This is a genomic window from Alteromonas sp. K632G (genome assembly GCF_017653625.1).
Taxonomy (GTDB): domain Bacteria; phylum Pseudomonadota; class Gammaproteobacteria; order Enterobacterales; family Alteromonadaceae; genus Alteromonas; species Alteromonas naphthalenivorans.
Window position 1 is genome coordinate 57,672 of record NZ_JAGGDM010000004.1, and the last position, 57,671, is coordinate 115,342.

The following is a 57,671-nucleotide window of genomic DNA, read 5'->3' on the forward strand; positions in this document are numbered from 1 at the left end:
AATACTAGGCTGTACTCAATGCCCGACAATACCTCTAGCGACCCATAAATGGCTTGAAATATACCGCTTGCACTAATGGTTATTAACACTAGTTTTAACCGAGACGTTGAGCGCACCAAGGCTAAAACACTGAAAAAAAGCAGGCAATAACAAAGGGATTTTAAAAATACTATTTGGCTTTGGCCTACATCAAAGCTAAGAGGTAACCAACTAGTAACAGGCTGCACGTTAGCGTACGCGGGTAAGAGCTTTTCTGGCCGAACGCTGGCAATAAGTGAGGCGGGTAGGGGAATTAAGTTTAATAACTGCCAAGCAAGAAACAATATCCAAAGCAGAACAAAAGCACGATATTGGCGAACTACAACAGTAACGGTACGAAAATGAAAGGCCATTAACGATGCACTTATACAAAAAACGGAAATTTGCATAAGGGCCCAAGCCCATGGCCTATTAGCACCTAAAGGAATAGGTAGCCAAAAAAGGGTAAATAAAAGAAAACCGAAAAAAAGCTTTTCGGTTTTTCTATTATTAATACTCAGCATTCACTATCGCCACTTCTTACTACCACTAACGATCACCAACACAGAGTTTAAATGTAATACAAACTTAGTTTGCTGAAACCGTGGTATCGCCACCGCCAGCACCAGCTGCACCAGTACCTACACCTAATGGAGATACATCGTTGCCAGTAGCCCCTGCCGCAGTTGCGGTAAGTGTTGAGGTATCGATACCTGCATTAATCGCAGCCAAAAGTGCATCTTCTGCGCTAATTACACCGGTTTGCAATGCAATGTTATAAATTTCGTTGGCATCTTCGGGGAACAGGATCATAGATATAGTCACCACTTCCGATGGCTGCTCTGGTAAAGATCCGAACCCAGCGATTGCAAGCTCGAATCCAGTCGCGCTGTCGCTTAATAAACCTGTCATGTTTTCAAACTCAGTCGGCTTAGTTTGAAGATATGAAAGATTCGATTGTGAAATGGTTGGCATACCATTACTTAAAACATCATTGCTGATTGATGCGGCTGCAGTTTCAACTGCGGTACCACCATCGATAGCATCAATTAATTGGGCTCTAATTTGCAAACCTGGAACGCTACCTGCGCTGTCTTGTGCAATAGCCACTGGCGAAATAGCAATAAGCACACTCATTACTAATGAAAAAATAAATCTATTACGCATAATAGTTCCTACTTCGAAAAATTGGTTTGCATACACCAAGTATTGTATACCAAATGAACGCCCGTTGTCTTAGCTTTATTTGCTGTGAAAGCCGCAAACAAACTAGCTACTTAAATTATTTCCCTAAGCGCCAAGCTGTAGGCTTTGCAAAGTGATAGCCTTGCTGATAAACCACCTGCAGCTTACTAAGTGTATTACTTTCTAACTCGCTTTCAACCAGCTCGGCTATCACTTTAATGTGTAACCCATTAGCAATACTTACTAAGCTGCTAACAAATAGCTGATTGTCTTTGTCTTCATGAATATCTTTGGTCAATTTGCCGGATATTTTTACAAAATCGGGCTGAATAGCCCTTAACCCACTTAATGATGCAAGATTGTCGCCAAAATGTTCAATAGTAATGGTGCATCCTGCTTTTTTAACCATGTCGCAGAATTTAAGGGTAGCTTCCCTATAATAAATAATGGCGGAGTCTTCAATTTCAAACGCTAATCTGTCGCACAACGACTTGTGTTCAAGAAGATAACCACCAAGCCATTGGCAAAATTCGGCATTCGCAATTGATGCAGTGGCAATGTTCACCGCTACTGTGTGAGGAGAGGCCATGAGTTTACTGACTACCAGCGACGTTACCAATCTATCTACTTGAGGAATAAGGTGCAGCCGCTCTGATGCAGGAATTAACTGCGACATAGGTATATCGGTATTGGTAGACACGTCTTTAAAGCGCGCGAACCCTTCGTAATAACACGGGGCTTTGTTCTCGGTACTAAAAATAGGCTGTATTAAAATATCGGCATACTGTTGTAACAGAATATTGTTTAGTCTTTCACGCCATTCGGTATTGCTGTGAATGAAAGTTAGCTCTGAAGCAAATTGCCAGCCTCTGTCTAACTTTGTTGCCGCTAATAGGGCGCTATCTGCTTTTTCCATTACTTCAGTAAAGCTATTTTCACTGGTGTATTTAGCTGCGCCAATCCACGCTGTTTTATCGCCATCTTTAAGAAAATCTATTTTATTCATTTCATCGCTAAGGCTTTTCAGTCTTTTTTCGCACTCTTGTTGCGATACCGCTTCCATTAATATGGCAAAGTCGGAACCCGATACTCTAAAAAGGGTTACTTTATCTGGAAATTGCATGGCGGCCAGTTTCAGTTTTTTTGCAGCCGCACTAACATATTCGTCGCCTTCAGCGCCGCCCAGTAAATTATTTACCCGAGCAAGTTGCGTTAACCTAATCAACACCACGTAACCTTGTTCTACCGTAGCTGTGCCACTTAATAGTGCATTCATGTGTCGATTAAAGGCATTTCTATTGGAAAGCCCCGTTAGGCTATCGCCATACGCAATGGCTTTAAACTGTTCAGCACGTGCAGTAAGTTCTTTAAACATGCTTTCTACTGCTCTAGACAGCTTATTTACGGCTAGCGTGATAAAAGAGAATTCTTTAGTAAAAGGCTGGTAGTCAATTTCAGAAAACTTTTGGTTTTGAATGTCGCCTATTTTTTGGGTAACAATTTCTAAGGGCTTGGTAATTTGGCGAATAATAACCAGCAGCACTAGGTAGGCAATAATAAAGGCTATAAAAAACATTAGCGCACTTTGGGTAATGCTATCCCATAGCTTTTCATTCGCAAGGCCTGGGTGGCTTTGTACGATAAGTTGCCCCGCCATTGTCCAACCATCGTTAAGTTCGGTGTTTTTTACCGGCGGGGTAACGTGTACCGCTTCGGTAAACCAATTTGGTACGGTATCTATTTTATTCGGGTTTTGACGAATAATAAGGGTATTCCCGCTGGCGTCTTTAACCGAAATAGTTTGGTAGTAGCCCCTGTCGAATATGGCGTTCACCATGGTTTCAGCTACAGCCTGACCATTTTCTTGCGTTATATAGGGTGCCATGGCTAAACCTAGCGATGTGGCGGTGTCTTGTGCGTGGGTAGCAAGTTGTTCATTCACGTATTCTTTGGTCATTTTTACGTTAATAAAAAAGGAACCGGCGAACACGGCCAGTAAAAAAATAAGTAAGCTAACGCTTAGTTGGGTAGATAATTTCATTGTTCTTGTGTATCTCCGAGCATTACGCTGTTTAAACGATCTATCATGTCGTCCCACATTTTCATGGGGCCGCTGCCTCTTAATTTTCTTCCTGTTCCCATAGACTTCGCCGCCCATAGACCATCACCGTTAAAACTATAAACAGGTGCAAGGTCGCGCCGTTGGTTTGCTGGCAGTATTCGGCGGTTAATATTATCAAGCACTAAAGGAACAGAAGTAGGGCTTGGGTAATAGGCTAACACCATATGAGGTTGGTTTAATTCTAACGCGGTTACATACATAAGCCGAAGCTGCGATTTTGGAATACCAAGTTCTATTAACGAAAAGTATTTAGCAATTGAGTAATCTTCACAGTCGCCAGCGCCCGTTCCAATAAACTCGATTGGCGTGGCCCAGTAATCGGGTTGGCGCCAGTGCTTTAGGTCATCTACAAAGTCGAATCGATTGAAAAAGCGATTCACCTGGTAAAGCTTTTCATCAATATCGTCGTTCTCAATGCTATTGACTAGTTGTCGCCACTTAGCTACATCTGCCGCACCTGTTTTACCAAACAGGGCTTCAACTCGGCTGTAAACCTCTTGAGTAAAGATGTTTTTTTGTTGCGCGATAACCAAAGAAGCCACACCAAATAAAAGCCCCGTTAGGGCACAAATACAGGTTCGTCGGTAAGTTTTACGCGCGTAGCGGGTTGTCATGCCAATTAAGCCTTAGTGCACCATAATGAGACGAATTTATTAGAATAATAGCTGTAAGAAAACGTTAACCACTTCATAGTATAGTAAACATGTGGCAGTAAATTGATAATGTCAAACTTATACAAAAGTTGAAAGTTATTTCAACAAGGTAAAGCACGTAAACATAATAATACCGATATTTGGCATGGTTCATGAATAGGGTTTATATATGGGTTTCATGTATGTAATTGGCATATTCCATATGTATAGATGGTATTACCATTTACTAAACTTTGCGCAATAGTGCATAGTAATAACCGGAACAAAACAAGAGCCAAATTCTAATTAGAGTATATTCCGTTTCTTGTACTGAACATTTGCAAGCTTAAAGTAATGCAGCTTGCCATGTTGTAATTTTACTACAAAACTAAAATCGAGCTGTGCTAAACTTAGCGTTAGCATTTAGTCTAATGACAAGGATAAAGAAGTTTCATGCTAACTAGCAACCGCCCAGTAGTGTTCATTATTAATTCCCTAGAAGGCGGTGGTGCCGAACGGGTAATGGCAAAATTGCTAGCAATCATGGAAGACTACTTTTCACATGCAAACGTGCCTGTTCACCTTGTTTTGTTAGACACGCTGGAAGAAAGTCAGCAGTGCCCCCCTTATGTTACCAAAACAGTACTAACCAGCAATGGCAGCCTTAAAGCTGGTTATCAGCAGTTAAAACCATTACTTAAAACTATAAACCCCCAAATTTGTTTTAGCTTTTTAACGCGCAGTAATTTCTTGAATATAGCGATAGCAAAATCGTTAGGTTACCGCGCCATTATTAGTGAACGCGTGAATACTACCAGCCATTTGTCGGGTGGTTTAAAAGACGGTATTAGCCGCTTTTTAGTTAAGCTTTTGTATAAGCGGGCTGACAATGTGGTGGCAGTGTCTGAAGGTGTAAAAGCCGATTTAATTGAAAACTATGCGGTGCCAGAACCTAAAGTATCACTGTTATATAACCCGTACGATATTGCGCAGCTGCACGAACTTGCAAGCGAAGCGGTAACCGACATTCCAAAAGCCCCATACATTATTGGGGTAGGGCGGTTAGTTAAAAACAAAAACTTTTCACTGTTACTAAACGCGTATGCCAAAGCCGATATTGTTGAAGATTTAGTTATTTTGGGCGTGGGCGATGAAGAGGCCATGCTTAAAGCGCTAGCTAAAACACTTGGCATTGCAGATAAAGTACATTTTTTAGGTTTTAAGCCAAACCCTTACCCGTACGTGGCTAAAGCAGAATATTTTGTTTCCACCAGTAATGCAGAAGGTTTCCCCAATGCCATTGTGGAAGCCATGTGTTTGAACAAACCGGTAATTGCAACTAATTGCGAATCGGGCCCTGCTGAAATTATTGCCGAACAATACCCTTACCAAGTTTCTGGTGCCAGCGAAGAAAAGAATGGCATACTGTGCGAGTTAAATAACGCACAAGGTGTTGCCGATGCATTGGTGTTATTCAAAGGTAGTGCTAACAGAGCGCGATATGTTGAAAAAAGCCAAGCGTGCGCGCAGCAGTTTTCTTATGCCGCTTTTCATAAGCGCGTAAGTGCCATTCTAGAAAAAGATGACTAACTAATTATGTTTGAAGCAATCAAACTACTTGTAGGGGTGGTTAGCCTAATAATGGTGTATAGAACCATTACCGGTAACTGCAACAAGTATTTAGCCTTTGCCATTTGCGCAATATGGTTACGCTACTTTCTATCTGCATTTCACACGGTTACTTACCCCTCTTTGGTGGCGGGTTTTTCAATAAATGCATTGGGGAGTATAGGCGTAGCGGGGTTGGGCTTACTACTTATTCCAACCGCTGTTTTTACACTCAAAAAGTTACTTCCGTTTTATGCGTTTTTCATTGCGATAGCGGTAAGTGGTTTCGTGAATATGCAAATACCAGGTACGATAAACGTATTGGTAAAGTGGTGTTATTTCTTAGTGTTGGCAGGTGCGTTGTTTTTATCTATCCGGAGCCAAGGGCAGAATGAAACGTTTAAAAAGCTATTGGTGGCTTTTGTTATGCCAATTACCATGCAGGTATTTTCGGTATTGATGGGGCATGCTAAAGCAGCTGAAGCAGATGGCTCAATTAGCTATATTGGCGGTTATAACCATGAAGCTGCATTTTCAATGATTATCGTATCGTTTATTTTTGTAGTCGGATTGGTAGAGCGCAATACTATTCGGTTCAGAACAAGTTTATTCACGTTAGCCGTAATATTGTTAATACTCGTGAACTATAGAACCGCCATTTTAACGATACTACCTATTGCTGCAGTATTCTATTTTACGTTAATAGAGCAGAGGCTTAAACCGTCTCAAAAAGCACCAGTGCTTACTATAGTGGCAATGATATTCACTGCAGTGTTCTTGGTGCTTTCGCTAACTATGCAGGAACGTTTCGCTGATGTAGGTCTTATGCTCGGCAATTTGGACTTAATCACGAAAGCTCCCATTTATTTTAGTGAAGCGGAGAAGGATATTATGTCGGCTCGAGTATATATATGGAGCCAATATATAGATGCTTTTACAAACGCAAATATGTTGCATAAAATCTTTGGTTTTGGGCCAGATTCGTGGAGAGGAGTTTTCGCTAAATATGCTCATAATACCTTTGTTTCAAACCTTTACGAATATGGTTACTTAGGTTTCTATTCATTTATCGGAATGATGCTTTTTGCGCTTAAAGAGGCATTTAAAATACATAAAAAGAGCTTAGCAAAAATTGTCGGTCTATCGATAGTCGGTTTTCTAATAATGAACTTAGCTACAATGCCCCTTTGGAACATAGAGGGGCTAATTTTCTTTGCCATCGTTGTTGGTATTGTATTTTCTTCAAGCAAGCAAATTGACTTAACTAAATCTAAAGCTACATCAGCTCGTGTAATCCGAAAAGGGCAAACTGTAATATGAAAATATGTGCAATAGGACTGCGTGGTATTCCTGAGGTTATGGGTGGAATAGAGTCACACTGTGAACAACTTTATCCTCGTATGGTAAAAAATGGTGCGTCGGTTACGGTAATTGCACGTTCTCCTTATGTGAAACAGGATAAGTACACTTATGAAGGTGTGAACATCATAAGTGTGTGGACCTTAAAGCATAAATTCTTAGAAACCTTCATGCACACGTTTTTTGCCATTATTTATGCAAGAATTTTTGTACATCCAGACGTTATTCATCTTCACGCTATTGGCCCAGCTTTATTTTCACCGCTAGCTAGATTGCTAGGGATGAAAGTTGTTGTTACCCACCATGGTGCCGACTACGACAGGCAAAAATGGAACGGCTTCGCCAAATTTATTTTAAAGTCAGGCGAGAAAATGGGTGTTATATGTGGCAATAAAATGTTTGTTGTAGGTAAAACACTTACCGAGCGCTTAAAGCAGCAATTTCCAAACCACGCAGATAAAATTGTATATGTACCAAATGGTATGTTGCCCTCTTTCAGCGGCGATATATCACCTGATTTTTTGCCACAAGAACTATCTTTGTCACCTCAAAACTATGTACTTACAGTTGGGCGTTTAGTGCCTGAAAAAGGCTTTCATGATTTAGTTGTAGCCTATAAAAAAGCAAATACAGATATGAAGCTTGTTGTTGTTGGCGATGCGGATCATCGTGATGAATACTCATCTTCTCTGTTAAAACAAGCTACCGACAATGTTCTTTTTGCAGGCCGCCGCGGAGGCGATGAACTTAAGGCATTATTTAAGCATGCAAAGATTTTCGTATTGCCGTCCTATCATGAGGGGCTTCCAATAGTAGCGTTAGAAGCTATAAGTGCTGGAACTAAAGTCTTGTTAAGCGACATTGCGCCCAATTTAGACATAGAAGCCCCTTCAGATAGCTATTTCCCAGTCGGCGATACGAACTCTCTAAGTAATAAAATAACTAAAATCGATTCACTATCCTTGAATATGGATCAAGCAGGTTTTTTACAGAAGTTTAATTGGGATCGAATTGCACAATCTACCCAGGACTATATTTCAGCGTTATTTACTATTAAGGCAAATTAATGCGCGATATCAAAGTCGATACTTTGCGCGGTTTAGCGTGCATTTTCTTAGTTGCTTATCACGTCATAGGCAACGACCCAACGAACGGCTTGAAAGTATCCGATGGGGTTATACGCGACATAAATGATCTACTCGAGTGTGTTCGTATGCCGCTATTTACTTTTCTATCTGGAGTAGTTTACGCGGCCCGCCCTGTTGAGGGGAGTTGGAAATCGTTCATGAAAGGTAAAGTAAGAAGATTATTAGTACCTATGTTTGTGGTAGGAACATTTTTCGCGTTATTGCAGTCATTGGTACCAGGTACCAACAATAATATTGAGAACTGGTGGTTACTACATATCTACCCAGTGCAGCACTTTTGGTTCGTTGAGGCACTATTTTTTGTCTTTGTCATTATTGTTCCATTGGAATTGTTGAATGTCTTAAAGTCGAAGTGGGCCGTTATTTCTATTATTGGTTTATTTTTACTACTGAGTGTACAGCAGCCCTACACCAAACTTTTTGCTTTGAAAGGTTTTGTATATTTAATGCCATTCTTTTTATTCGGCATGTATGTAATTAGGTTCCGTTTACAAACCCTCAGGCCTGCTGTTTCGTTCATATTGTTCTTAGTGTTAATGACAGCCATATACTTATTAGACAACCCAATTTACTCTCAACGGCTGCTTGGTTGTTTAATCGGCCTCGTTTCATGCTACTTGTTGTTAGGTACTAATATGTCGGTGCAATTCTTAGCTAGAATCGGCATTTATTCTTACAGTATTTATATTTTCCATGTGTTCTTCACTTCTGCGACTAGGTTGGTGGTAGGTAAAATAACTGAGTTGCCAATCGAGATAGATTTATTGCTTGGCTTAACAGCCGGCATTATGGGCCCTATATTCGTTTATTTTGTTGCCCAAAGAATTCCGTTTGGTGGAATGCTGCTATTGGGGCAAAGAAGGAATGTACGTTCAGTATAAATAGTGGCATCGGATTTTGATGTTGATAGCTAGCAGACAACTATTAGCTACATAGAGAAAGGAGTTCTCTTTTGAGTGAAAATAAAATTGATGTCATATACATTCTTTCAGAAAAGTCTTCTGGTTCAAGTTTTCTTTTTAGAAGTTTAAAAGATGGCCTAGGAGTAACTAAGTACCCAAAAACGCATCATTTCGAATCGGAAACACTTTACTGGACAAAAGCGGCGTCGATATTAGACAGACCTCAAATAAGTATGTTGGCAAGTGCAGTTCCTTATGAAAAAGAAAGAGCTAAACGCGAGTTAAAGCATTTTTTAGATACAAATTTAAGTTCAGCTTTAGTTTATAGTTCTGATGAAGAGATGATTTTTAATGGCTGGTACGCACTTATTAAAGAATTTGGGCCAGTTTTTATCGAAAAATCACCGCACCACTTGTTACAGTGGAGTGCTTTAGAGCTAATGCTCGATTTTGAGCAGCGTTTCACTCATTTGGTAAAGTGTCATTACATTGGGATTGTTAGAAATCCAAAAGACGTTATTCTGTCGCAGTTTAGACGTTGGAATTTAGCGCCGGAAAAAATTGAGAATCAATGGGTTATGACCTACATGAATTGGCAACGATTCTCATCGTTACCGCATTTCAAAGGGCATGTTGAGTTAATAAAATATGAAGACTTAGCTAGTGTACCTAAACATGTTGTTGAGTCACTTTGCAATAGCTTAAATTTACCATGTAAGTTTAATGGAGTAGAAAGTTCGAAAAAGAGCAAGGCATCTAAACATCGTTCGTTGTTTGGCTACCAGTTTTCTCAGTCTGTTTTGTCCCTCACCAATTCACAAGGGTACGCACAAGAAAGTGTACAAGGTAAAATCAGTTATAAATGGAAGTGCTACAGGCTTTATATTAGTTCAATCTATAGCCCTTTAAAGTTTATTTATTTAAAAATAAAAAAGGCCATCTCTTAAAGTTAAGTTGGGCAATTATCATATTTTGACTAGATGGTTTTGGCTGAATCAGAGACTAGGTCAAATGTTGCTAGTTTTATTGATGCTTAGGTAAATAAAAAATTAGAAAACTAAAAGTCTGCGTTGATAGGTTTTGAAATCAACTCTCCGGTTTTTCTTCGTACAGTAAAGCGAAAATTACGCTATTAATTTTTGTCAATAAATAACTAAGATACAGGATTATGGTTTTACTATGAGTATAAAATTTTCGGTAGTAATAACTACGTTCAACAGGCCTGAATACCTAAAAGAGGCATTGTTGGGCATAAAGGCGCAAACAATCCAACCTGCGGAAATTATTATTATCGATGATAATTCAACTTGTTCTTATGACGAAGTGTTACCGCTAGTGGATGAAATGGCGGCAAGCTATAGACGCCAGCCTGTGTCATGCGGTGCCAACAAAGCTCGTAACATAGGAGTGTCGTTAGCTCAAGGTGATGTAGTTGCATTTTTAGATGATGACGACATTTGGCTACCTAATTATTTAGAAAAGCATTCGGCTATGTATAGTAGCGGATCCCAGGCTGTCGTTTGTGGGTTCAAACAAATGGGCAAAGAAACAGTAGAAGTCATTAATTCAGATACTGAGGTTACTAAATCCTCTTTGGTACGCGGTAATACTTATTGCGGTATGAGCGGCTTCAGTGCCCAACGAACACTTCTAAAAGATCATCCATTTGATGAAAGCCTTAACAACGGTCAAGATTGGGACATCTATGTTCGTTTTTTTGAACTTAAAATTAACTTTAAGAATATTCCAGAAGCTATTTTTCTCTATCGATTTCAAAATGAAGATGGAATTGGTGCCAAAGTGAGGAAAATGAAGCCATCAGAAATAGATAAACGTCTTGGCTCTGCGATTAAACATCAAGATTTTCTTGGTAACTATTGGTTTAACAAAAGAGTCTCTGAACAGTTGTTATTTTCTTTGAAACATAAAAATGAAAAGCTGGCTTGGATAAAAAAGTCGATCCAAATGGCAGGGGTGGTTGCTACCACAATGTTTTTTGTTAATTTGTTAAAAAGAAAGGTTTTTAAGAAGCCTATGTCTATCTAACAACACAGATCGTGCGTTAACAACGATTTCGCTTATTTTTAATATGGTTGAATAATGTCAAAAAACTTAAAAGTTTCCGTAATCGTCCCTGTATGGAACGATGCGAAAAGAATCATAAAGTGCGTTGAAGCGCTAAAAAATCAAACGATGTCATCAGAACATTATGAAATCATAGTTGTTGATAACGGCTCCACAGACGAAACATACGAGGTAGTTAGTGGTTTAGAAGGTATTATTCCGTTACAAGAGTCAGAGCCAGGTTCTTATGCGGCACGTAATGCCGCTCTAGATATTGCTAAAGGTGAGTATGTGGCCTTTACCGATGCTGACTGTATACCTGACTCCAATTGGGTGGAATCGCTTGTTGTGTGTGCAGAAGAGTCGCCTAACTTCGGCGTAATAGCGGGTGAAGTCAAATTTTTTAAGCACCCAGATGACAACGTAGAGAATGCGGCAATTGCTTACGAAAGTTTATTTTCAATGAATCAAAAAGCATACGCATTACAAGGTGTATGTATTACCGCAAACTGGCTTTCGAAAAGAGAAGTAATTTTAAACCACGGAGGCTTTAATTCACGTGTAAAGTCGGGCGGCGACCATGATATGGCAAATCGCTTAACTAAAAGCGGACTTAACGTAGTTTACTGCCCACAAGCTTTGGTATTGCACCCCGCTAGAAATTATACGGAAATATTGAAAAAAAGAAGACGTGTTATCGGAGGTTCGTGGGACAAAACTGAGTCGAGCAACAAGGCTTTGAAGCTTATTTGGCAAGCCATTAAGCTCTATATTAAAAGGACTTTAATCATCATTGGCACTAGCAAAATAAGCATAAAACAAAAAATTTCTGTTTTTCGCGTAATCTCTTCCATTTTTTTTGTGTCAATGTCGGAAATTTACAAATTGAGTTCAGGCCATCAGAGTACCAGAAGTTAATAGGATTAATACGCTTTGAGTAGAATAGTAAAAGCTACATCGTGGACGACACTCGCCACAGTAATCAATTTAGTGTTAACCATGGTGCAGCTTGCAATCTTAGTTCGAATACTTGCACCAGAGGTGTTCGGGCAATTTGCAGTTGTAAACATGGTTATTGAGGTTTTTGTCGCATTCGCGTTAGGCGGCATATCAAACTTTCTAATATATAAGCGTGAAGCCGATCAAGCTACTTCCAATGCAGTCTATTATTTAGCATTAGGAATTGGTGGGGTATTTAGCCTTGTACTTTTCTTTCTTGCACCTGTTATTGCCAGTGCTTTAGGCTATGAAGCAATTATTCAAGAATTACGATTAGCTACTCTTTTGCTAGTAGTGTCTTCACTTTCTTCACAGTACCAAGCTGTAGGAATGAAGCACTTTAAACACCAACGCATTGCACAAATCGATATTTTTGCAAAGGTAATTTCATTTGGCTTTGCAGTTTCATTTCCAGAGTTAGAGTTGCTTTGTTTAGTTGGAGCAGTGGTTATTTATCAACTGCTTAAATTGATAGGATTTATGGTGTTCCTAGGCAACTACGTTAATTTATCGCTTTCTATAAATACTACGATTTACCGAGAAGCCTTCAGCTATGGTATTTTCGATTTCGGCTCACAGGCGCTGAATATAATAAGAAAACAACTAGACGTAATGATTCTCGCTGTTACCTTACCAAGCAGTGAAATGGGTATTTACCATGTCATCAAGCAATTGGCGAGCAGGCCAGCACAAGCGCTGCAACCTATTATTGGCAAAGTCGCGCTTCCTGCTTTTGCAGAGGTTAAAGGTGATAAAGATAGATTTGCGAGGGTTTATAAAGACTTTTATTTTGTTCAACTTTTCGTACTAGCATTCATTTATGTACCAGTAATTATAGCGTCAGAGCTTGTGACCACCTTATTTTTCGGTGAATCCTATGCTCAATACAGTTTAGTGCTTTCATTGTTAGCGGGTTTTTGGTTTATTCGGGTAGCAGCTTCAAACCTTGTAGGTCCATTAGTGCAAGCTACAGGGTTAACAAAGCGTAACTTTATGTGGAACGTTTATGTAATGTGTCCTAACGCATTAGTCATTTACGTATCGTCCATGTATGGGGTCGAGGCGCTTGTAATGTCTATGGCAATCTTTCAAATAATATTATTTCCAGTGGTAAATTACTATTTTATCAAATTTATCACAGGGGTCGGTTTTTCTTATTCGATAAAAAGTATGGGTGTTTTACTAGTAGCTTTTGCCACCCCACTATTATTGTTTTATCAATTTGTTTTACCATTCATACCAGATATCATCTTTGTCAAAGAATCAGCGGTTGGTGTAGTAACGTTGTTAATTGCGCTGATATTATTTTTAAAATATGCAGAAGTGAAGCAATCTCTCAAAAGAATTAAAGGGTTCTAAATGCTAGCAAATAAAAAAGTTTTATTTTTTGTGAGAAGCTTTCCTGTTCTATCGCAAACATTCGTTTTAAACCAAGTTAAAGATTTGGTGAACGAGGGTATTGACGTACAAGTTCTCTCTGTAAACCCTACTAATGACGATACAGGTGTAGTCGAAGATATTTTTGGTAAAAGTGCGTCAAAAAAAGTCGCCTCAATATTGCCTACAGCACACAGCAGTAAATCATACTTTCACATGTTATTGGGTTTCCTATATTGCATGGTGTCGGTAAAGAGACATAAATTAATCTCTTTGTTTTTTCATTTTATGGCTAAGAAAAATAGGTTTTTAGCAAAAGATTTAATGTGTATTGTTTGGTTCCTTCGCAATAAAAATATTTCAACAGACAGTTGCATTGCTCATTTTGGTAGTAATGGCGTTGTTATGGATTACCTCATTCAAGCAGGGTTAGTGAAGTGCACCAATCTGTTTACTATTTTTCACGGCTACGAAATAAGCAGATATGATCAACTAGATCTATGGCAAAACTTGTATGGAAATTTAGGTGGGGTTTTATTGCCAATTAGTGACCATTGGAAAAATAAACTTATTGAGCTGGGGGCAAATGCATCAAAAATTGAAGTAGTTCATATGGGTGTAGACGTAAACCGCTTCGCTTATTCTGAAAAGGTTGTTTCTACCCCGCTTTCAATATTATCTGTGGCAAGGGCTACAGAAAAAAAAGGTCTTAAGTACGCTATAAAAGCGGTATTGGAATGCCCAATTGAATGTAAGTATAAAATTATTGGCGATGGCGACTTGATGAATTCGCTTAAACAAGATGCTGCTAGCCATAGTAATAGTCATAGGGTAATATTCGAGGGGGCAAAACCGTCTAGTTTCGTTGCCGAATCGTTGAAAAATACCGATTTATTTCTTCTACCCTCGGTAAGAGATAGCAAGGGTGATATGGAAGGAATACCGGTTTCTTTAATGGAAGCTATGGCGAGTGGTGTGGTTGTGCTATCAACAATTCATAGCGGAATTCCTGAATTAGTAAAGCACGGTAAAACAGGCTTCTTGGTCAAGGAAAAAGATAGCCGTGCTATAAGCGATATGATTTTAGATATTTCAAAGCGATATGATCTTAATGACATCAGAAGGCGTGCTCGAGCAAAGATTGAAGTGTCATTTAATTCAGAAACCTTAAAAAGTAATCTAATCGAAATATTAACGAGGTAGGTGAATAAAATATGCTTGGTATAAAAGCTGCATTATGCTTGGTATAAAAACTGTTATAGGTGACTACCTAAAGGCGCATTCAAATATGTATCCTTACCGAAGGTATATGTGTAAAAACAATTGTATATTTATTCATATACCGAAGGCTGCAGGGACAAGTGTATTGCATGCGCTAACAGGCACGACTAAGCATGTTCAACGAGATCATTGTAGTGCGTTTAACTTTAGAAGCGCGGATAAAAAGCGTTTTGAAAATAGTTTCAAATTCGCATTTGTGCGGCATCCGATTGATAGACTTCAATCCGTTCATCGTTATTTACTATCGGGTGGTAATGGCACAAATAATAAGCGTCTAAGTTCGATCATTTCTACTGATTATTCACAGTTTGAGGACTTCGTCTTAGATTATCTTGACCCTATGAGGTTGCATACAGAGGTTCTTTTTAAGCCGCAGATTAGTTTTTTGTGTAATGAGCATTATGAAGTGATGGTCGATTTTGTTGGCAAGTACGAGCGTATCGACGAAGATTTTACATTTGTAAACACAAAACTAAATCTCAATACTACGCTACCAAAATCTAATGTTTCAAAAGTGACCAGCGTAGTTGAATTAGAGTCAAAAGTGCAGGAAAAAATATACGAGCTATATTCAAAGGATTTTGAACTTTTCGGCTATTAAAGGGTGTCACGATATTTTACACCGGCATAAAGATTTGTTTTATTCTTTCATATTATCAGTATCTTATGTTTTGGCATGTATATTGCTTAAATTGAGTTGAACATATTTTATAAGGCGTTGTTAGCATGAACAAAAAAATTGTAGCATTATTAAGTTCGTTTTTAATGTTAGGTAGTTTCTCGTCACAAGCGGCGGTTATTACTTATTCTTACGCAGAGTTGGATGGAAGTTTCGATGCTTCTTCAAACCTTCTTGATTATTTTAATAGTCAAAGCGCAACTGAAGTTTCAGTTACAGATTTTGATTTGGAAGGGACGTTTGATGATTCTATTATGAACGTTACTTTTACTTTTGATTTAGCTTCTGATTCTGCGTTTGAAGTGTTTGCTGGCTTAGACGCTGGCTATGGTGCAGAGATCTATATCAACGATGCTTTAGTTTTGGATTCAACCGCTGATTTGTGGTGGAGCAAAAAGTGGACAAGCTCAGATGTTATTTCATTTGAACAGTTTCTTACTGCTGGCTCTAATTCATTCACAATAGTTTGGGCTGAAGAATGCTGTGGTGGTCTTAGTAGTATTGCTTTTTCTTCGCCACTTGTAAGCGCTGGTGATTTTACAACCCTTTCAGTTGACGCTTTAGGTTTGTTAGAAGCGTCCGCACCAGGAGCTCCAGTTTCGGTTAATGCCCCAGGTACAGTTGGTATTTTAGCTTTAAGTCTTCTTGCTCTAGTTCGAGTTCGAAATAACAAAGCTTAATACTTAACTCTAGCGGTAAGTTATTACTTTAAATTTTAAGGGCCGATATAAAATCGGCCCTTTTTTTGCTTTTAAAACAATTGAGATTAGTTATCTTCAAGTCCGATGATTATTCTCTCTTGTGAGTTATATGTATCTGAACTCAGAGCCTCGTTCAATTCTTCGAGTTTGATATTTTTCATTATAATGGATGTGTTGTTTTTAGATTGGCTAATGTCGTTATCTAAAACTAAAACAAGATACTTAAAAGTTCCCGTTAAGTACTCGCCTATAGGGAAACGGATTTTTGAAGTACTACCATTGAAGTAACTTTTTGCATTTATACCGTATGACTGGCTGCCATAAAATTGAATGATTTTTGTTTTAGTTACTTTGTTATCATTTTCAAATGCTAAACCTACAATTTCTGGTAAGCCTTCAACCTCTAAATCCAATTCTAAAATAGTATTTGTGGTAATAGTTAAATTAGCTTCAGTTTTACTCCAAATATTTCCTTGTAGGGTAACACCGACATCCTCAAATGTGTTTAAACTGCCATACTTAGTTTGATCGTGGAAAGGTGTAAATGCCAAACTATCAGGTTTTAACTGCCAACCTTGCGGGGTTGATATCGTCTTACTGACTTTAGAGATATTCGGAATAAGATAATTTTCATCAACTAAAAGTGTATGGGGTGTGGATAATTCTACTAGAGTTGCATACTCTGAACTTTCTGAAAAAGGGTGTGGCAAATAATTATCGTAAGCCATCTGCAAAAAAGGGGATTGTAATTTTTTATTGTAGATGAAGTCATTTGTGAAGGTTGAGCCGTAATATTTATATTTATCATATATTCCAAGCCCTACCATGTTGTTGTATTCTGAAGATATTATCACGTTGTTTTGAGTTCTAACCCAGAACGTACTATCACCGTTTACCCCAGATGCTGAAAGTCCATTTCTTGCAACATCAATATAATTCTCTAATATAAAAGTTTGACCACCGGGCTTCGCTAGAAGTCCACCAGCCTTTATTGCAGTCCATTCTTTGCCGCGTTCGTCACCCAAATCATGAATATTGTTATGAAATAGGTAACTGGGGCCCAGCATATTAGGTGCTACACTTATACCGGCGTAACCTTTCGTTAGTTCATTCTCATATACCAGTACGTTGCGTTGACCGCCATCTATTTCTATCAAATCATCATTAGCAAACGCTAAGTAATTTCCATATATCGCAGAGTCTCTTAAAAATCCACCTGTTCTTTCGAAGTTCTTCCGACCTTCTATTACATCGTTGAATCTGTGAGAATCAGTGCCATAAAATCGATTATTTCTTATTATCATTTGACCTCGAAATTCATCATCTGGGTGGTATGCCCATACCTGCAGGGCGTTAGGCCCATTAGGATGACCGTCTCCCCAATGATTTGCCTTACCATTAGGGCTATGAATTTCGCATTCTTCAACCACCGAAATACCTGTTTTTTCTAAGTAGATTCCAGAGTCATAATTAATTGGGGAAGTACTATTTTCGGACGCATAACCTTTACCATTTTTAAAAATAGTAGCAACTCGTCCATACTTTGAAATATCACAACCTTTTATCCAAATATGATGTGTGTTTTTTGCGAATATGCCATAACGCTCACCGCCTTTAATCGTAAGATTCTCAAGCATTATATAAGATTGTGAACCTATATTAACAGCGGATAGAAAATCAGTGGATGCTTCAATAACTTGTCCATCACCGATGATTTTCGCGTAACCATCTTCATCACCGTAAATATTTAGAGCTTCAAGATCTAACTGGCCGCCATTATAGATTTCTGATAGATAGTATATTTTATTTGGATTTATTGGTGGGGCGTTAGGTCGTGTTCTAAAATTGAACGAGTAATCTTCTGTGTTGCCATCAGAATGTGTTATTTTAATTTCGACTTCGTAGTCGGTATCTGCATTTAAATGCACGATACTTCCAGACAATGCACCATATATTGGTTCCCAAGATAAAGACAAGCCTGGTTGCCAATCAGCAGCTGTCGCTTCTTTATATTTTACGGCACTAGAGCTACCTTCCGCTTGGCTATAAATAACAATGCCAGCGGAATGTATTAGTGGTGTAACGGTATTTTCGTAGCCGGATGCGGCGGCGGCCAACACGATGCTGGGGTCGAGATTATTATCTACTGCTACAGCTAGTAATTGTTCGTATTCAATAGTTTTGTTTGCATTGAAGTATGAAAGTAATCTGTATGCATCAATTGGATATAACGAGACAAGAATAGAGACTGTAGAGTGAGGTTTTTCAGTTGAGGCTACTATTTCTGCTAGCGAGGAATTTTGTTCGTAATCCTGCGATATTAAGTTTAACGCATTTTTCTTGTACAACTCGGCAATGTATTTAGTATTTCCCTCCAGAAGTTCAGCCGTTTGCCTGTTCGCTTTAAATTGCATCAGCGAGGTTTCAAGCTCTTCTAAACTTGTAGCACCGCTATCATCTAGGTAGCTTTGAATTAGTGCACCATGTTGAAGGCTTCCAACTGGCTGTTGCTTGTTTTGAGGGGCTTTTAAAGCGCATGATGTTAGAAATAGCATTGATATAATAATAACTAACAAACCATGTTCTTTGCTTTTTAACATACGAAAATTCATCTGCAATTCCTTCAGAAAATATATGTAAGATAGAAAGGGTGAGTGCTTCGAGTAGCAGAACGGAAACTGCAATTTGGAAAAATGTATTATTAATGATAGTTACAGATTCGGAGCTATTCAAGCGAATGATATGTAAAGCACCGTCCTTATAAAAAAAGACACTCTTTAGCAGCCTCGTTGATTGAGGCCGCGTTTGCTAGCGTAAAACTACAAAATATGTCTATTCCTAAAATTCCATTTTTTGTCTTAGTAGTGATGAAATAAAGTAATCGCTTCCTGACCGTGATAAGTGACCTGCATCTTTTACCATAAGACTTCCCTTATCGATGATTTTACATTTACTATGCTTGCAGAATGTAGCCATACTATCTATTGCTGGGATATTAGTTGCTTTGAGAATATTACTAACTTTTTCAGTTGTTTTCTGGCCTTTACTCGGCTTTAAATGCCAATCTTCATCGAACGGTTTGCCATTAGATAGTCGTAAAATCAAATATTCTGGGTTGTTGATTGGGTAAATGGGTAGCTGATTGATTAGTGATACCTTCACATTTGATTCTTTTAGTGTCTTTATTGTGTCGACTAATTTATCTAATTTCACGCCTTGTGCGACTGCATATTGCCAGTTCGAGGCAAGTATTACGTGATTGATATGATGAGACTCGATAATTTTTATTACATTACTATTATTTTGCGCGCAGTTTGGTCGGTTGTTAGGCTGTGCATCGACTATAGGGGGGCAGCCTGCATTTGCAAACAATAGGATGTTACTTTCGATTCTTTCTTTCTGGTTATAAATTCCATAAACCAAATGGTTCGCATGGGAATCACCCCACAAAAGGGTATTATGGTTACGTGCTTCCTTAGCGCCAATAAAACAATTATCGCCAGACCATTTTTCATAGCTTTCATCAGTGGACAGGAAACACTTACCTGAAAAAGCTCGGAACACTGGTCTTTCTTCGCTAACTACTTCATTAATAGCAAATCTTTGCTTAAAGCCATCCTGGAGGTGTATTAACCCACCAATGCAAGCCACAAATACTGAAAAAGCGACGGTGTACATAAACGTTGTCTTCGATTCTTTTGGAGTGATTTTCCCTTTCCTGAATCTATTTTCAATTGTGGAGTAAATAATGTAACCAAAAACAAATGATAGGAAAACAAGAGTAATTTTTTCAACTAAATTAATTTCACGAATGATGTAGTAGGTATAAAACACTACTAAAGGCCAATGTATTAAGTAAGTTGAGTAAGAAATTTTGCCTATAAATACAATAGGCTTTGCTGCTAGGAACCTGCTTATATAAGTGTCGTTATTATTGAAGGCTATGACTAAAGCTGTTCCCAAACAAACGGGTATGGCACTAACGCCAGGAAAAAGCATTGATTCGTCAATCAGAACTACTGAGAGCGCGATTAATAATAACCCAATTAGCGCAATAATTTCTCGAATAGTATTTTTTACGACTAGCCTTATCACTAGCGTACACATCGCCCCAGTTAAAAATTCCCAAATTCTAAACGGCATAAAGAAAAATGCCGCGCTGTTATCGATATGTACATATAAGGTGCAGGCGATTAGAGAAAGTACTAACAGAGCAAATAGCGCAAGGTTTCTAAATTTTTTGTGCAATTTAAAAACAAGAATCATGATAAGAGGGAATATAATGTAAAACTGCTCTTCCACAGCGAGAGACCAAGTGTGAAGGAGGGGCTTCAGTTCAGAAGGCCCATCGAAATAATCACTTTTTAACCAGAAAAATATATTGGATAGGTAGGTTACTACACTAACAGCGCTTTGCCCCAACTCTTTAAATTCGTCAGGCATGAAAATGAAATAACCGCCAAGAAGAGTAATGAGTAACGTAAAGACAAGCGCAGGATACAATCGTCTAATTCTTTTTGCGTAAAACGCTGTAAGACTAAAATCACCTTTGGTCAGGTCCCGAACCAGCAATGAAGTTATGAGATAACCGGAAATAACAAAGAATACATCGACGCCTATAAATCCACCGGATAAGCCATAAAACCACAATGGAATAGTACTACTGCAGAAACGGCAAAGGCTCTAAGCCCATCTATATCCTGACGGTAAATTGTTTCAGTTTTGGCGCTAATATCCATCAGATAAATCTCTAACTTTTTTATTTTTTAGGAAATATATTAAATGTTTATACAAATATTACTATCTTATTAAATAGACTTTAGTCATTTGTCTCTATTTTGATATCCAAAAGGAAAATAAAATCTAAATAATTCATTTTTTTTATAGCGTAAGATGGCCTCATGTGATTTTTATCACGATAAAAAAAACCAAATTCGCTGTCTCTAGTGTTGCACTCATCAAAACTACAAAGATGTGAAATTGGATCTATTAAATTAACACCCTCTAGCTCATTTAAAAGCTCTAATGCATAGTTGTGATCATAGTATTCGCTTCTTGCGTTACTTTCACTTATTTTACCTGGAAGGTTTCTTCTGATTGAAATCACAGGGTCAAATTCATCACCTCTTGGTTCTCCAAGTATCAAATAGACTTCCTGAGCCCGCGTTTTGATATCAACGAGATATTTATCATACTCTCGAGCACGCTGGGTTATCGAAACTTTTCTCTTTAAAGGATCCTTGCTCAAATATGAATCAAAGCTATAAAAAGATGTAACTATTTTGTCAAATTTAATACTTTCGAAGAGATTTCTATAGTTTTGTAAGTTGCTACATTTCCACTTCGGATTTTTCATCGATGGCGTTACAAAGCATCCCGCTTGCGTCAAAAAGTAAATATTGTATTCGTTATCTAAGCTTTCTACATATGGATAAATTTGCTCGATATGACTAGCACCCATTACAAGAATGTTTTTATCCGATCTCCCTTTTATGAACCTAATATCTAAAGAACCAATTTCCATATTGGGCTTTGGGTAATTCCAATCATCTTTAGCTTCTATAGCCGACTTAACTAAAAGTTGCTCGCTTGGCGGCAAACGGAATAAGAAACCATTAGTGTAAAAAATTGACAGGCCGACAAGTGTAGATATAGCAGCAAATGGCAACGGTCGTAGCACATATTTCAAATTTTCAACGCGATAGTCGCTTAATGTTTTAGATTCTATAAATTTAAAGCTAAGGGCGCCGAGGATTAAGGATAGTGGAATACCTATAGCCCACCAATTTTCACCGAGTTCGAAATAGTAACCAGCAACTACAATCGGCCAATGCCAAAGATAAATAGAGTATGACCATTTCCCAAGGGCATGAGTTACACTATTGTTTACAAGTTTGGATTCACCATTATTAGAAACAAGTACTATACAAGCCCCAATAATTGGCAACAAAGATGCGTAACCGGGCCATGGAGTGGCAGATGTGTAAATAAAAAACGAGCTTACTATCAAAAGTAAACCTAGTAATTGCAAGGGGCTTTTTACACTATCTTTTAGCTGGATGGGATAAAGGAATACCAGACCGCCGGCTAACATTTGCCACGCTCTTGTTGGAAGCAAAAAATATGCGGCACTGCTTGATTTCATGGTTACTAAAACTGAAAAGATAAACGCTAAAATAGTCCCAGCTACAAGCATTAATTTTAACTGATTCAGCGTTAGAAATTTTCTCAAAAAAACTAAAGCGATTGGGTAAATAAGATAAAACTGCCATTCAACGGAAAGGCTCCAAGTATGCAAAAGCCATTTTTCATTAGATGAAGGGTTAAAGTAATTGGATTCAGTCCAATAAACCATATTAGACAAAAACGTCAAGCTAGCAGCAGAGTGCTTCCCTAGATTTAAATAGTCTATTGGTGAAAGTAAAAATAGACCTAAAAACATAAGCACGAAACAAAGAACCGCTAAAGCAGGAATAATTCGTCTAACCCGCGCCTTATAGAACGATAAGATTGAGAAAGTCTCTTTTTCTAAGCCTTTGACAATAATCATTGTCATCAAAAAGCCGGAAATAACGAAAAAGACGTCTACCCCAGCGAAGCCGCCGGGTAGCCAATCATGGTTGAAGTGAAATAAAACCACAGAAACCACAGCAATTGCTCGTAGCGCATTAATATCTTCCCTGAATTTCATTTTCTATTACTTCTTTATTAAGGGGCTTAAAAAGGTTAAGCACAGCGTACTTATTTATGCTTGCTATTGTCTTATAGAAATCACTAATAGTCGAGAGAGTATGGCCCAAAGATAGGCTGTATTTAATAAACATTGAATGAAGTAAGCTTGTTGCCAACATTTAAATGTGCGTATGAATTCGGTCGTAAGCCCTATGGCACAAGGGGTCTTCTATTGTGTCGAGTAGTGATAGAAGCAAGAGAGCAGCGTTAAATGCACCTTATTGGTGATAAGTTGAATTTTAAATTATATATAGTTGATGTTTTTAGTGCGAAATTTGCTCGATTGGCTATTTTATAGGAGTTCACAACATTATGCCCTATAACTGGAATATTCAATAAGTGATGAAGTATAACGACTAAAGCTAGAAACGTTCTATAGAAGCCAAACAACATTGTCCACTCCCCATACCATCACCAGTAAAAATTTTAAAGTTTTTAGAACATCCTTTACATTATTATTAAATCACCAAAAACATCGTTATTTTTAGTTTCGCTGTACGTGAAAATTTTGATATCTTTCTGATAAATTTGACTCAAAAAATCTAGATTACGTTGATTTATTTCTTCACGTTTTGTTCGTTTCCCTATTGTCTTATTTTTATGCTCAACTTGGGTTGAGTCTATATTTAAAAAGTCTGCAAGGTCAGCATTGTAGTTCGTGAATGATAATAAACGGTCAACCATGAACCGGTTATCTTCCGATAATATATACTCTGATTGTGGTTGAAAATGAAAATACTTGAGTAGGTTGCCAAGCACAACTTCTTCGCGCATTGACTCGATAAAATCGTTGACGTTATCACAAGTTCTTACGTAACGTCTGGCCACTTCTGCGTCGATCAAGTTTCTTCCACCACTTGTTAAGTAATCGAAAGCCGAAAGAAATCGGTCGATAGGGTCCCTGATTATACAGAATTTCTTCCATTCATTGAAACCACTAGGGTCCAGCTCCCTCCATTCCTTCGATGTACGATGACCTACTCGTTTATCGTCATATAATATTGACTCTACTGACGTCCCCCCATTTTTAGGGATATGCACAAAACAATACCCTGTTTTTGTAAACATATCCGTGATGCTATTGTGAAACTTGGGTTTTGACATCTCATTAAGTTTATCAAAATCAACAAATCGCAACTTGGCATTCCTAATAGTTTTTTTTATTTTTTTTCTCAAAACCATAATTCCTTCATTATTTTCTCCAAGTTTGCGGTAAACCACAGCTAAATAGTAATACAAATATCAAACTAATATCTACTTAAGTCTAATAGTGAAACAGCATTATTCTTTTATAGGTTTAGCTAAATGGGCTATTTTCCCAAACAAAAAGTCCGTTAACATACTCCGCTAAATCCCGAAATAACGAAAAAGACGTCCACCCCTGCGAAACCTCAGGGTAAACAATCATGGTTGAAATGAAATAAAGCGTCACAAGTCGCAGCAATTGCTCGTAGCGCATGAAAACCTTCCCTTAATTTCATATTTTTTTACTTCTTATAGTTTTAGAAGGTTGAGCACAGCGTATCTATATATTCTCGCTATCGCTTTGTAGAAATTACTAATAGTCGAGAGAGTATGGCTCAAGGATTCGCTGTTTAATTCGAGTAAGTAAATTCTTTCTTGCACATGATGCGATTCCTATAACGATAAATATCAACCAAGTACTTGGCGAATCTACACGAACAGCGCTAACACTTGCCAGCGTAAACTCTAGCGTTGAATCAATATTACGTTCAAAACCGCCAACATCAGGATAAAAGCTCTCGTATACGTTAAACGTTCCTGAACCTCGTTGGTTGTCATCAGTAAAATCTGTATTTTCCCAGAAAAACGATTGTGAGAAGTCGGGTTGTTTGTCGAACAGTTCAGTTTCTTCGCTGAATACCAGAAAGTCATTAATTAAATCGAAAAAATAAATGCTTAAATCGTAGGTTAAGTTTGTTTCACCCTGGGGTGTTGTTTCTGTAAACCTAGCAAAATCGCTAAAATATTCGCCATCACCAATAGGGCCGCCGTCATAATATGGCCCGTTATACATTTCAATGTGCTCTTCAGGAAAGAAGTCATCTTCAAAGGCGTTGTAAATACCTTGATTGGCGAGGCTGTATGTTTCACTTCCCAGGTTTACTTGGGAAGTTAGTACGGGTAATCCAGACTCAACTTGCCCCCACCAGTACCAGCTGGTTTCCAGTCTGCCTCTTACTTCGTTAGAAAGGTCTAATGTGAACGAACCGCTTACAGGCTGGCCAAGTAAAGTAGCTTCGTCGAAAAACGTAGCTTCATAATTTTCAACACTAGATACAAAGCCTGTGAAATTGAATTGCATGAACGCAGAATGCGCGTTGTAGGAAATAAATAATAAGAGTACAGCTAATATCTTGGTGTGCATAAAAGCTCCTTTTTACGCAAAATGAAAGAAGATTTTGTAACTGCTTAGGTACGTCTATATTGATAGCATGAACTGTATATAAAGTGCACAGTTGATTTGTTTTATTGTCTATTAAAATTTTGGGTAACTACCCAGATAAGTATTTTTTAGCTGCTGGGCAAGGGATAAAACGGCATTGGCATCTCTTTAAATACATGTGTTGTCGTATTTTGACATAACGGTCTGAATGTAAAGCATTAATAAAGTAGATAGTTAGCTTTGAAAACGGAAGGCTATAATTTACATTATTGAAAATTACCAGAATGTTACTAACCAATGCAGCGATTAAGATGTCAAGTATATTTACATATCTTTTCAATTTGAATTCTATTTTTTCATAAGCTATTGAAAATTAAGTGTGTTTGGTTTTTGGTTCGAAGCTTGCAAGATTTTTGACAAGTTGCAGTAAGAACGTGTTGGCTCTAGCTGATAATTCCTGTTGCAAATTTTAAATTAAATCAAATAAGTTAAGGACGACTAATGGCTAGCTTTAAAATTTTTACCGGAAGAAAATTGATTTTTTGCAGTGTACTCTGGGCTGCAACTAATTATGTTTACGGTGTGCCGATTGACCAGTTTATGTTAATCAATCCTATACAGATATGTGATGATAATGGTGCGAACTGTGCAAGTTCACCTTTGTCTATCCAAAAAACACAAGAAATTTATGAGCAAGCTGGTGTAGCGTCAATATTTTTACCAACGCAGTCAATCAATGATTCTAGCCTCCTTACTGTAAATGGCATAACTGACGTAAATTTATTGGGGAATGGCCAGTCGAGTAATGCGAACACATTAAATGTCTGGTTTGTCGACTCACTCAATTCCGCTCCTAATACTACTTTGTTTGGACAAGCTTATATTAATGGGAATGGAGCTGTCATCAATTCAGATGCTGTTACGGCCACAGGTAGGTCGGATACTGTAGCACACGAGATTGGCCATAATTTAGGGCTTGGTCATTCCAATTTTGGTGCCGGTGATGCTGATAATGTACTTACAACTGGCTCTAACCGTGATGCTCCGGCAGATCAACTAACGCAGGCCCAAATTGACCAAATTCGAGCTAGCAGGTTTACAAATGATGCACCAGAAGTAACGGTAGATTTAAGAGGTTCTACACCCTTCAATACTGATGATTTTTTCGACATTAGTTTTGATACAGGTCCAGCTGGAATTAGCTTAACTAAATTCACAATTGATTTAGCTCCCGCTAATGCTTTTTTTGACACAACGAATGATGCGCCTGGAAACTCTGGTAGCGGGTTAAGAACAAGTGGTTTTACGGGCGTCTCTTTGGCTGATATGGTATTTAACGGCATGACCAATGGCAGTCAGTCTATGTCAATAGATATTGCGCCGGGTAAATTTACGGTTGGCGATTCGTTTGCGTTCGGTTCCGATATAGATCTTTTCAGCGCAATCGATCGATATGGTGCAACCCCTTCAGAATTAGTTGGTATTAAATTTGGCTTTGAATTCGATATCGGCCTTTCGTTGGAAACGGTTCTAGACAGCGATCTCGTCACCGGTTCTCTTGACCCTTCACAATTAAACTCATTTTTTGGTAGCCCTATATCATTTGGCCCTCAAGTTTCTGCTGGACAACTTCCGCCTGGGAGTACAAATTTAGTAGCTGGAACACCAGTACTAACAAGCGTTCCTACCCCTGGAACTCTAACACTCTTTGTTTTCGGAATAATGCTCGCTTTTTCTCGAAAGTCTAAAGTTTAGCTTGCTCAGTATGATATATATGTTTCGTGCCATATTAGTTAATGTTCTTTTTGTATTCTTTTTAACAGGCATTAATAATATGGCGTATTCCTCTGATAGCATTCTGCTTCCAGATAAGCAGCGGTGTGTTTGGTCTAAGGATAGAAACTTTAAGGTGTTAGTGCAGCGTCCGGAAAAAATTGCGCCAGATATCTTTCCCATTGCAACGTTATTTAGGTATGTCGAAGGTAAAAAGGAAATTGTTTGGTCCTTAGATCTGCCAATTCATGTCGGTCCGAGATACATTTTGGTTGCAGATGACGGTGTCGTCCTTTTTGTGGATGAATGGATTCGAAAGCGTCAGACTGACTATGCACTAATGATTATTGATCAATTAGGGAAAGTAAAGTCGACTACACTGGGTGCAGTTTTCGACATGGCTGGCGCGGCGAGAGATGAAGCACTTAAATCCTCGCGTTTCGGAGGGTGGATATCTACCGAACCTAAATTTATCACGGCAAATGAGGTTCTTTTAGGCATTGGTGGCAAAGACTTGCTCATAGATTTACACGGAGATATTTCAAGTGATTAATAATTTTATGGGATTGATTATTAAGTTTTTTGTATTGTCAATTTTCTATCTTGGTTTAATTTTCAATGTTAATGCCGCAAATGAAGATGGTAGCTTTGCAATTAAGGGAATTGGTTCAAGTACTTGTTCTAGATATCTGGACTTAATGCAAGCTGGTGAATCTGAAGCCGTGTTTCAGTTTGGTGGGTGGATGAATGGGTATATTTCAGCCTCAAATGAATTCCATCAAGATACTTTTGACTTAGTCAGTTTCGAAGAACCCGATACGTTGCTTGTGTACGTAACAAAATATTGTAGAGCCTATCCGAGTCATCGTTTCCTGTTTGCTGTGAAGGCAATATTAAAGTCTTTTAGTGATAATCGAGTTAAACAAAATTCAAAAATGATAACGTTTCCCGGGCAATCTAAGTTAAAGCTTTATGAGGAAACAATCGATTGGATTGCGGGTGAATTAAAGAGCAAGGGTTTTATTGAGGATCCTTTACCAAGTCTAGAAGACATAAAAAAAGCGTTGGTTAAATTTCAAATTGAACAAGGAATTGATGGAAAGGGTGAGCCAACACAACAAACCCTGATTGCCTTACTTAGACGCCACAAATAATCTAACTGTGTTGAATATCGAAGCTAAAGTGTGAATCAATGAAACTAACCTTTTTATTTGGTGTTGATTTTTCCGTGAAGAAGAGTATCAAAGAACCATCTTCACTATTCTCCGTTTAAAACACGTAGCTAGTTTTATTTAACCAATCTAAAAACTACCTAAAGTCTTGTTTGCCACCAAAGTAACCCCGCATTCAACAACTTTTATTCTAGCTTGGTACAAAAATCTGCCAATATCAGCCATATAGGGTAGCGGTTATGTCTATCAGTCGTGTAAACTGTCGCCTTTATTCAGGCAAGCCGCAATTTAACGCACTATATTTAGCCTTTACGGATTTAATCTTTTACAAGATTTAGCCTAATTACAGGGCAATGCATAGCGCATCGTGGTTATCCAGTCATCATGTCAATTGAGGAAAACATGGAGCTTGACGCTATTATCAATCAGGCAAAAGAACTGATTGACGCTGCACAAGATGCAGCCACACTAGACCAAGTTAGGGTCGAATTCATGGGTAAGAAAGGTAAACTTACCGACTTACTTAAAGGGCTTGGGAAGCTTTCTAACGAAGAGCGCCCAGCGGCTGGTCAAAAAATTAACGTGGCCAAACAGCAAATTCAACAAGCTATTTCTGCAAAAGGCGAAGCCCTGCGCAGTGAAGAGCTAAACAAGAAGCTTGCTGAAGAAGCCATTGATGTAACGTTACCTGGCCGTACTGAAGCGCCGGGCAACTTGCATCCGGTTAGCCGTACCATTGCGCGTATTGAATCGTTCTTTGGCGAGTTGGGTTTTGCGGTTAAAACCGGCCCTGAAATTGAAGATGGTTTTCATAACTTCGATGCCTTGAACATTCCGGCTAATCACCCAGCGCGTGCCGATCACGACACCTTCTATTTTAATCCAGACATGATGCTGCGTACCCAAACATCGGGTGTTCAAATTCGTACTATGGAAGCTGAACAGCCGCCGCTACGTATTATTTCACCTGGGCGCGTTTATCGTAACGATTACGATCAAACCCATACGCCTATGTTCCATCAGGTTGAAGGCTTGATGGTAGACAAAAACGTTAGCTTTACCGACCTTAAAGGTATATTGCACGACTTCTTGCATCACTTCTTTGAAGAGTCGCTTGAAGTGCGTTTTCGTCCGTCTTACTTCCCGTTTACTGAGCCTTCAGCAGAAGTAGATGTAATGGGTAAAAACGGTCAGTGGTTAGAAGTATTAGGTTGCGGAATGGTGCACCCAAATGTACTTAAGGCCGTAAACATCGACCCTGAAGAATACACTGGCTTTGCCTTTGGTATGGGCGTAGAGCGTTTAACCATGTTGCGCTATGGCGTGAATGATTTGCGTTCGTTTTTTGAAAACGATCTTCGTTTCCTTAAACAGTTCAACTAAGGCAGAGAGTAAGCATGAAATTCAGTGAAAAGTGGTTAAGAGAATGGGTTAACCCTGCTTTGTCGGCTAACGAACTGTCTGAACAGTTAAGCATGGCTGGCCTTGAAGTTGATGGTGTTGAACCTGTTGCAGGCGAATTTAGCGGCGTATTAGTAGGTGAGGTGGTTGAATGTGGCCAGCACCCGAATGCCGATAAATTACGTGTTACTAAAGTAAACGTAGGTGACGGTGAGCTTCGCGACATTGTTTGCGGTGCCCCGAATTGCCGTGAAGGCATTAAAGTAGCCGTTGCTGTTGTAGGCGCGGTACTGCCTGGTAACTTTAAAATTAAAAAAGCAAAACTACGCGGCGAACCTTCTATGGGTATGTTGTGTAGTTTTTCTGAGCTAGGCATTAGCGACGATCACGATGGCATTATTGAATTGCCAGCCGATGCCCCAGTAGGCACGAACATTCGTGAATACCTAGACCTAGACGATACCTCTATTGAAGTTGATTTAACTCCTAACCGAGCAGACTGCTTGGGTATTCGTGGTATTGCCCGCGAAGTAGGCGTGTTGAACAACTTAGATGTATGCGAGCCGGCTATTAGCCCTGTGGCGGCAACTATTGACGATAGCATTGCTATTAACTTGAGCGCGCCAGAAGCGTGCCCACGTTATGTAGGTCGTGTGCTTCGTAACGTTAATTTAGCAGCCGCTACGCCGCTATGGTTAAGCGAAAAGCTTCGCCGCTGTGGTATTCGTAGCATCGACCCTATTGTAGATGTTACTAACTTTATCTTGTTAGAGCTTGGCCAACCTATGCACGCGTTTAACCTTGCGTCTATTGAAGGTAGCGTAAACGTGCGTATGGCGAATAAGGGTGAAACCCTTACGTTGCTAGATGAAACCGAAGCTAAGCTTAACGACGATACTTTGGTGATTGCCGACGACAACAAAGCCCTTGCTATGGCGGGTATTTTTGGTGGTTTACATTCAGGTGTAAACACAGAAACCAAAGATATTTTGCTAGAAAGTGCGTTCTTCAGCCGCGATGCCATTATGGGCCGTGCACGTCAGTATGGTTTACATACCGATGCGTCGCACCGCTATGAGCGTGGCGTCGACTCACAGCTTCAACGTAACGCTATGGAGCGTGCTACAGCCCTTATTCTAGAAATTTGTGGTGGCGAAGCAGGGCCGGTTGTTGAAGCCTGTGAAGAAGACAAATTGCCTAAGCAGGCCAGTGTTTTATTACGACGTGATCGTTTAGCCCGCGTGTTGGGTATAACCATTGATGATGCTCAAGTGCTTGAAATGCTTGAACGTCTTGGTTTAGACGTTGTCCAAACTAATGAAGGTTGGGAAGCGAAAGCGCCAAGCTATCGTTTCGACATTGCTATTGAAGAAGACTTGATAGAAGAAGTAGCGCGTGTGTATGGCTATAACAACATTTCACATGTTGCGCCAACCGCTGCGTTGTCTATGTTGCCTTCACAAGAAGCGGTGTTGCCGATTAACACCATGAAATCGTTATTATTAAGCCGTGGCTATAATGAAGCGATTACCTATTCGTTTGTCGACCCCAAAATTCAAAGTGCACTATTTCCTGATGCGAAAAGCATGGTATTGCCGCATCCTATTTCGTCAGACATGTCTGTGATGCGTGTTAGCTTGTGGCCTGGGTTACTCGGTGCAACGGCTTACAACCAAAAGCGTCAACAGGGCAGAGTACGTTTGTTTGAAACTGGATTACGCTTTATTCCTCAACAAGATACGCCTAATGGTGTATTGCAACAGCAGGTTATTGGTGGTGTAGTAGCAGGGCGTCGTAACGAAGAGCACTGGGACTTAGGCGACAACCCAGTAGATTTCTTTGATGCAAAAGCAGATGTAGAGGCATTACTGGCCTTAACGGGTAAAACCGGTGAGTTTAGTTTTGTAAGTGCCCAGCATAGTGCGTTGCATCCGGGTATGACTGCAAAAATTTTGCTTAATGATGAAGAAGTTGGCTATATTGGTGCTATACATCCACAGTTTACAAAATTGTTGGGTGTTAATGGTCGGGTATTTGTGTTCGAGCTTGAAGTGGAAGCTGTTGTCGCACGTAAATTACCGTCTGCCGCGCCTGTATCGCGCTTCCCATCGAACCGCCGTGATATTGCTATTACGGTGAAAGATGAAGTGAGTGTAGGAAATATTCTTTCTTACATAGAAGAAATTGGCGTAAATCAACTAGTTGGCTTAAACTTGTTTGACGTGTACAAAGGCAAGGGAATTGAACCTGGTTACAAGAGCCTTGCTTTGTCACTTCACTTACAAGATCCGGAAAAAACCTTGGAAGAAGCTGAAATTCAGCAGGCTGTAGATACTGTGGTTAAAGGTCTGGAATCTGAGTTTGAGGCCGCGTTAAGAGAGTAAACTATGGCATTGACCAAAGCCGAGATGGCTGAACACCTATTCGAAAAGTTAGGCATTAACAAGCGTGATGCTAAAGATCTGGTAGAGCTTTTTTTCGAAGAGATAAAAGGCGCTTTAGAAGCTGGTGAGCAAGTAAAACTGTCAGGTTTTGGCAATTTCGACTTGCGTGATAAAAACGAACGTCCGGGCCGGAACCCTAAAACCGGTGAAGACATTCCTATTAAAGCGCGCCGGGTGGTAACGTTCCGCCCGGGTCAGAAATTGAAGAGTCGCGTAGAAAACTCTTCGCCTATCGACCAGTAATCTACCGGTCGTTACAATACTGATAAAAGAGCGGGGTAACTCGCTCTTTTTTGTATTGCCTATTAAAAACCAGTAACCTTGTTACTGCGTTTCATTTCATTTTGTCTGGAGGAAAGTGTGGTTAAAGCGCTTTTGATTATTGTTGCTGTTTTCACGTGTATTGTTTTTGCCATTGCGGGTTGGTTTGTTTATTTGGCGGAAGATACTGATCAGCGCGATCAAGCGTCGGCACAAGTTCCTGTTATTACCCTAATGGAAATTCTACACGCCAGTGATTTGCAAGCTGGGGTAAAAGAAGCGGTTAAAAACGGCGATAAAGACGCCATTAACCAGTGGATGGAACAAGCGCAAGTGGTGGCTGAAGCCGGCCATTTAGCGCAAACTCACATTGAATATTTAGATTCGCAGCAAGCCTATGATTATGTAGTGTTTAACGCTAAGCGTCAGTTGTTTAACGAAGCGTTTGAAGCGCGTTATTATGCGCTGGAAGATATGGGTAATTTAAAAGATAAATACCCAGAGGCGTACGACTTGTTCGAACGTACCGAAGCTTTGCTTGAAAAACGCGATGCGATTATTGTTCAAATGGCACAGGCTTTGTCGGGCACTAACCCGCCAAGTGACGCGGCGTTGAACGAAGCTAAACAACGCTGGCTTGCACGTGCCGAAGGTGACTCGCTGTCGCTGACCATAGATGAGCCCCAATCAAATAAAAAGTAAAGCCAAAGAAATTGAACCCAAAGCAAGTAGACCTAAAAAATAAACGATAAGCGTAATGTCATTAACACCCGCATAACGGGCTAAAATACCAAGCGAAGCGCAGGGAGTGTTAATGCGTTCGTTATGCGCAATTTGCTACAATTGTAGCGCATTGCTACAATGTGATGGTGAACTATTTGGAGACATGTTATGGCAACAGCGAGCGTAAGACTAGACCAGAATTTAGTTGAGAAAGCGACCATTATGGGAAAAGCATTAAACCGAACTATGCCAAAACAGATTGAGCATTGGGCAAAGATAGGCGAAATGATGGAAGATAATCCTGATTTACCATACGAATTCGTAAAACAGGCAATTATTTCCAAAGCGGAAAAAGAGGCAGGAAAGTTGGAGCCTTACGATTTTGGCTAAGATTACCAGTGTTTTACAGACAGCTAATTTCAAGAGAGCAGTAAATAAGTTACATCAGAACCAGAAAAAAGACTTGGATAAAGCTGTAAAGGAACTGATGGACGATCCTCTACTAGGAGAGCAAAAAAAAGGCGACCTAGCCTTTCTTCGCGTGTACAAGTTCAAGATGGTTAAACAGTTAACCTTACTCGGTTACAGCTACGAGGATGGCACTGTAATACTTGAATTGATAGCACTTGGCTCTCATGAAAACTTTTACCGCGATGTTAAAAAATTATTCTGACCAATTGCGTAAAACAATAAGCTTATTGTTTTACTTTGCTAGTCGGCGGCAATCTGGGCAGTCTTAGCTTGCGTTAAGTTAATGATGCATTGTGGGGGTATTTCTAGTTCTAAACCCCGCTTACCTGCACTAACGTAAATCATCTCGTGTGTTAAAGCGCTTTCATGCAACACAGTTGCTAGGCGTTTTTTCTGCCCTAATGGGCTTACTCCACCTAACAAATAGCCAGTACTGGCAACCACGGTGTCGCTAGGTGCCATGGTAATTTTTTTAACCCCAAGTACCTTTGCCAGTTTTTTTTCGCTTAGCGTGGTGTTTACGGGCACCAAAGCTACGGCTAATTTACTGGTTTCATCGCACACCACCAAGGTTTTGAATACCGCACTTGGGTTAAGGCTTAGCTTATCGGCGGCTTCTAAACCATAAGAAGGCGCATTACTGTCGTGGTCGTACTTTAAAATAGTATGCGCAATACGTTTTTTCTTTAACAGAGTAATAGCAGGAGTCATCGCGTTATCCTTCTTCCTTTGTCCTTTGTCCTTTATCCTTCGTCCTTTGGGTACCATTGTCGTAAGTGAATAATTTCACTTGGCAGCAACGGGGTAGCGGCTTGTGTGGCGTAGTCGCTAAAGCCCGCTTTAAAAAAGGGGGATAGCGGGTGGCCTGATTGAGCGCCGGGCAGGGTTAGAATGGCATCATCTAAATGCCCAGGGCTAACAAAAAAGCGTTCTGATGCGCCGAATGTCGATGATTGAACGGCTGGCATATAAGTATCCCCAAAGCCTTCAACAGTATCCATATTCAGCTTATGCCCTACAAAAGGAATTTGCGCGGCAAACGGATGCTTTACCGTAAGCGCGTTAACACTGCCCCAACGTAAGTCTTCCATATTGGCTTCAATAGGGGAGTGCTCATCTAATAGCGCGTGTTTGGCGCGGCGATAGGCATCAACCAGTAGATCATCGAAAGATTCAGTACCTTCGGGCAGCCAGCTATCGGGCTGAGTGTGAATGAGTTGCCATACCGCAGGCTCGATGCCGCGAAGTAACGAACGGCTTTGTACGCCTTGGTCATCAATGCTAGACAGTATTTTACCAAACAGTTGGCTTACCACCTCTTTACGAAAATGCTTTACTAGCGTGTAACCTACAGAGTCTTCGCACGCGCATTCACCCCATTTACGTAAATAGGCAAGATCGGCTTTAAATTCAATATTATCGTTTAATAACAAGCCCGATAACAGCTGCTGCCATGGAAGCAAAAACTGCGCGTGATTGTCTAATTGAATGGCGTAAAAGTCGTTTTCGTTAAAGGTGTCTTTTTCAAATAAGCGATCTCTTATTTGCTGGCCTCTGGCACCAAGGGCATAACCACCATCGCCCAGTCTTGCAACGTCATTGGCGGAAATTACCCGCGCATTGGCGGTCCATATTCTATTGCTGCTGGGGTTTTTTACTACCGGAAGGTTAGTCGTGCGTGAGGGGGCTATTGGCGCAACGGTACTTTCATCAACGGCGGTAAACGAAGCTTGCTCTCTGTTCATTACTGCGCCGCCGGGTAACCATGCTGCGCTGCCGGCATCATCGACTATCACCATGTTCTGGGTAGGAATGGCAATCTCTTTGCCTATGGCAATAGCATTGTCTACGGTAGTCGCGGTGCCCATATCAACAATGGCAAGGTTTACTGCAAAAGGACGATGTGCCACCCAGTTTAATGCGTAACCCTTACCATTAACCAATTTAACGGGGCCGTACTGGCTAATTTCAAGGGTATAGGTATGCGATACCTCTTTGCTTACTATGACTTCATCTACCATATGGGTAGGCGTGTCGTCAGCAAGGGCTATCCAATCAAGGTTATCTAGGTTGGCATTCGTGAAGCCCCACGCTACCTTGTTGTTCGTACCAACTATTACGCCAGGTAATCCAGGCAGTGACACCCCTGTTACCGACACGTTAGCCACTGATGAGTTTATGCCTGATGCAGCAAGGCTATTATACCCTTCGCTTACGGGGGCTCGGGGCGTGTCTTTATAATTCAGCTGTGTGCGATACCAAATAATAGGTACACGCAAACCTAGGTGCATGTCGTTAGCCAGTAAACCGCTTCCTGTTGCCGTAAGGTTTCCGGTAACAGCCCAGTTATTGCTGCCTATATCGGGCAGCTCTTCAGCGTTGTATGACTGCAGTGCAGTTTCAGCGGTAATTGGGGGGACCGAATCACCAATGCCGTCACTAGGTTTTGGGGCCTGATCTGAAGGGCTAGACTCAGAAGGGCTGATTTCAGAAGGGCTAGGCTCAGATGGGTTAGAATCAGAAGAAGCAGGCTCTGGAAATACAGGCTCTGGTAATAAAGGATAAGGCGGTACGTCGGCGTGATAAAGCGCCAACTCGCTGCCATCTAAAGCGGCTTGATAACGGCTAGGCTGGGTAATAAAGTTATATAGCGGCGTGCCGTAGGTTTCTTTTAAAGCGGTGCGCGCTAAATCAATTTCAATTTGCCCGCCTTGTAAATCTAAATACATGCTGTAGGCCACCAAAATACTGTCGGTGGGTTGCCAAGGTGATAGCGTTAACCCGGCTGCAATGTATTCGAAGGGGGGCACGGTATATTCGTCTAGCGCAGCATTTACGCCATGCGAGTAACTTACCAGCAACTGCTTTTGCGTTAATGGTAAGCTGTCGAAAACTTTTACAGCGCGTTTGGAAAACTGGTGAAAGCGGGCGTTTTTATCTATCTCTAGCGCCACATCGCCTACCCATTCTGATAAGCGGCCCGATGCACTTCTTCGTTGTAAGTCCATTTGAAAGAAGCGGTCTTGGCCGTGGGCAAAGCCTAGGGCATATGCGGCATCGAATTTATCTTGTGCATTTATTACCGCATGGCCCATATTGTCGCGGGCTAGGGTAGCGGGCGCAGTAATACGAGACGTGGCATGATTGCCGTCTAATGTAGGTAAACTTAGGTGCAACGCCATATACACGCCACCTAGTGCTAAAACGACTAATGCAATTGCACCTAAAACCAACCACTTAATCCAATTTAACACGTGTATTACTCCATTTTTTTCTCTATCCTAACCACACTATCTACAAATTTGAAGTGATGTTTTATGACACGTTTGCGAGAAACACTATGGGCCCGTTAATGCTTGATTGTCAGGCAGAGCGTTTATTACCTGAAGAGAGAGAAAAATTAGCACATCCTGTGGTGGGCGGCGTCATATTATTTAGCCGTAATTATTACGATTGCGAGCAACTTACTCAGTTAGTAAAAGAAATTCGAGAAAGTGCCAAAAAGCCTTTATTAATAGCGGTCGATCACGAAGGGGGCAGGGTTCAACGCTTTCGTGAAGGTTTTACCAAGTTACCTGCTATGGGTAAGTTATCGGGGTTGGTACAGGCGAAAGCGGCAGGAAAAGATATTCACTGGGCTGATTTAGTGGAAATAGAGTCGGAGATAGAAGAAACAATAGTCAACGACGCCACGCTAGAACTAGCTAAAGCCTGCGGCACAATTATGGCCCATGAGCTAAAACAGATAGACATCGATTTTAGTTTTGCCCCTGTGCTTGATATCAACGGGGTATCGAAAGTAATTGGCGACAGAGCCTTCGCTGAAACCGCAGAAAAGGTGATCTCCCTAGCCACAGCACTTATAGAAGGTTTACAGGTTGCAAATATGCCAGCCATTGGAAAGCACTTTCCTGGGCATGGCAGTGTGGCCCCGGATTCTCACGTGGCGTTACCTGTAGACGAAAGACCGCTTGAAGAAATTAAACAAACTGATATGGTTGTTTTTGAAAGATTAATTTCTAAACAGTTGCTAGATGGCGTAATGCCAGCGCACGTTATTTATTCTCAAGTTGATAGCAAGCCAGCCGGTTTTTCCGAGCACTGGTTACAAAAAATATTAAAGCAAGACTTGGGTTTTAACGGTGCAGTGTTCTCTGATGACCTGTCTATGCACGGTGCCAGTGTTGCCGGCAATTATGTCGATCGTGCTATGGCTGCATTATCGGCAGGTTGCCATATGGTATTGGCATGTAATAACCCGAAAGGGGCAGAATCTATTTTAGATGCGCTGCCTCATTCAACAGATTCTTTCGAGGCTTTAACCTCACTTTACGGGCGCAAACCAGCTGTGCATGCCAGTGCAGCTTATAAAAACGCATTAAAGGTGTTGTCGCGCTATGGAACCGGTTAAACCGAAACTAATAATAATATCCTTGGTTAGCGCAGTTGCTCTGTATGGAGTGCTGTTGTTTTCGGGCTTGTCACATATTATGGCCATTAGTGCGGCCATTACTGTGCTGGTGGCCATGTTGTGGGTAACAGAAGCGCTGCATATAGCCTTGCCCGCACTCATTCCTTTCTTCGCCTTTCCTATGGCGGGGGTTATTAGCTATCAAGAAGCCGCATCGGCATTAGGTAACCACGTTATCTTGTTGCTGATGGGGGCGTTTATGTTGTCTAAGTCGCTAGAAAAATCGGGCGTACATAAACGATTAGCGGTGTACCTTATTCAGCTAACCGGTGCAAACAGTGCCCGCAGGCTGGTATTTGGCTTTATGTTTACCTCGGCCATATTAAGCATGTGGATTTCAAATACCGCCACCACGCTTATGCTGCTTCCTATTGCTCTTGCCATTATTCATGCATCTAATTCGCCTAAATTGGGTGTAGCCGTGTTATTGGGTATTGCTTACGCTGCTAGTGTGGGCGGTGTAGGTACGCCTATTGGTACGCCACCCAATATTATTTTTATGAGTGTGTATCAGCAAGCTACGGGCACAGAAATTAGTTTTATTGACTGGATGAAAACCGGAGTACCTATTGTATTGGTAGCATTGCCCTTAATGGCATTGTGGTTAACTCGGCATTTAAAGGGAGTGAAAACCGGTGGGCTTCCCGATGTTGGCCCTTGGCGAAGCGCAGAAGCACGGGTGCTGTTAGTCTTTACTTTAGTGGCGATGGCGTGGGTATTTAGGCCTTATTGGACAGCGTGGTTCGGTATGGACTTCGTGGGAGACAGCACCATTGCGTTAGCGGGTGTGGTACTAATGTGTGTTATTCCCAATGGCGAGCGTGAAGTTACTCCTTCTGGCAGCAAACAAGGTTACTTACTTGACTGGAATACCGCGCAGCAAATTCCATGGGGAATGCTGTTGGTGTTTGCTGGGGGCATTTGTTTAGCGCAAGCGTTTACTGCGTCGGGCTTAAGTGAATTGTTAGGGCAGGGCTTAACGGGCTTAGCCGTGTTACCGTTGTTTTTGTTGGTGTTAGTGCTGTGCTTGGCGGTAAGCTTTGTAACAGAAATTACATCGAATACGGCTACTGCGACCTTATTAATGCCCATTTTAGCTAGCGCGGCGGTGGCTATAGATGTAGACCCGCTTATTCTCATGATGCCAGCAGCCATTAGTGCAAGCTGCGCGTTTATGATGCCGGTGGCAACACCCGTAAACGCCATTGTGTATAGCAGTGGTGAGCTTACGGTGAAAACCATGGTGCGCGAGGGCATAGTGCTGAATATTATCGTGGCGTTTGTGGTAACCGCTGGTGTGCTGTTAACGCGAACTTAGTTTCTTAGCTGTGCAAGGCATGGGTGAGTTAACATTTAGTAGGCCGGTTTTAAACCGTATTGCATAAGCCGCAAAGTGTGCGGCTAGACACTTAAGCCGCAACTAAACGGCGACTTCATCAAACCCTGCTTCGGCATTTAAAAAGCGGGCGAAGGTAAATAAGTAATCAGACAGCCTGTTTAAGTAAGCAGGCACTACGGCGGGTACATCGTAGTGCTTGGTTAGCACTATAACGGCTCGTTCTGCACGTCTGCACACTGCACGACATACATGGCTTTGGGCAGCCGCTTTGCTGCCACCAGGCAGTACAAACGTGGTTTGCGGGCCCAAAGTGGCTGTCATTTTATCAATATCACTTTCCAGCTTAACTACGTCGTTTTGCGTAAGGGTAGAACTGGCAGAAATAGCAAAGCCTGCCTGAAACAAGTTTCGCTGAATAGTGTAAATGTTTTCTTTTAAATGCACGGCTACCATTGAAGCCAATAGCCCTAAGTGGCTGTTAAGTTCATCGATATCACCGTAGCTTTGTACTACCGCATCATCTTTTTCTACTCTTACTGGCTTATCGGCATATATTTGCGTACTGCCTTTGTCGCCCGAGCGGGTATAAATTTTCATGCTGGTATTAATCCTTGTTCTTACTCTTCAGGTGCGCTTGGGCGTTTGTAACGACGAATTTGTACCACCATGCCAAATAAGGGGTGATCAAAGTAATGAAGCTGGTTGCTGATTACCCGGCGCTGTTCGCTAAAGGGCAACGACACCAATTGATATTCTGGCGAAGCGTTGGCATCTTCATTGCTGCTTACGCTACTAATAGAGCTTGATGAGTTGGCTGCCGCTTGCCCTTCAACAGGAATAGGCTGGCGGTAGAAAAGCTCGCTATCGATATGCAAATAGGGCACACGGTTTATGTATTTCAAAAATACTTTTATGTTGCCGTCTACTTTCCAAATAGGCGCACGAAATGCTGCGCTTATATTACTTTCGTCAGCGTCGTCGATAACATCGGCGTTATCTAACGCTAGTAAATCTTTATATAATATGGGCGTTGGGCTAGCAAGTCGTGCATCTAAATCGTAAAAGAAGTCGCTTGTTATAGTTTCAGTGCTGGTGGCATTCAGCCCAAATGGCTGGCTATTACCTTGGTTTTCATTTAATCCGTCAGTAGCACTAACGCCACTAATGCCGCTAACGCCACTGGTTGTAGCGTCTAGACTTTGGATTTTATCTTCTAAATTTTGATAGCTGTTTTCATCAAAGCTGCTGGAACCAGAGCCGTTTGAACCAGAGCTATTTGAACCATAGCTATTTGAACCAGAGCTGCCAGAGATTGACGCAGTGTTGCCAAAGCGTAGTGGTGGCTGAGGCGGGCGCTGAACGCCGTCTTGGTCAAACTCATCTGAAAAGTTGTTGCCAGCAAAAAGGCGAACGTTGAAAGCTTTATCTTTACCGAATTTTACAGGCTGACGCCAAGTAACGTGTAATAAGCGAGTGAGATCGCGGTTTTGTCTAATTTGGCGCGATAAAGACGCCATTTCTTGTGCGTTCTTCGTTAATAAATGGGCGTGGCTAGCGTATGGCCAATCGCTACCTTCTGGGGTAATGGGCAACTCTTTAGGTGCTGGTAAACGGTTGTCTGGGCGATGAATATGCCATTTACTGTCGTAATAGCTCAACCAAGGCTTTTGCACTACGCAATACGGCTGGTTAGGTACCGTAACGGTTTCTGTTTCATCTAAACCTAGAAACTCAGTCCAATAGCCGGCTATTTCTTCTGCCGATAAGCCGTTATCTGATAAATCGTCATTTGATAACGTGTCGGTTAAAGCTTGGGTGCCCATTAATGATTGGGAGCCCAGCTCATTGGCAAAGTTGGTTTGAGTAGACTGAAGTTGATATGAATTGGTTTCTTCAGATATTACTTTCGATGCCTGGTTTGTTGCTTGCGCATCCGTTTCACTTGAGGCGCTGGCAAAATAATCAAACTTTGGCCACTCAAGCGCATTGGTTTCACCACAAACCGCAATGCCTTGCTTTAGCATGCTAATGTCGGGGGTAATAACCGCGCCTATTACATCGGCATCGGTAGCCGGAACGGCTAATGAATCAGCTAAATCGAACTGTTCTTCAAGGGCAGACATTGCCACCTTTCTTTCAAAAACAATAACTTCAACATCGAACCACCAGTCGTCATTTGCCAACAACGGGGTAGAAGCCAATACAGCAAGTAGTGGGCTCCAACGAAAAAACCTCATGTTATCGCGACTCCTTTGCAAGGTCGGCAATGATATCGCTAATAAACGCAATACGCGCTTTTGCAGTATCAGTCTGTTTTACTAATCGTAGTTTCTGGCTGCCTTCAAATTTGAAGGTATTTGGCTTGGTTTGTACCAGCTTAATAATATAGCCAGGGTCAACCTTGGTGGTATCTGTAAACTCTATGGTACCGCCTTGTGATGACAAGTCTACTTTAAGCACGCCTATGGCTTCTGCTTTTATTTTTATTTCCGCTACTTCTACTAAGTTTTTCGCCGGTTCTGGTAACAAACCAAAGCGGTCGATACATTCTACTTGGAATTCGTCTATGTCGTCTTGGTTTTTACAGCTGGCTAAACGCTTGTATAGCGAAAGCCTGGTGTTTACATCGGCAATATAGTCATCTGGCAGTAGGGCAGGAATGCGAAGCTCTACTTCGGTGTGGCCTGCCATGGCATCGTCTAGCGAAGGTTCTTTACCTTCTTTCAGCGATGTTACCGCTCTATCTAGCATGTCCATGTAAAGGCTGAAACCTATGCTGGCAATTTGCCCAGATTGGTCGTCGCCCAATAATTCACCTGCACCACGAATTTCAAGGTCGTGAGTGGCTAGCGCAAAGCCTGCACCTAAGTCTTCCAATTTCGATATGGCATCTAATCGTTTCGCCGCATCTTTGGTCATGCGTTTAGGATGCGGTGTAAGCAAGTACGCGTAAGCCTGGTGGTGTGAGCGACCCACACGTCCACGCAATTGGTGCAATTGGGCTAGGCCTAAATGATCGGCTCTGTCCATAATAATGGTATTGGCGCTTGGCACATCAATGCCGGTTTCAATAATAGTAGTACACACCAGTACGTTGTAGCGCTGGTGGTAGAAGTCGCTCATCACACCTTCTAGTTCACGTTCGCGCATTTGGCCGTGACCCATGGCAATGCGTGCTTCAGGTACAATTTCGGCAATTTCTTCAGCGGTTCTGGCAATGGTATCTACTTCGTTATGAAGGAAATAAACCTGCCCACCACGTAAAATTTCCCGCATTATCGCTTCACGAATAGTGGCTTTGTTGCGCTGCTGCACAAAGGTTTTAATCGATAAGCGTCTTGCTGGCGCGGTTGCAATTATCGATAAATCACGCATGCCCGACATGGCCATATTCAACGTTCGAGGAATTGGCGTTGCGGTAAGGGTAAGAATATCTACGTCGGCGCGAAGCGATTTTAGCTTCTCTTTTTGTCGAACCCCGAAACGGTGCTCTTCATCGATGATCAGCAAGCCTAAATCTTTGAATTTAATATCGTTCGACAATAGCTTGTGCGTACCTACTACAATGTCTACTTTGCCTTCGCTAAGGCGCTGCATGGTTTCTTTCTGGCCCTTGGCGCTAATAAAGCGGCTCATCACTTCAATTTCAAACGGCCATGCGGCAAAGCGATCTTTAAAGTTTTCATGATGCTGTTGGGCAAGTAGGGTGGTGGGCACCAAAATAGCGACTTGTTTGCCTTGGTTTGCAGCTAAAAATGCTGCGCGCATGGCCACTTCTGTTTTACCGAAGCCTACGTCGCCACATACCAGTCTGTCCATAGCGTGCGGGCTGCCCATGTCGTGAATAACGGCAGCAATGGCTTGGGCTTGGTCTGGCGTTTCTTCAAACGGGAAGCTGTCGGCGAATTTTTGATATTCGTCCCATTCAATGTTGTACGCAAAGCCGGGTTTAGCGGCGCGTCGGGCGTATACATCAAGCAGTTCTGCGGCAACGTCGCGTACTTTTTCAGCGGCTTTTTGTTTTGCTTTGCTCCATGCATCAGAGCCTAACGAGTTAAGCGGTGCATGATCGGCATCGCCGCCGGTATAACGAGAAATAAAGTGTAACGACGCTACAGGCACATACAGCTTAGCTTGTTTGGCGTATTCAATGCATAAGTATTCGGTGGTTACACCGCCAGCATCAAGAGTTTGCATGCCAATGTAACGGCCTACACCATGATCTAAATGTACCACGGGCTGGCCGGTGGTTAGCTCGGCCAAGTTACGAATAATGGCACTTTCGTCAGTGGCGGAGCGTTTGTCTCGGCGTCTGCGTTGGCTTACCTTATGACCTAATAGCTCGGTTTCGGTGATAAATAGCAGTTCGCCACTGTCACTTCGCCAGTTAAAGCTATTTTCAACCATGCCCACGGTAATACCGATGTTGTCGCTGGCACTAACAAAGGTATTGAACGATTCAGCTGCTTTAGGCTTAATGCCCGCCTTTTGTAAAACGGTAAGTAGCCCTTCACGGCGACCTTGAGTTTCAGCGCAAAACAGTACCTTGGCACCGCGCTTTTTGGCATTGTTCACCGTGGCAATTAATTGTTCTGCCGGTACTTTCTTTTGGGTGTTTATAGCAATGTCGTCAAGTTTGTCGCAGCCTAAGTTAAAGCTGCCCGGCTTTTCTTCAATCACGTCTTTGGTCAAAGTTACCCGCGGCCACTGTTTAATTTCACCAAACAAGGTATTGATTGGTAGGAATAAATCTTCAGGTGGCAGCAATGGCCTTGCAGGGTTGTATCTGTGCTGTTCGTAACGCTCTTGAATGTCTGCCCAGAAAAACTCGCTGGCATCTTGAACATCACCATGTAACAACAACACACTTTTAGGGTGCAGGTAATCGAATAAGGTAGCGGTTTTATCAAAAAACAACGGCAAGTAATATTCAACACCACTAGGCATGGTGCCTTTGGTAACTTGAGAAAACACCGACTCTGAGGCGTTGTTGGCATCGAACTTTTCTAAAAAGCGCTGACGGAAAAGGGTGATAGATTCTTTATCGGTAGGGAATTCCCGTGCTGGTAGCAACTTTATTTTTTCAACCGCATCGCCAGAGCGCTGGGTTTCGGTATCGAAAAAGCGAATAGAGTCTACTTCGTCATCGAACAAATCAATACGAAACGGCTTGTCGCTGCCCATGGGGAATAAATCGATAATACTACCGCGCACCGAAAATTCACTGTGGCTCATCACCTGGCTAACGTGCAAATAGCCCGCTTGTTCTAAGTTGCGTCTGAATTGGTCTCTATCAAGGGTGTCTCCCTTGTTCAGCATCAACAGGTATTTAGCGAGGTAATCGGTAGGTGCCAAACGTTGCATTAACGTGTTTACTGGCACAATGAAAATGCCATTCACCTGCTGGGTGAAGCGGTATAAGGTTTCTAAACGCTGCGAGACAATATCTTGATGCGGCGAAAACGAATCGTAGGGCAGGGTTTCCCAATCGGGGAACACTGTAATAGGTACGTTGGTTTCACCGCTTTTATCACCAGAGGCGCCGCCAGGCATAAAGAACGCCAGCTCTTTTTCTAGTTTTAGCGCCGATGGAGTGTCGGCGGTCACCAGCACAATAGGGCCATTGTATTGGGCTTGTGCTTGAGTAATGCACAGTGCGGCGCTGCTGCCTTGTAACTGACCCCATTGCTTGTGGTCTTGCACAGAGGCGGATTTTTTCTGGGTCGGCAAAGGCAAAGATAAAAGAGTTGCTGTCATGTCGTCCTATAAACTACTTATTCGGTTTAAGTGTGTTGCTGGGCTTCTGTTTTCTAGCTTTGGTTTTCCGGCTTTTATTCTCTGACTTTTATTATAGCGTCAGGCTCCGGAAGCCTTATCTTGCGCGCGTTTTTTCAATTGCTGCGTTTGCAAATGCAAGCTGGCTCGAACAAGCAATTCTTGGTCTTGCTCTCGGATGCTATTGAAAACAAAAGCTATATGGTAGTCATCCTCGACGTTCTCGCAAGTAATAACTTCCCCGTAGCAAAATATAGCGGCCGCTTCAGTATCAAGAAATAATTTGAGTTCAGCTTGGCTGCCGATGTTCATGGCGGTTGAGCTTTTAATAATTACGCCCCCGCCACCGAGCTTTATTGTGCTAAAACGATGATCTGGTTCATCTTGCTGGTGCAAAATAAATGACATCATCAAATCTATTTTACGAGCTTGGTGGTTTAAGTATTCCGCCAACGATTCAGCATGGTCGCTTAAATGGCGCAACGGGCGAAGTGCTTGAGCTTCAATGCTGGCCATTTCGCTCGCAACGCGAAATGCATAGGGCATGGCTTGCTCTAAACCCGCTTCAGAAGGTACGGATTCACCTTCAGCAAGTGGTTTCACGTTAATGTTAACGTTGTGCTGAATAGAGAAATACTCATCGAACTGGGCTTTTTTTTCTTCTAGGCTTAGGTTTTCCATCATATCTCCCGCCACTTATCTTGTACGGCCAGTAGCTTACACGTAGTATACGCACTTTACTATTTTGAGATTGCCCCGTCATCACACCTTTGGACTAAGCGCGCATTATGTATTTTCCTCTTCCCGCTTTTATTGCTTATCGGTATGCGAAATCTGGCCCGGCGCAGTCGTCTAGCCAAAATAGCTTTGTTTCCTTTATCAATCGCTTTTCGGTAGCCGGTATTGCACTTGGCCTAACGGCGCTTATTATTGTGCTTTCGGTAATGAACGGCTTTGAAGCCCAGTTAAAGCAGCGTATTTTGGGCATAGTGCCGCATATTGAAATTAATGCCCCTGTTGATGAAAGCTTTGTAATGGGCTTGCCCAATGTGGTGGCAAGCATGCCATTTCGAGAAGCCGAAGCGGTGGTGCAATCTCGTTCTGATTTACGTGGTGTACAGTTACATGGTGTGCAAGCAGACAGCATGGCGCAGCACACCATGGTTGCTCACGAAATGCAGCAGGGCGATTTTGCAAGCCTAACAGCAGGTAGCTATAACGCCATTATTGGCAGGGCGCTGTCTATGCAGTTAAATGTGCGGGCTGGCGACAAACTTCGGGTAATGGTAGCTGGAGCCAGTGTTTACACGCCATTTGGACGCATGCCAAGCCAACGGTTGGTGACGATTTCAGGCGTATTCGACATGGGCTCGCAAATGGATGACAAAGTTATTTATATGCAGCTTGATGATGTGAACCGTTTACTGCGCGATGTTTCAGGCAAGAACACAGCTACTCGATTATTTTTAGATGATGCCTTTTTGTATCTAGACACACTAAAGCCTATTGTTGAGGCTGATTTACCTGTTCGTACATGGCGCGAGCGCCAAGGCCCTTTGTTTGATGCGGTAAAAATGGAAAAGAACATGATGTTCTTAATGCTGCTATTAATCATAGCCGTGGCGGCGTTTAATTTGGTTTCATCGTTAGTGATGGTGGTGTCTGAAAAACAAGGCGACATTGCAGTATTGCAAACCCAAGGCATGCTACCAATCACCATTATGACGGTATTTGTATTGAACGGGCTGTTTAATGGCGTAAAGGGCGCAGGTATTGGATTAGTTGCAGGTGTGGTTATTACTTTACTGTTAAACCCTGTGATGAGTTTGCTTAATGTGCCTATTGCGTTGTCGTCAGACGGGCAGGGGCTACCTATTGATATGCACTGGCTGCAAATTGTTTCTGTCACGCTATTTTCATTGTTACTTTGTATTGTGGCGAGTATTTACCCTGCTAGGCGTGCCATGAAAACGCAACCTTCGCAAGCACTTCAAAACGAATAAGATAGTTAAATTGCCGTGCAAATCGCGGCGAAATTCACTATAATCGCGGACTTTAAATTTCGGCCAGTGAGACGTCATGAACAAGAATTTTATCACCTCGCAAGCGTTGCTTCAGGATTCCTTTCGTTTAGCAGCAAAGGTGTATGATGACGGGTTTCGCCCCGATTTCATCATTGGTATTTGGCGCGGTGGTGCACCTATCGGCATAGCGGTACAAGAATATTTTGAGTTTAAAGACTATTCAACCGACCACATTGCGGTACGTACTTCTTCTTACTATGGCATTAATAAGCAATCTAAAGAAATTCGTGTTCACGGTTTACACTACTTAGTGGAAAACGCTGACGCTGAACACAAGCTACTTATTGTTGATGATGTTTTCGATTCGGGCCGCAGTGTTGATGCGCTTATTCAGCAAATTCGTAAACTAATGCGTTTGAATATGCCAAAAGATATTCGTATTGCATGCCCTTGGTACAAACCTCAGAACAACACAACTGACATAGTGCCTGACTATTATGTTAACGAAAGTGACGAGTGGTTAGTGTTCCCACACGAAATCGCTGGGTTAAGCGAAGAAGAAATTCGTGAAGGCAAAGGCGAACTAGCCGACGTTATGGATATCTTATTCGACAAAAAGTAAGCGCAACACGCTAGCTTTTACAAAGACACCCATATTAAAACCGCCAATCAGGCGGTTTTTTTGTGCCTAGATTTATCAAGACACCCACGTTATTTCGGCATTCTCTTATCAAGACACCCACGTTATTTCGGCATTCTCTTATCAAGACACCCACGTTATTTCGACATTCTCTTATCAAGACACCCATCTTTATGCTTATCACTATAAGGTGGATGCTCTTGGTTATATTTAAGGCTGCAAACGTGGGTGTCTTCATAAATCTGGTTTTGAAAAAACATGGGTGTCTCCGTAAGGAGTTTATGAATTAGGGTGGGTGTCCAGATAATTCATCAAGGTATAAAGGTGGGAGTCCATGTAATTTAGTAGAGTGCAAATGGTGGGTGTCTTGTTTAGTTATCGAAATAAAACTTATCGTGGAAGGTGTAAACCCAAGTGGGTTGATAGATAACAAGTAAGGTGATGGCCATTCCGTTGAGTAAGGCTTCTGGAAACACTAAAAGTGGAATGAGAAGTACAAAATTATCGTAAATAACATCCCACGTATAAATGCCATCAACAAAGTAATAACCCGCAAGTGCGCCGGTTTTAAGAGCTATACTGAGTGCGCCTGGAAAGAAAGCGCACACAAAAATATAAACGAACAGCTGGCGGGGCAGGTGGTGAAAAGACACTAAATATACCAAGTAGGTTACCGCGACAGGCAGCATAATCCCTAATACGCCATTTACACCTATGGTGTGCCACTGTGCAAAACCAGCGGCGGTAGCACCTAATAACGCGAGGGTGCCGGCCAGAATGGCGTAACGAAACCCGAGCATAAGTGTGACCACACTCAAACCTACAAAATGTACGTCTAGCCCTTCAAAAATTCCCACTTTGAAGATCCAAAAAGCGAACAACGCGGCAGCGCTACCAAACAACAGGTGCTGTTGGTGTTTATCACCCATTAGGCCTACAACAGAAATTTGTTTAATAACGCCAACTAGGGTTAAACAATATAAAGCTAGGCCAAGCCACTGTAGCGTTGTCACGTACTCTCCGTTATTTATCTACTGTCGATTTCTTATTTACTGTAAGTAGCCCAAATAGGCGCATGATCTGACGGCTTTTCAATGCCGCGAAGTTCATAGTCTATTCCGGCATCACTCAATCGTTTGTGCATAGAAGGGGTAGCCAGAATAAGATCAATACGAAGACCACGATTATCATTAAAACCTTTTGAACGATAATCGAACCACGAATACCTGTCGGTAGTGTCAGGGTTCAAGGTTCTAAAGCTGTCTTCAAAACCCCAATCCATCAATGTGTTCAACCACACTCTTTCTTCGGGTAAAAAGCTACATTTGCCCGTACGCAACCAACGTTTTTTATTCTCTTCGCCAATGCCAATATCTGAATCGGTATGTGAGATATTCACATCGCCCATCACAATGACATTTTCATCAGGAGTATGGTGGGTGTCTAGATAAGTCATTAGATCTTTATAGAACTTACGTTTTGCTGGGTATTTAGTTTCGTGCTTTTCGTTTTCGCCTTGTGGGAAGTAACCATTTAATACGGTTACTGGCTGGCCGTCGTTGTCAGTGGTTTTCAATATGATCATGCGACGCTGCGCATCTTCTTCATCAGTAGGGAAACCCATAAGCACAGATTCAGGCTCTTTTTTCGCTAAAAAAGCCACACCGTAGTGACTCTTTTGACCATGAAAATAAACGTGATAACCCATCGCTTCAACTGCTTCAACAGGAAACTGTTCGTTATGAACTTTTATTTCCTGTAGGCCAATAATGTCAGGCTGATGTGCATCTATTAATGCTTGAAGTTGGTGAAGGCGGGCGCGAATGCCATTGATATTAAATGAGATTACTTTCATAAGAACTTCTTAAAAAAACGAATTAATGAATATTAACAGAATGCTGGGTTTAACTTAATGTTTGTGGTGGCAAATTTGTACTTTTTCCTAGCAAAATAAGATGATCAAACCAAAGGTTGGCATCATTAATAATAGCAACGCTTAACGTTTCACTGTTTTGGCTCTCAACCCGACTCTCAACCTGTCTATCAACCTGGCTTCCTGCCTGGCTTACAACATCCGCCCCTTCAATTATTAGGGGTAGTAACCGTACTACTTCTTGCTTAAATTCGGGCCAAGCTTTGGCTTGTTTTGCCATGGATTGATAGTAATGCGTAGGAAAACCGTAGTCTGACTTTTCAAGCCTACGGCTAATAATATTGGCGCCCATTGATGATCCTAGCCACACATACATCGCGGAAATAGTAGCCGAAAGCAGTGTTTCAAAATTAGGTAAGTCAACGCTTTGTAATTCACTAGTACACTGGGCGCTGATTGAATTTAGCTCTGCTAAGTCGTTATCAAGCGACGTTACCACTGCTTGGGTTTCAAACTGATTTGCTAAAGCCTGAAGGGTAGGGTATTTCTCAGTTGCATCGTTAATGACTAGCTTGCAATGCTGGTGGAATTCTCGCATAACGCAAAGTACGTTAAGGTAATTTCCCCGATGAACCTCATGAGCTTCATTGTCGTTACACCCCGCCATATTATGAAAAAGTGCAAAGGGCGTGCTGTGCTCTAACTCTTCATGTTTGTTGTAAGTTTTTGCTTTTAGGTCGCTAAATAAGTTGTGCATGAAGTTTTAAGCTTTGCGTTTTTTGAAAGAAAGGCAGATGTAATGTACTACCATGAAATTCAGATTGCTAATGTACAAGAAGCATGTGAAATGCGTTTTGAAACCCCAAGCGTAAAACTGAGGCAATGCTACATGAAACTGGTCGCAATAATATTAGCCATAGGAGATGTTTTCAACTTGAATTTATAAGATTAAAGAGGCTTTGCTATTTGGCGGGGAAGCCTGCAAAGGGTATACTTAGCGCCTCTTATCGGCGCCTCTTAAATATAAGGTAATTTTTTGTGTTTCCAGATACTGTAACCGCCACCCTGAACGATACTGTGCTAGCGCAAGCTAAATGTTTGTCTGCTGAAGACCGACAAATGCTAGTGATCAGCTACGTACCCAAAGCGAAAGAAATTTGGCTAATCCAAGGTACAGAAGGCTTTGTCATGCTGGAAGACAACGACATTACTCGACTACCCGTTTTTCCTCACAATAACTTAGCGCAGGCGTGGTTGGACGACAACCAAATTACGGGTACGTGCGTGGCAGTACCATTTGATGAGTTTACCGAAACGTGGTTACCGGGTTTAACTAAAAATGGGGTGGAAGTGGTTATGTTTCCTACCTCTGCTGATGCCGAAAATTTAGTGATGACGGCAGAAGAGCTAAGCGCCGAGTTTAGCGCAGATGCTAGTGCCTAGCTGTTGGGCTCAGTTTTCTGAAGACGTTGATATGAACAACCACGCTGTAACCTCAAAACGATGACAGAATCTACGCAACTGTTGCCGCTAGGGCAATCCGTGGCTACGGCAAAAGGCTGGGATGGCGCCACTCGCGCCATTATGCTGGCTGGTAAGCAGTTGTTGGCTTTACCTGAGTCGGCACGCACTGAAGACTCATTGGTACCGGGCTGTGAAAGTAAAGTGTGGGTAGCGTGTACGCCTTCACAGCTCTCGGGCGACCTTTTAATTGCGGCTTACTCACCCAGTAAAATAATTCGCGGCGTGCTAGCGGTACTACTGGAAAAGGCGAATAACCTTTCAGAAGAACAAAGAAAGGCGTACGATTTTAAGCAATACATGAACGCGTGTAATTTGCAGCGCCATTTAAGCCAATCTAGAGGCAATGGTATCTTAAGTGTATTGCGCCGCTTAAATACGCTATAAGTTTTGGTTTTTAGCTTCAATCCACTGCGACATGTATTTACTCGCATTCAAGGTTTGATGCCATAGCAGCCCTTGTAAAAACAAGGTCTTGCGATGGGCATTAACATCTGAAGCTATAATGGCAACTCGGTCTGCCAAGGTTTCACTCTCGTTGTCATTTTCAAAAGCGTGATACAAGGCTAACCCTAACTTACTTGCTGACGACCAACTCTCTTCGCTGTTGTAAAACCTAGCGGCGTGTTTCGCGAAGTCTTCTGGGGTATCGCAAATTGCGCCTCCCCATGCAGGCTGCGTAGCACTATTCTCTGTTGCTTCTGTACTCTTCAACGAAGAACTTGCCGCCAATGGCGTTATGGGGGACATTTCTTCAGCAATACTTTCAGCAATACTTTCAGCAATACCTTCAGCGCCAACCCAGGTTGTAAGGGTAGGGGTACCACATCGCATGGCTTCTAGTATTTTGCCTTTAATACCTGCACCAAAGCGCAGTGGCGCTATAAGAAGTTTAGCGTTAGCAATCACATCGTGTGCATTTTCAGCCCAGCCATCTACGTAAAATCCAGTTTTGGGGTTATGTAATTGCGTTGCTTTTTTAGGTGGGTAGGCCCCATAAATATGTAAATTTGCTTGGGGGAGCACCTTTTTAATAGCGGGCCAAACGGTTTGCTTTAGCTGCAAGACGGCATCCCAATTTGGCGCATGTCGAAAATTGCCAATAGTGACAATGTCGGTGCGTTTTTGAAAATCTGGTGCCTTGTCAGTTACTGTCGCGAGATTAAGCGGATGGTAATAAAGCTGTTTTGCGGGAACGTGGTAATAATCGGTAAGCAGTGCGTACTCGGTACGAGAAATGACCAACGTAAGGTCGCAGCGTAAAATAGCGGCAATTTCCCGCTGAGCTAAAGGCGTATTGTAGTCAGCTTCTTTCGCGGCGTTGGCAATGTGCGCCACAACAGGAGAGGCTGCAGTTTCTTTGGATGCCCGCAGTGCATTATCGTGTGCTTTAACGGCATCGTGCCTAGCTTGTCGTAAACTGTGCAGGTCTTCGGTGTTTAAAATGCGGATAGCAGAAGGACAGGCGTCTTTTACTCGCCAAGAAAATTGCTCTTCGGTCATATATCTGTCGAAAATAACCACGTTAGGCGACAGTTTCTCAATTCGTTCATTAAAGCTGCTGCAATTAAGTGCAACTGCTTCACTACTTACACCTATATTATCTAGGTCTGTTTTATGAATACTGTCTGTTGCCGCGGTCATAAAAGTAACGTTATGGCCGTAGCTTAGAAACTGATTAATTAAGGCCAGCATATTTTGACCTGCGGCGGAGGAATTGGGTTCAGGCCACACGTAGCCAATGACTACAACCTGCATTATGCCTTGTGACATGCCTTGTGACATTCCTTCTGACATGCCTTGTAACATGATTACCTGTGCTTAAATGTGTAAAGCGCGAAATAGTAGCACAGCAGGAAATAAAGAAAATGAAACTTTATCGCGGATAAAAGTGCTTAAAACCTTCTGCTTTTAAGGGGGAACCCCTATTGGGACTGAATACAATGTAATGTAATTTATCGCATACTATACGAAAGATAATGAATTCTAATTAGCTAGGCTAAATAATCGCGCTATAATGTAGCTAGTAGTGAAAAAGCTAATCATGTTTTATAGTTACCGTTTTATTTTAAGACTTGATTGCGAGATACCCTCTTCTAAATAGAGTAGGTTATATCAGGAGCGTACACCTAAATGACCCTACAAGATATTATCAGTAACGCGAGTACGTTGTTTGTGCTGCCCGACTCGGTAACGCGTTTAAAAGCGTGCATGGATGATGGAGCATCTAATATTGACGATATTGCAGACATCATCTCTTTTGACCCTTCGTTAGCGACACAGCTATTAAGAGTGGCGAATTCGGCCTTGTACCGTTTTCCAAATAAAATAGATACTATTACTAAAGCGCTACAAGTAGTGGGTACGCGCTCTACGTACGATCTAGCACTTGCATTTGGTGTTAGCCAAGCGTTCAAAGAAATAGATGGCCAAGTTATCGACTTAGATAAATTTTGGGAGCAAAGTGTCTCTTGCGGTCTGTTAGCAAAGTATTTTGCTGAAATGCGAAATATCAGAGAGCCGGAACGCTTATTTGTTGCGGGCTTACTGCATAATATTGGTGAGCTGGTCGTCGTAGACATGTTGCCAGATAGCGCGAAACGTTGTCAGGCGTTCAACGCAAGAGTTAGTCCTGCTGAATTACAGGCTGGTGTTTTGGGCTACACATTTACGAACGTGTCTGCGGGGATCATCAAAGAGTGGGGTATCCCTGAAACAATCTATAAGCCTATTGCAAATATACACGGCGACAAAAACACCACTTCTGATGTGGAAGAGCAAATCTTGCAGTTGTCATACGTTTTGGCTTTAGATAACGTGAATTCAGAAATTTATCCTAGCTACAATAACTTAAAACCCGAATTGCACGAGAGCCTATCGCTTAATCGCGACGATTTAGAAGATGCATTGGATATTACCAACTTGCAGTGTATTTCAGTTATTTCCCTGTTCAACCCTAACGCGTTTATGCTTTATTAACGAAAAAGGGGCGTACTGCATTTATGCAGTACGCCCCTTTTTACTATCTACTATTAATGCCTTTCTAGACAAGCATCCCGTTCAAAAATTACGTTCTAACTAATCAAAAATTGCCACGGTCTGGCGGCTTATGGCAACAACTTCGTTGTCTTTATCCCAAATAGTGGCTTCAGTATGCCCATAGCCATCTTCTGCCTGACGGGTATGCGCTTGGTAAGCAAACCAGTCTGTAGGGTCTACCTGCTTATGCGGGTGGATAAATTCCAAATTCCAACTAACGGTACTTGCTGGAGCAGGCAACTTCATCATTTGTAACAGCGTGGGCGGCCAAGCATCAATCATGGTAATGATGTGTGCATCTGTGATCTTCGCCGGTGGCTTTTTAAAACGCATGTGCCCGTGGTAAACGCTGGTCTTTTTGCGGGTGAAGGGAATGCCTCCCTTATCGATGGCTAAATCGAAATGACGCAAAAACTTAGGGGTGACCTTTGGAATTTGCGGGATGAACTTGCCTTTGGTGGGCGTAGGCATGTCATGGGTGTCTTGGTTTTCTACTTTAATGCCCGATTTTCTGCCAATACCAAAGCAGGCTTGCACGAACACGCAGCTTTTACCATTTTGCTTTGCATGAGCGGTATATTGAGATACGTTTTTGCCCTCACGCAATAAAGTTACTTCAATTGAAAATGGCGTATCCGGCGAAAGTGGACCTACAAAGTTAGTGGTAAATGAACGCAGTACGCGTTCTTCACTGACTTTTTGACGAATAGCGCTGTACGCCATGCCTGCTGAAATACCACCGAATGCTGTACGCCCTTGCGCCCAATTACTGGGAATGATGAGGTTATCTACTTTCCATTGATTTTCAGAAAGTGCTTCTAATGAAGAAAGCGTTAAAAGCTCGTCTACCGTCATGTTGTTTGTCTGGTCTGATGAGTAAGGGTGCCGATATCCTACCTTAAGCTCAAGCTAACAGAAAGCCTAGGCTAACATTCCTTTTTATATTTACAAATAAGTAACAATAAGTTGTCAATCTTTTAACCTGGCGCGTAGACTGAGTTTTCATTGAATTTAAAGGGAATGATATGGCCCATAGTCAGGTTCAAACGGCACCAGTAGAGAAAGCGGATACGTCCCGCGCCTACAGAAATTATGTGTTAGTGATACTAACGCTGGTTTATGCATTTAATTTTATTGATAGACAGATCATAGGCATCCTTTCTCCATTCATTAAAGCTGATTTGGGTTTAGATGACGCGCAGTTAGGCTTGTTAAAGGGGGTATATTTCGCCATTCTTTATACCGTGGTGGGCATTCCTATTGCGTGGCTTGCCGATCGCTATAGTCGCGTGAATATCATTGCTATCTCGCTCACCCTATGGAGTGGATTTACCGCTGCTTCGGGGCTTGCCATGAACTACACCCAACTGGCGCTGGCTAGAATTGGTGTGGGCATTGGTGAAGCAGGGGGTAGCCCACCTTCACACAGTATTATTTCCGACCTATTTCCTAAAGAAAAACGTGCTGGCGCATTGGCGGTGTACTCTTTGGGTATTCCGTTTGGCGTGATGTTGGCATTCTTTGCTTCTGCATTTTTCTTACAAGGCGGTTCTGCTGACTGGCGTACGGTAATGATTAGTGTGGGGTTACCGGGCGTAATACTAGCGCTCTTGCTGAAGTTTACGGTGAAAGAGCCAAAACGCACCGAGTCAGTACAAACGGATGACGCTGAAAAGCCCAGTGTTTCAGCTTCACTCAAAACTTTGTTGAAGATTCCAACGTGGTGGGGAATGGCGTTAGGCATTTCTTTTGGTTCGTTCGGCAACTACGCCATTTCAACATGGATCATCGATTATTATGTACGTGCCTTTGCAGGGTTAGATATAACGCAGTTGCTCATTGCGTTCGGTATTATCAATGGCTCTGCTTATGCGTTAGGCGTGTGGCTGGGTGGTTATATTGCCGATAGATGGGGTAAACAAAATAAGAAAGCGTATGCGTTGTTACCTGCTATTGCGCTAATTATTGGTGTCCCAGCGTTGTATTTTTCCCTTCAAGTTAACGACTTATGGTTGTCAGTAGGGTTAATGACGTTCTTACTCTTCACTAGTGGTTCCTATTTAGGCCCAAGCTTTGCCATGGCGCAAACTCTTGCACCTATTAATGTTCGTGCTATGTCTACTGCATTGTTTTTCTTTGTATTGAACATAATTGCATTGGGCGGTGGTCCAACGATTACCGGTATTATAAGCCAAGCGTTAGTGCCGTCGTTGGGTGAAGTTGAAGCTCTTCGTCAATCTTTACTGTATTTGATTGTGCCTTATGCGCTTTCTATTATCGTGTTCTTATGGACCAGTACTAAAATTGTTAAAGATTGGGAGATGGCAGAGTCGAGAGGGCTGTAGTACTATCTTCTTCATAATTAACATGTTGTTTTAATTAAGGGCTGGTTTACCAGCCCTTACTTTTCCCGCTTTGCTATCGCTACGTATAGCTTTGGTACCGCTTTTCGTGAAGGAGTATTTCATTGTCGAAAACCGATATAAGTTTTCACTTTGCCCATGCAAATGGATTTCCTGCAGGTAGTTATAACGCGCTTTTTTCTTCATTACCTGAGCACTTTCATCGTCTTCATGTCGACCGGTTTGGTCACGATCCTCAATTGCCAGTAAATGCGAATTGGCGCAATCAAGTTAATGAGCTTATTAAATACGTAAAAGCCGAAAACACCGACAGTAGAGGTGTTTATGCGGTAGGGCATTCTTTTGGTGCGGTGATTTCATACATGGCAGCCTGCGAGGAGCCCAGCTTGTTCCGAGGGCTTATCATGCTTGACCCTCCGTTAGTGATGGGGCCCATGAGTTACTTTTTTCGCTTTGCAAAGAGGACGCCGTTAATTAATAAATTAACCCCAGCAAAGCTAGCTGAAACTCGAAATACGCAATGGCCATCTCATATTGATATGGAAGCGTATTTTCAAGGAAAAGCATTGTTTCGTAATATGGATAAGCGGTGTATTCGTGATTATGTAAAGCATGTAACCCACACTAAAGGTGAGATGACATCGCTAACATTTAAAGCCGAGGTAGAAGCGTCGCTATTTCGAAATGTACCGCACAATTTAGGTAAGTATAAAGGTAAATTGAAGTGCCCGGCATTGCTGGTAACGGCTAAAGATGGTGCCGTGTGTAGGCCGGCTATGTACGAAAGGTTAATTCAGCATAACAACATTGACCATACTGAATTTAAAGGTGGGCATATGTTTCCGCTAGAACATCCTGAAGCAGTGGCCGAACTTATTTCAACCACTATTTCAAAATGGAATAACTAGCTTTTAGTTAGGAGATAGGCCGCCAACAGGTTGGCCTAGCATTTCTCTTGTAACTAACACCACGCCTTTTTCTGAAACACGGAACCCTCGAGCTCTATCATCGTCATGGTTGTAGCCGATAACGGTGCCCTCTGGAATAACACAGCCTCTATCTAGCAGTACTTTTCTTAGCTTACAATGACGCATGATTTCTACATCAGGTAAAATTACCGCATCTTCTATAAGCCCGTACGAGTGCACTCTTACGTTAGAGAAGCAA

Annotated in this window: 50 protein-coding genes (2 of these 50 cut by a window edge); 29 read left to right on the forward strand and 21 right to left on the reverse strand. The window is 41.7% G+C overall.

All coding sequences use genetic code 11. The features are described from left to right. From J5X92_RS05510 to J5X92_RS05525, 4 genes are all read right to left on the reverse strand, one after another. Positions 1-542: the 5' end (the start) of an O-antigen ligase family protein gene (locus J5X92_RS05510; RefSeq protein WP_208804958.1), read on the reverse strand. It extends 871 nt beyond the left edge of the window; only the first 542 of its 1,413 coding nucleotides appear in the window; it begins with the start codon at positions 540-542; its stop codon lies off the left edge, out of view. 64 nt (positions 543-606) lie between these two features. Next, positions 607-1,185: a hypothetical protein gene (locus J5X92_RS05515; RefSeq protein WP_208804960.1), complete on the reverse strand. Its 579-nt coding sequence runs from the start codon at positions 1,183-1,185 to the stop codon at positions 607-609. Between the two features lie 115 nt (positions 1,186-1,300). Further along, positions 1,301-3,244: an EAL domain-containing protein gene (locus J5X92_RS05520; protein WP_208804962.1), complete on the reverse strand. Its 1,944-nt coding sequence runs from the start codon at positions 3,242-3,244 to the stop codon at positions 1,301-1,303. After that, positions 3,241-3,939: a transglutaminase-like cysteine peptidase gene (locus J5X92_RS05525; protein ID WP_208804964.1), complete on the reverse strand. Its 699-nt coding sequence runs from the start codon at positions 3,937-3,939 to the stop codon at positions 3,241-3,243. Before J5X92_RS05525 ends, J5X92_RS05520 begins: the two co-directional genes overlap by 4 nt. 471 nt (positions 3,940-4,410) lie before the next feature. Between J5X92_RS05525 and J5X92_RS05530 the strand changes: the two genes are divergently transcribed. From J5X92_RS05530 to J5X92_RS05580, 11 genes are all read left to right on the forward strand, one after another. After that, positions 4,411-5,547: a glycosyltransferase gene (locus J5X92_RS05530; RefSeq protein ID WP_208804966.1), complete on the forward strand. Its 1,137-nt coding sequence runs from the start codon at positions 4,411-4,413 to the stop codon at positions 5,545-5,547. A gap of 6 nt (positions 5,548-5,553) precedes the next feature. After that, positions 5,554-6,885: an O-antigen ligase family protein gene (locus J5X92_RS05535; protein ID WP_208804968.1), complete on the forward strand. Its 1,332-nt coding sequence runs from the start codon at positions 5,554-5,556 to the stop codon at positions 6,883-6,885. Continuing rightward, the gene (locus J5X92_RS05540) at positions 6,882-7,991 is read left to right on the forward strand and encodes a glycosyltransferase family 4 protein (protein ID WP_208804970.1); all 1,110 of its coding nucleotides are present in this window, start codon (positions 6,882-6,884) and stop codon (positions 7,989-7,991) included. The genes J5X92_RS05535 and J5X92_RS05540 overlap by 4 nt, the downstream gene beginning before the upstream one ends. Then, positions 7,991-8,953, forward strand: a complete 963-nt coding sequence (locus J5X92_RS05545) for an acyltransferase (RefSeq protein WP_208804972.1) — start codon at positions 7,991-7,993, stop codon at positions 8,951-8,953. Before J5X92_RS05540 ends, J5X92_RS05545 begins: the two co-directional genes overlap by 1 nt. 71 nt (positions 8,954-9,024) lie before the next feature. Next, on the forward strand, positions 9,025-9,921 hold the full coding sequence (locus tag J5X92_RS05550; RefSeq protein WP_208804973.1) for a sulfotransferase: 897 nt from the start codon (positions 9,025-9,027) through the stop codon (positions 9,919-9,921). A gap of 232 nt (positions 9,922-10,153) precedes the next feature. Next, positions 10,154-11,020 carry a glycosyltransferase family 2 protein gene (locus J5X92_RS05555; protein WP_244360301.1) on the forward strand — a complete coding sequence of 289 codons (867 nt, stop codon included), beginning with the start codon at positions 10,154-10,156 and terminating at the stop codon, positions 11,018-11,020. Positions 11,021-11,074: 54 nt separating this feature from the next. Continuing rightward, on the forward strand, positions 11,075-11,956 hold the full coding sequence (locus tag J5X92_RS05560) for a glycosyltransferase family A protein (RefSeq protein WP_208804975.1): 882 nt from the start codon (positions 11,075-11,077) through the stop codon (positions 11,954-11,956). Between the two features lie 15 nt (positions 11,957-11,971). Then, the gene (locus tag J5X92_RS05565; RefSeq protein WP_208804977.1) at positions 11,972-13,396 is read left to right on the forward strand and encodes an oligosaccharide flippase family protein; all 1,425 of its coding nucleotides are present in this window, start codon (positions 11,972-11,974) and stop codon (positions 13,394-13,396) included. After that, positions 13,397-14,617 (forward strand): glycosyltransferase, encoded by a 1,221-nt coding sequence (locus tag J5X92_RS05570; RefSeq protein WP_208804979.1) that lies wholly within the window; start codon positions 13,397-13,399, stop codon positions 14,615-14,617. It abuts the gene before it with no gap. A gap of 85 nt (positions 14,618-14,702) precedes the next feature. Next, entirely contained in the window at positions 14,703-15,296 is a 594-nt protein-coding gene (locus J5X92_RS05575; protein ID WP_208804981.1) for a sulfotransferase family 2 domain-containing protein, read from the forward strand. 125 nt (positions 15,297-15,421) lie between these two features. Then, the gene (locus J5X92_RS05580; RefSeq protein ID WP_208804983.1) at positions 15,422-16,054 is read left to right on the forward strand and encodes a CCXG family PEP-CTERM protein; all 633 of its coding nucleotides are present in this window, start codon (positions 15,422-15,424) and stop codon (positions 16,052-16,054) included. 86 nt (positions 16,055-16,140) lie between these two features. Here the strand turns inward: J5X92_RS05580 and J5X92_RS05585 are convergent, their stop codons facing one another. From J5X92_RS05585 to J5X92_RS05605, 5 genes are all read right to left on the reverse strand, one after another. Beyond that, positions 16,141-18,687 carry a right-handed parallel beta-helix repeat-containing protein gene (locus tag J5X92_RS05585; RefSeq protein WP_208804984.1) on the reverse strand — a complete coding sequence of 849 codons (2,547 nt, stop codon included), beginning with the start codon at positions 18,685-18,687 and terminating at the stop codon, positions 16,141-16,143. A 226-nt stretch (positions 18,688-18,913) separates the two neighbouring features. Then, on the reverse strand, positions 18,914-20,725 hold the full coding sequence (locus J5X92_RS05590; protein ID WP_208804986.1) for an acyltransferase family protein: 1,812 nt from the start codon (positions 20,723-20,725) through the stop codon (positions 18,914-18,916). Positions 20,726-20,894: 169 nt separating this feature from the next. Further along, entirely contained in the window at positions 20,895-22,766 is a 1,872-nt protein-coding gene (locus J5X92_RS05595; protein ID WP_208804988.1) for an acyltransferase family protein, read from the reverse strand. A 488-nt stretch (positions 22,767-23,254) separates the two neighbouring features. Continuing rightward, positions 23,255-23,983: a sulfotransferase family 2 domain-containing protein gene (locus tag J5X92_RS05600; protein WP_208804990.1), complete on the reverse strand. Its 729-nt coding sequence runs from the start codon at positions 23,981-23,983 to the stop codon at positions 23,255-23,257. Positions 23,984-24,365: 382 nt separating this feature from the next. Beyond that, positions 24,366-25,196 carry a hypothetical protein gene (locus J5X92_RS05605; RefSeq protein WP_208804992.1) on the reverse strand — a complete coding sequence of 277 codons (831 nt, stop codon included), beginning with the start codon at positions 25,194-25,196 and terminating at the stop codon, positions 24,366-24,368. A 519-nt stretch (positions 25,197-25,715) separates the two neighbouring features. On the opposite strand from J5X92_RS05605, the gene J5X92_RS05610 reads away from it, so the two are divergent. From J5X92_RS05610 to J5X92_RS05650, 9 genes are all read left to right on the forward strand, one after another. Next, positions 25,716-26,969: a zinc-dependent metalloprotease family protein gene (locus J5X92_RS05610; protein ID WP_208804993.1), complete on the forward strand. Its 1,254-nt coding sequence runs from the start codon at positions 25,716-25,718 to the stop codon at positions 26,967-26,969. Between the two features lie 19 nt (positions 26,970-26,988). Next, on the forward strand, positions 26,989-27,540 hold the full coding sequence (locus J5X92_RS05615) for a hypothetical protein (protein ID WP_208804994.1): 552 nt from the start codon (positions 26,989-26,991) through the stop codon (positions 27,538-27,540). Beyond that, positions 27,533-28,141, forward strand: coding sequence for a hypothetical protein (locus J5X92_RS05620; RefSeq protein WP_208804995.1), 609 nt, complete (start codon positions 27,533-27,535; stop codon positions 28,139-28,141). The genes J5X92_RS05615 and J5X92_RS05620 overlap by 8 nt, the downstream gene beginning before the upstream one ends. Positions 28,142-28,561: 420 nt before the next feature. Then, complete coding sequence (pheS, locus tag J5X92_RS05625; RefSeq protein ID WP_013784552.1) at positions 28,562-29,542, forward strand: phenylalanine--tRNA ligase subunit alpha; 981 nt, start codon at positions 28,562-28,564, stop codon at positions 29,540-29,542. A 14-nt stretch (positions 29,543-29,556) separates the two neighbouring features. Then, positions 29,557-31,944 (forward strand): phenylalanine--tRNA ligase subunit beta, encoded by a 2,388-nt coding sequence (gene pheT, locus J5X92_RS05630; RefSeq protein ID WP_208804996.1) that lies wholly within the window; start codon positions 29,557-29,559, stop codon positions 31,942-31,944. 3 nt (positions 31,945-31,947) lie between these two features. Continuing rightward, complete coding sequence (ihfA, locus tag J5X92_RS05635) at positions 31,948-32,247, forward strand: integration host factor subunit alpha (RefSeq protein ID WP_013784550.1); 300 nt, start codon at positions 31,948-31,950, stop codon at positions 32,245-32,247. 117 nt (positions 32,248-32,364) lie between these two features. Continuing rightward, the gene (locus tag J5X92_RS05640) at positions 32,365-32,967 is read left to right on the forward strand and encodes a hypothetical protein (protein ID WP_208804997.1); all 603 of its coding nucleotides are present in this window, start codon (positions 32,365-32,367) and stop codon (positions 32,965-32,967) included. A 189-nt stretch (positions 32,968-33,156) separates the two neighbouring features. Then, on the forward strand, positions 33,157-33,378 hold the full coding sequence (locus J5X92_RS05645) for a hypothetical protein (protein WP_013784548.1): 222 nt from the start codon (positions 33,157-33,159) through the stop codon (positions 33,376-33,378). Continuing rightward, positions 33,371-33,661: a type II toxin-antitoxin system RelE/ParE family toxin gene (locus tag J5X92_RS05650; protein WP_208804998.1), complete on the forward strand. Its 291-nt coding sequence runs from the start codon at positions 33,371-33,373 to the stop codon at positions 33,659-33,661. The genes J5X92_RS05645 and J5X92_RS05650 overlap by 8 nt, the downstream gene beginning before the upstream one ends. 38 nt (positions 33,662-33,699) lie before the next feature. Here J5X92_RS05650 and ybaK read toward each other — a convergent pair whose 3' ends face one another. Together ybaK and J5X92_RS05660 are read right to left on the reverse strand one after the other, a co-directional pair. Next, on the reverse strand, positions 33,700-34,170 hold the full coding sequence (gene ybaK, locus J5X92_RS05655; protein ID WP_208805000.1) for a Cys-tRNA(Pro) deacylase: 471 nt from the start codon (positions 34,168-34,170) through the stop codon (positions 33,700-33,702). A gap of 32 nt (positions 34,171-34,202) precedes the next feature. Then, entirely contained in the window at positions 34,203-36,713 is a 2,511-nt protein-coding gene (locus J5X92_RS05660) for a penicillin acylase family protein (RefSeq protein WP_208805002.1), read from the reverse strand. Positions 36,714-36,811: 98 nt separating this feature from the next. On the opposite strand from J5X92_RS05660, the gene nagZ reads away from it, so the two are divergent. Together nagZ and J5X92_RS05670 are read left to right on the forward strand one after the other, a co-directional pair. After that, positions 36,812-37,870 (forward strand): beta-N-acetylhexosaminidase, encoded by a 1,059-nt coding sequence (gene nagZ / locus J5X92_RS05665; protein WP_348272383.1) that lies wholly within the window; start codon positions 36,812-36,814, stop codon positions 37,868-37,870. Further along, the gene (locus J5X92_RS05670; RefSeq protein WP_208805006.1) at positions 37,857-39,248 is read left to right on the forward strand and encodes an SLC13 family permease; all 1,392 of its coding nucleotides are present in this window, start codon (positions 37,857-37,859) and stop codon (positions 39,246-39,248) included. Before nagZ ends, J5X92_RS05670 begins: the two co-directional genes overlap by 14 nt. A 102-nt stretch (positions 39,249-39,350) precedes the next feature. Here J5X92_RS05670 and J5X92_RS05675 read toward each other — a convergent pair whose 3' ends face one another. The 4 genes from J5X92_RS05675 to J5X92_RS05690 form a co-directional block, all read right to left on the reverse strand. Further along, positions 39,351-39,866, reverse strand: coding sequence for a cob(I)yrinic acid a,c-diamide adenosyltransferase (locus J5X92_RS05675; RefSeq protein WP_208805008.1), 516 nt, complete (start codon positions 39,864-39,866; stop codon positions 39,351-39,353). Positions 39,867-39,886: 20 nt separating this feature from the next. Next, a complete protein-coding gene (locus J5X92_RS05680) occupies positions 39,887-41,506 on the reverse strand; it encodes a CsiV family protein (RefSeq protein ID WP_208805010.1) in 1,620 nt (539 codons plus the stop codon). A gap of 1 nt (position 41,507) precedes the next feature. Continuing rightward, positions 41,508-45,026 (reverse strand): transcription-repair coupling factor, encoded by a 3,519-nt coding sequence (mfd, locus tag J5X92_RS05685; RefSeq protein WP_208805012.1) that lies wholly within the window; start codon positions 45,024-45,026, stop codon positions 41,508-41,510. A 99-nt stretch (positions 45,027-45,125) separates the two neighbouring features. Beyond that, a complete protein-coding gene (locus J5X92_RS05690; RefSeq protein ID WP_129740587.1) occupies positions 45,126-45,725 on the reverse strand; it encodes a PilZ domain-containing protein in 600 nt (199 codons plus the stop codon). A 107-nt stretch (positions 45,726-45,832) separates the two neighbouring features. On the opposite strand from J5X92_RS05690, the gene J5X92_RS05695 reads away from it, so the two are divergent. Together J5X92_RS05695 and J5X92_RS05700 are read left to right on the forward strand one after the other, a co-directional pair. Beyond that, on the forward strand, positions 45,833-47,047 hold the full coding sequence (locus tag J5X92_RS05695; protein ID WP_208805014.1) for a lipoprotein-releasing ABC transporter permease subunit: 1,215 nt from the start codon (positions 45,833-45,835) through the stop codon (positions 47,045-47,047). Between the two features lie 76 nt (positions 47,048-47,123). After that, entirely contained in the window at positions 47,124-47,690 is a 567-nt protein-coding gene (locus tag J5X92_RS05700) for a phosphoribosyltransferase family protein (RefSeq protein WP_208805016.1), read from the forward strand. A gap of 389 nt (positions 47,691-48,079) precedes the next feature. Here J5X92_RS05700 and J5X92_RS05705 read toward each other — a convergent pair whose 3' ends face one another. From J5X92_RS05705 to J5X92_RS05715, 3 genes are read right to left on the reverse strand one after another with little or no spacing between them, the layout of a single operon-like run. Next, a complete protein-coding gene (locus tag J5X92_RS05705; RefSeq protein ID WP_208805018.1) occupies positions 48,080-48,721 on the reverse strand; it encodes an energy-coupling factor ABC transporter permease in 642 nt (213 codons plus the stop codon). Positions 48,722-48,753: 32 nt separating this feature from the next. Beyond that, on the reverse strand, positions 48,754-49,563 hold the full coding sequence (gene xthA / locus J5X92_RS05710; protein WP_126873703.1) for an exodeoxyribonuclease III: 810 nt from the start codon (positions 49,561-49,563) through the stop codon (positions 48,754-48,756). Positions 49,564-49,612: 49 nt separating this feature from the next. Beyond that, positions 49,613-50,338 carry a hypothetical protein gene (locus J5X92_RS05715; protein WP_208805020.1) on the reverse strand — a complete coding sequence of 242 codons (726 nt, stop codon included), beginning with the start codon at positions 50,336-50,338 and terminating at the stop codon, positions 49,613-49,615. A gap of 281 nt (positions 50,339-50,619) precedes the next feature. On the opposite strand from J5X92_RS05715, the gene J5X92_RS05720 reads away from it, so the two are divergent. Both J5X92_RS05720 and J5X92_RS05725 read left to right on the forward strand, forming a co-directional pair. Then, entirely contained in the window at positions 50,620-51,024 is a 405-nt protein-coding gene (locus J5X92_RS05720; protein ID WP_208805022.1) for a DUF2750 domain-containing protein, read from the forward strand. A gap of 60 nt (positions 51,025-51,084) precedes the next feature. Next, the gene (locus J5X92_RS05725) at positions 51,085-51,489 is read left to right on the forward strand and encodes a SufE family protein (protein ID WP_208805023.1); all 405 of its coding nucleotides are present in this window, start codon (positions 51,085-51,087) and stop codon (positions 51,487-51,489) included. On the opposite strand, the gene J5X92_RS05730 is transcribed toward J5X92_RS05725, so the two are convergent. Then, positions 51,484-52,875 (reverse strand): glycosyltransferase, encoded by a 1,392-nt coding sequence (locus J5X92_RS05730; protein ID WP_244360303.1) that lies wholly within the window; start codon positions 52,873-52,875, stop codon positions 51,484-51,486. The two genes, J5X92_RS05725 and J5X92_RS05730, sit on opposite strands and share 6 nt — an antisense overlap. 360 nt (positions 52,876-53,235) lie before the next feature. Here J5X92_RS05730 and J5X92_RS05735 point away from each other — a divergent pair, with 360 nt between their 5' ends. Continuing rightward, positions 53,236-54,081, forward strand: coding sequence for an HDOD domain-containing protein (locus J5X92_RS05735; RefSeq protein ID WP_013784530.1), 846 nt, complete (start codon positions 53,236-53,238; stop codon positions 54,079-54,081). Positions 54,082-54,180: 99 nt separating this feature from the next. On the opposite strand, the gene J5X92_RS05740 is transcribed toward J5X92_RS05735, so the two are convergent. Further along, positions 54,181-54,996, reverse strand: coding sequence for a thioesterase family protein (locus J5X92_RS05740; RefSeq protein WP_126873698.1), 816 nt, complete (start codon positions 54,994-54,996; stop codon positions 54,181-54,183). 170 nt (positions 54,997-55,166) lie between these two features. On the opposite strand from J5X92_RS05740, the gene J5X92_RS05745 reads away from it, so the two are divergent. Together J5X92_RS05745 and J5X92_RS05750 are read left to right on the forward strand one after the other, a co-directional pair. Further along, the gene (locus J5X92_RS05745) at positions 55,167-56,486 is read left to right on the forward strand and encodes an MFS transporter (protein ID WP_126873697.1); all 1,320 of its coding nucleotides are present in this window, start codon (positions 55,167-55,169) and stop codon (positions 56,484-56,486) included. A 122-nt stretch (positions 56,487-56,608) separates the two neighbouring features. Beyond that, the gene (locus J5X92_RS05750; RefSeq protein ID WP_013784527.1) at positions 56,609-57,412 is read left to right on the forward strand and encodes an alpha/beta hydrolase; all 804 of its coding nucleotides are present in this window, start codon (positions 56,609-56,611) and stop codon (positions 57,410-57,412) included. 3 nt (positions 57,413-57,415) lie between these two features. Here J5X92_RS05750 and glgC read toward each other — a convergent pair whose 3' ends face one another. Further along, positions 57,416-57,671: the 3' end of a glucose-1-phosphate adenylyltransferase gene (gene glgC, locus J5X92_RS05755; RefSeq protein WP_013784526.1), read on the reverse strand. 1,019 nt of this gene lie beyond the right edge of the window; 256 of the gene's 1,275 nt are visible here — the last part of the coding sequence; the start codon falls outside the window, past its right edge; its stop codon occupies positions 57,416-57,418.

What these genes read in the sequence shown, in the direction of transcription:
- J5X92_RS05595 (WP_208804988.1), bottom strand. Translation starts at nt 22,766, where the DNA reads ATGAAATTCAGGGAAGATATTAATGCGCTACGAGCAATTGCTGTGGTT.
- J5X92_RS05700 (WP_208805016.1), top strand. Translation starts at nt 47,124, where the DNA reads ATGAACAAGAATTTTATCACCTCGCAAGCGTTGCTTCAGGATTCCTTT.
- J5X92_RS05740 (WP_126873698.1), bottom strand. Translation starts at nt 54,996, where the DNA reads ATGACGGTAGACGAGCTTTTAACGCTTTCTTCATTAGAAGCACTTTCT.
- J5X92_RS05605 (WP_208804992.1), bottom strand. Translation starts at nt 25,196, where the DNA reads ATGCACACCAAGATATTAGCTGTACTCTTATTATTTATTTCCTACAAC.
- nagZ (WP_348272383.1), top strand. Translation starts at nt 36,812, where the DNA reads ATGCTTGATTGTCAGGCAGAGCGTTTATTACCTGAAGAGAGAGAAAAA.
- J5X92_RS05670 (WP_208805006.1), top strand. Translation starts at nt 37,857, where the DNA reads ATGGAACCGGTTAAACCGAAACTAATAATAATATCCTTGGTTAGCGCA.
- pheT (WP_208804996.1), top strand. Translation starts at nt 29,557, where the DNA reads ATGAAATTCAGTGAAAAGTGGTTAAGAGAATGGGTTAACCCTGCTTTG.
- J5X92_RS05745 (WP_126873697.1), top strand. Translation starts at nt 55,167, where the DNA reads ATGGCCCATAGTCAGGTTCAAACGGCACCAGTAGAGAAAGCGGATACG.
- J5X92_RS05540 (WP_208804970.1), top strand. Translation starts at nt 6,882, where the DNA reads ATGAAAATATGTGCAATAGGACTGCGTGGTATTCCTGAGGTTATGGGT.
- J5X92_RS05515 (WP_208804960.1), bottom strand. Translation starts at nt 1,185, where the DNA reads ATGCGTAATAGATTTATTTTTTCATTAGTAATGAGTGTGCTTATTGCT.
- xthA (WP_126873703.1), bottom strand. Translation starts at nt 49,563, where the DNA reads ATGAAAGTAATCTCATTTAATATCAATGGCATTCGCGCCCGCCTTCAC.
- J5X92_RS05725 (WP_208805023.1), top strand. Translation starts at nt 51,085, where the DNA reads ATGACAGAATCTACGCAACTGTTGCCGCTAGGGCAATCCGTGGCTACG.
- J5X92_RS05695 (WP_208805014.1), top strand. Translation starts at nt 45,833, where the DNA reads ATGTATTTTCCTCTTCCCGCTTTTATTGCTTATCGGTATGCGAAATCT.
- J5X92_RS05580 (WP_208804983.1), top strand. Translation starts at nt 15,422, where the DNA reads ATGAACAAAAAAATTGTAGCATTATTAAGTTCGTTTTTAATGTTAGGT.
- J5X92_RS05675 (WP_208805008.1), bottom strand. Translation starts at nt 39,866, where the DNA reads ATGAAAATTTATACCCGCTCGGGCGACAAAGGCAGTACGCAAATATAT.
- J5X92_RS05730 (WP_244360303.1), bottom strand. Translation starts at nt 52,875, where the DNA reads ATGTCACAAGGCATAATGCAGGTTGTAGTCATTGGCTACGTGTGGCCT.
- J5X92_RS05680 (WP_208805010.1), bottom strand. Translation starts at nt 41,506, where the DNA reads ATGAGGTTTTTTCGTTGGAGCCCACTACTTGCTGTATTGGCTTCTACC.
- pheS (WP_013784552.1), top strand. Translation starts at nt 28,562, where the DNA reads ATGGAGCTTGACGCTATTATCAATCAGGCAAAAGAACTGATTGACGCT.
- J5X92_RS05535 (WP_208804968.1), top strand. Translation starts at nt 5,554, where the DNA reads ATGTTTGAAGCAATCAAACTACTTGTAGGGGTGGTTAGCCTAATAATG.
- J5X92_RS05610 (WP_208804993.1), top strand. Translation starts at nt 25,716, where the DNA reads ATGGCTAGCTTTAAAATTTTTACCGGAAGAAAATTGATTTTTTGCAGT.
- J5X92_RS05735 (WP_013784530.1), top strand. Translation starts at nt 53,236, where the DNA reads ATGACCCTACAAGATATTATCAGTAACGCGAGTACGTTGTTTGTGCTG.
- J5X92_RS05715 (WP_208805020.1), bottom strand. Translation starts at nt 50,338, where the DNA reads ATGCACAACTTATTTAGCGACCTAAAAGCAAAAACTTACAACAAACAT.
- J5X92_RS05530 (WP_208804966.1), top strand. Translation starts at nt 4,411, where the DNA reads ATGCTAACTAGCAACCGCCCAGTAGTGTTCATTATTAATTCCCTAGAA.
- J5X92_RS05575 (WP_208804981.1), top strand. Translation starts at nt 14,703, where the DNA reads ATGTATCCTTACCGAAGGTATATGTGTAAAAACAATTGTATATTTATT.
- ihfA (WP_013784550.1), top strand. Translation starts at nt 31,948, where the DNA reads ATGGCATTGACCAAAGCCGAGATGGCTGAACACCTATTCGAAAAGTTA.
- J5X92_RS05615 (WP_208804994.1), top strand. Translation starts at nt 26,989, where the DNA reads ATGTTTCGTGCCATATTAGTTAATGTTCTTTTTGTATTCTTTTTAACA.
- ybaK (WP_208805000.1), bottom strand. Translation starts at nt 34,170, where the DNA reads ATGACTCCTGCTATTACTCTGTTAAAGAAAAAACGTATTGCGCATACT.
- J5X92_RS05560 (WP_208804975.1), top strand. Translation starts at nt 11,075, where the DNA reads ATGTCAAAAAACTTAAAAGTTTCCGTAATCGTCCCTGTATGGAACGAT.
- J5X92_RS05585 (WP_208804984.1), bottom strand. Translation starts at nt 18,687, where the DNA reads ATGAATTTTCGTATGTTAAAAAGCAAAGAACATGGTTTGTTAGTTATT.
- J5X92_RS05520 (WP_208804962.1), bottom strand. Translation starts at nt 3,244, where the DNA reads ATGAAATTATCTACCCAACTAAGCGTTAGCTTACTTATTTTTTTACTG.
- J5X92_RS05555 (WP_244360301.1), top strand. Translation starts at nt 10,154, where the DNA reads ATGAGTATAAAATTTTCGGTAGTAATAACTACGTTCAACAGGCCTGAA.
- J5X92_RS05525 (WP_208804964.1), bottom strand. Translation starts at nt 3,939, where the DNA reads ATGACAACCCGCTACGCGCGTAAAACTTACCGACGAACCTGTATTTGT.
- mfd (WP_208805012.1), bottom strand. Translation starts at nt 45,026, where the DNA reads ATGACAGCAACTCTTTTATCTTTGCCTTTGCCGACCCAGAAAAAATCC.
- J5X92_RS05690 (WP_129740587.1), bottom strand. Translation starts at nt 45,725, where the DNA reads ATGGAAAACCTAAGCCTAGAAGAAAAAAAAGCCCAGTTCGATGAGTAT.
- J5X92_RS05645 (WP_013784548.1), top strand. Translation starts at nt 33,157, where the DNA reads ATGGCAACAGCGAGCGTAAGACTAGACCAGAATTTAGTTGAGAAAGCG.
- J5X92_RS05545 (WP_208804972.1), top strand. Translation starts at nt 7,991, where the DNA reads ATGCGCGATATCAAAGTCGATACTTTGCGCGGTTTAGCGTGCATTTTC.
- J5X92_RS05570 (WP_208804979.1), top strand. Translation starts at nt 13,397, where the DNA reads ATGCTAGCAAATAAAAAAGTTTTATTTTTTGTGAGAAGCTTTCCTGTT.